This is a genomic window from Sphingomonas rubra (assembly GCF_900115745.1).
Classification (GTDB): domain Bacteria; phylum Pseudomonadota; class Alphaproteobacteria; order Sphingomonadales; family Sphingomonadaceae; genus Sphingomonas; species Sphingomonas rubra.
The window spans coordinates 166,646-219,827 of sequence record NZ_FOXP01000002.1 but is presented as its reverse complement, the minus strand read 5'-3'; the positions used below and the strand labels follow the sequence as shown (position 1 = coordinate 219,827).

At 69.1% G+C, this 53,182-nt stretch carries 65 protein-coding genes and 1 tRNA gene (2 of these 66 cut by a window edge); 23 read left to right on the top strand and 43 right to left on the bottom strand.

Annotated features, from left to right (window positions below):
- The 26 genes from secY to rpsL form a co-directional block, all read right to left on the bottom strand.
- Positions 1 to 165 carry the beginning of a preprotein translocase subunit SecY gene (secY, locus tag BM145_RS03590; RefSeq protein WP_093331367.1) on the bottom strand. It extends 1,200 nt beyond the left edge of the window, so only the first 165 of its 1,365 coding nucleotides appear in the window; its start codon is at positions 163 to 165; its stop codon lies beyond the left edge, outside the window.
- A 243-nt stretch (positions 166 to 408) separates the two neighbouring features.
- Positions 409 to 951 carry a 50S ribosomal protein L15 gene (gene rplO / locus BM145_RS03585; RefSeq protein ID WP_093331365.1) on the bottom strand — a complete coding sequence of 181 codons (543 nt, stop codon included), beginning with the start codon at positions 949 to 951 and terminating at the stop codon, positions 409 to 411.
- Positions 952 to 1,048: 97 nt separating this feature from the next.
- Positions 1,049 to 1,225, bottom strand: a complete 177-nt coding sequence (gene rpmD / locus BM145_RS03580) for a 50S ribosomal protein L30 (protein ID WP_093331362.1) — start codon at positions 1,223 to 1,225, stop codon at positions 1,049 to 1,051.
- 6 nt (positions 1,226 to 1,231) lie between these two features.
- Entirely contained in the window at positions 1,232 to 2,029 is a 798-nt protein-coding gene (gene rpsE, locus BM145_RS03575; protein WP_093331360.1) for a 30S ribosomal protein S5, read from the bottom strand.
- Between the two features lie 3 nt (positions 2,030 to 2,032).
- Positions 2,033 to 2,383 (bottom strand): 50S ribosomal protein L18, encoded by a 351-nt coding sequence (rplR, locus tag BM145_RS03570; protein WP_093331357.1) that lies wholly within the window; start codon positions 2,381 to 2,383, stop codon positions 2,033 to 2,035.
- The gene (gene rplF, locus BM145_RS03565; protein WP_093331354.1) at positions 2,383 to 2,916 is read right to left on the bottom strand and encodes a 50S ribosomal protein L6; all 534 of its coding nucleotides are present in this window, start codon (positions 2,914 to 2,916) and stop codon (positions 2,383 to 2,385) included. The genes rplR and rplF overlap by 1 nt, the downstream gene beginning before the upstream one ends.
- Entirely contained in the window at positions 2,916 to 3,311 is a 396-nt protein-coding gene (rpsH, locus tag BM145_RS03560) for a 30S ribosomal protein S8 (RefSeq protein WP_055845506.1), read from the bottom strand. Before rpsH ends, rplF begins: the two co-directional genes overlap by 1 nt.
- Before the next feature lie 9 nt (positions 3,312 to 3,320).
- The gene (gene rpsN / locus BM145_RS03555; protein WP_093331352.1) at positions 3,321 to 3,626 is read right to left on the bottom strand and encodes a 30S ribosomal protein S14; all 306 of its coding nucleotides are present in this window, start codon (positions 3,624 to 3,626) and stop codon (positions 3,321 to 3,323) included.
- 57 nt (positions 3,627 to 3,683) lie between these two features.
- A complete protein-coding gene (rplE, locus tag BM145_RS03550; protein WP_093331349.1) occupies positions 3,684 to 4,271 on the bottom strand; it encodes a 50S ribosomal protein L5 in 588 nt (195 codons plus the stop codon).
- Complete coding sequence (rplX, locus tag BM145_RS03545) at positions 4,264 to 4,578, bottom strand: 50S ribosomal protein L24 (RefSeq protein ID WP_093331347.1); 315 nt, start codon at positions 4,576 to 4,578, stop codon at positions 4,264 to 4,266. Before rplX ends, rplE begins: the two co-directional genes overlap by 8 nt.
- Positions 4,578 to 4,946, bottom strand: coding sequence for a 50S ribosomal protein L14 (rplN, locus tag BM145_RS03540; protein WP_056530720.1), 369 nt, complete (start codon positions 4,944 to 4,946; stop codon positions 4,578 to 4,580). The genes rplX and rplN overlap by 1 nt, the downstream gene beginning before the upstream one ends.
- A gap of 237 nt (positions 4,947 to 5,183) precedes the next feature.
- Positions 5,184 to 5,456: a 30S ribosomal protein S17 gene (gene rpsQ / locus BM145_RS03535; RefSeq protein WP_093331344.1), complete on the bottom strand. Its 273-nt coding sequence runs from the start codon at positions 5,454 to 5,456 to the stop codon at positions 5,184 to 5,186.
- A gap of 10 nt (positions 5,457 to 5,466) precedes the next feature.
- Positions 5,467 to 5,673: a 50S ribosomal protein L29 gene (gene rpmC / locus BM145_RS03530; RefSeq protein WP_093331342.1), complete on the bottom strand. Its 207-nt coding sequence runs from the start codon at positions 5,671 to 5,673 to the stop codon at positions 5,467 to 5,469.
- Positions 5,673 to 6,107 carry a 50S ribosomal protein L16 gene (gene rplP / locus BM145_RS03525; protein WP_093331339.1) on the bottom strand — a complete coding sequence of 145 codons (435 nt, stop codon included), beginning with the start codon at positions 6,105 to 6,107 and terminating at the stop codon, positions 5,673 to 5,675. Before rplP ends, rpmC begins: the two co-directional genes overlap by 1 nt.
- A gap of 14 nt (positions 6,108 to 6,121) precedes the next feature.
- Positions 6,122 to 6,829, bottom strand: a complete 708-nt coding sequence (gene rpsC, locus BM145_RS03520; RefSeq protein ID WP_093331337.1) for a 30S ribosomal protein S3 — start codon at positions 6,827 to 6,829, stop codon at positions 6,122 to 6,124.
- A complete protein-coding gene (gene rplV, locus BM145_RS03515) occupies positions 6,829 to 7,206 on the bottom strand; it encodes a 50S ribosomal protein L22 (RefSeq protein ID WP_093331334.1) in 378 nt (125 codons plus the stop codon). The genes rpsC and rplV overlap by 1 nt, the downstream gene beginning before the upstream one ends.
- Positions 7,206 to 7,481, bottom strand: a complete 276-nt coding sequence (gene rpsS, locus BM145_RS03510) for a 30S ribosomal protein S19 (protein ID WP_093331331.1) — start codon at positions 7,479 to 7,481, stop codon at positions 7,206 to 7,208. The genes rplV and rpsS overlap by 1 nt, the downstream gene beginning before the upstream one ends.
- A gap of 3 nt (positions 7,482 to 7,484) precedes the next feature.
- Positions 7,485 to 8,324: a 50S ribosomal protein L2 gene (gene rplB / locus BM145_RS03505; protein ID WP_093331329.1), complete on the bottom strand. Its 840-nt coding sequence runs from the start codon at positions 8,322 to 8,324 to the stop codon at positions 7,485 to 7,487.
- A 4-nt stretch (positions 8,325 to 8,328) separates the two neighbouring features.
- A complete protein-coding gene (locus BM145_RS03500; protein WP_093331326.1) occupies positions 8,329 to 8,643 on the bottom strand; it encodes a 50S ribosomal protein L23 in 315 nt (104 codons plus the stop codon).
- Entirely contained in the window at positions 8,636 to 9,262 is a 627-nt protein-coding gene (gene rplD, locus BM145_RS03495; RefSeq protein ID WP_093331324.1) for a 50S ribosomal protein L4, read from the bottom strand. The genes BM145_RS03500 and rplD overlap by 8 nt, the downstream gene beginning before the upstream one ends.
- A gap of 3 nt (positions 9,263 to 9,265) precedes the next feature.
- Positions 9,266 to 10,111, bottom strand: coding sequence for a 50S ribosomal protein L3 (gene rplC, locus BM145_RS03490; protein ID WP_093331771.1), 846 nt, complete (start codon positions 10,109 to 10,111; stop codon positions 9,266 to 9,268).
- A gap of 209 nt (positions 10,112 to 10,320) precedes the next feature.
- Positions 10,321 to 10,629: a 30S ribosomal protein S10 gene (gene rpsJ / locus BM145_RS03485; RefSeq protein WP_007406109.1), complete on the bottom strand. Its 309-nt coding sequence runs from the start codon at positions 10,627 to 10,629 to the stop codon at positions 10,321 to 10,323.
- A gap of 347 nt (positions 10,630 to 10,976) precedes the next feature.
- Positions 10,977 to 12,170: an elongation factor Tu gene (gene tuf, locus BM145_RS03480; RefSeq protein ID WP_093331322.1), complete on the bottom strand. Its 1,194-nt coding sequence runs from the start codon at positions 12,168 to 12,170 to the stop codon at positions 10,977 to 10,979.
- Between the two features lie 218 nt (positions 12,171 to 12,388).
- Complete coding sequence (fusA, locus tag BM145_RS03475; RefSeq protein WP_093331320.1) at positions 12,389 to 14,485, bottom strand: elongation factor G; 2,097 nt, start codon at positions 14,483 to 14,485, stop codon at positions 12,389 to 12,391.
- Between the two features lie 97 nt (positions 14,486 to 14,582).
- Entirely contained in the window at positions 14,583 to 15,053 is a 471-nt protein-coding gene (gene rpsG / locus BM145_RS03470; RefSeq protein WP_093331317.1) for a 30S ribosomal protein S7, read from the bottom strand.
- Positions 15,054 to 15,108: 55 nt separating this feature from the next.
- Positions 15,109 to 15,480, bottom strand: a complete 372-nt coding sequence (rpsL, locus tag BM145_RS03465) for a 30S ribosomal protein S12 (RefSeq protein WP_019516007.1) — start codon at positions 15,478 to 15,480, stop codon at positions 15,109 to 15,111.
- 233 nt (positions 15,481 to 15,713) lie between these two features.
- Between rpsL and BM145_RS03460 the strand changes: the two genes are divergently transcribed.
- Entirely contained in the window at positions 15,714 to 16,316 is a 603-nt protein-coding gene (locus BM145_RS03460) for a hypothetical protein (RefSeq protein ID WP_143090091.1), read from the top strand.
- On the opposite strand, the gene BM145_RS03455 is transcribed toward BM145_RS03460, so the two are convergent.
- A complete protein-coding gene (locus tag BM145_RS03455) occupies positions 16,313 to 17,326 on the bottom strand; it encodes an alpha/beta fold hydrolase (RefSeq protein ID WP_093331768.1) in 1,014 nt (337 codons plus the stop codon). The two genes, BM145_RS03460 and BM145_RS03455, sit on opposite strands and share 4 nt — an antisense overlap.
- A 97-nt stretch (positions 17,327 to 17,423) precedes the next feature.
- On the opposite strand from BM145_RS03455, the gene BM145_RS03450 reads away from it, so the two are divergent.
- The 4 genes from BM145_RS03450 (at position 17,424) to BM145_RS03435 (ending at position 19,529) form a co-directional block, all read left to right on the top strand.
- Positions 17,424 to 17,500, top strand: a tRNA-Trp gene (locus BM145_RS03450).
- Between the two features lie 66 nt (positions 17,501 to 17,566).
- Positions 17,567 to 17,965, top strand: a complete 399-nt coding sequence (locus tag BM145_RS03445; protein ID WP_093331312.1) for an MAPEG family protein — start codon at positions 17,567 to 17,569, stop codon at positions 17,963 to 17,965.
- A gap of 99 nt (positions 17,966 to 18,064) precedes the next feature.
- Positions 18,065 to 18,934, top strand: coding sequence for a cell wall hydrolase (locus BM145_RS03440; RefSeq protein ID WP_245739042.1), 870 nt, complete (start codon positions 18,065 to 18,067; stop codon positions 18,932 to 18,934).
- A gap of 43 nt (positions 18,935 to 18,977) precedes the next feature.
- Complete coding sequence (locus BM145_RS03435; RefSeq protein ID WP_093331306.1) at positions 18,978 to 19,529, top strand: DNA-3-methyladenine glycosylase; 552 nt, start codon at positions 18,978 to 18,980, stop codon at positions 19,527 to 19,529.
- A 169-nt stretch (positions 19,530 to 19,698) separates the two neighbouring features.
- Here BM145_RS03435 and glmS read toward each other — a convergent pair whose 3' ends face one another.
- Together glmS and glmU are read right to left on the bottom strand one after the other, a co-directional pair.
- The gene (gene glmS / locus BM145_RS03430; RefSeq protein ID WP_093331304.1) at positions 19,699 to 21,522 is read right to left on the bottom strand and encodes a glutamine--fructose-6-phosphate transaminase (isomerizing); all 1,824 of its coding nucleotides are present in this window, start codon (positions 21,520 to 21,522) and stop codon (positions 19,699 to 19,701) included.
- 20 nt (positions 21,523 to 21,542) lie between these two features.
- Positions 21,543 to 22,907 (bottom strand): bifunctional UDP-N-acetylglucosamine diphosphorylase/glucosamine-1-phosphate N-acetyltransferase GlmU, encoded by a 1,365-nt coding sequence (gene glmU / locus BM145_RS03425; protein WP_093331302.1) that lies wholly within the window; start codon positions 22,905 to 22,907, stop codon positions 21,543 to 21,545.
- A 60-nt stretch (positions 22,908 to 22,967) separates the two neighbouring features.
- Between glmU and BM145_RS03420 the strand changes: the two genes are divergently transcribed.
- From BM145_RS03420 to BM145_RS03375, 10 genes are all read left to right on the top strand, one after another.
- Entirely contained in the window at positions 22,968 to 23,642 is a 675-nt protein-coding gene (locus BM145_RS03420) for an HAD-IA family hydrolase (RefSeq protein WP_093331300.1), read from the top strand.
- Positions 23,643 to 23,683: 41 nt separating this feature from the next.
- Complete coding sequence (locus tag BM145_RS03415) at positions 23,684 to 24,898, top strand: sensor histidine kinase (protein ID WP_093331298.1); 1,215 nt, start codon at positions 23,684 to 23,686, stop codon at positions 24,896 to 24,898.
- Positions 24,899 to 24,959: 61 nt separating this feature from the next.
- Positions 24,960 to 25,982 carry a substrate-binding domain-containing protein gene (locus BM145_RS03410; RefSeq protein ID WP_093331296.1) on the top strand — a complete coding sequence of 341 codons (1,023 nt, stop codon included), beginning with the start codon at positions 24,960 to 24,962 and terminating at the stop codon, positions 25,980 to 25,982.
- A complete protein-coding gene (pstC, locus tag BM145_RS03405) occupies positions 25,979 to 27,166 on the top strand; it encodes a phosphate ABC transporter permease subunit PstC (RefSeq protein ID WP_093331293.1) in 1,188 nt (395 codons plus the stop codon). Before BM145_RS03410 ends, pstC begins: the two co-directional genes overlap by 4 nt.
- Positions 27,159 to 28,070, top strand: a complete 912-nt coding sequence (gene pstA, locus BM145_RS03400) for a phosphate ABC transporter permease PstA (protein ID WP_425441077.1) — start codon at positions 27,159 to 27,161, stop codon at positions 28,068 to 28,070. The genes pstC and pstA overlap by 8 nt, the downstream gene beginning before the upstream one ends.
- Positions 28,067 to 28,831 (top strand): phosphate ABC transporter ATP-binding protein PstB, encoded by a 765-nt coding sequence (gene pstB, locus BM145_RS03395; protein WP_093331288.1) that lies wholly within the window; start codon positions 28,067 to 28,069, stop codon positions 28,829 to 28,831. The genes pstA and pstB overlap by 4 nt, the downstream gene beginning before the upstream one ends.
- A 1-nt stretch (position 28,832) precedes the next feature.
- The gene (phoU, locus tag BM145_RS03390) at positions 28,833 to 29,513 is read left to right on the top strand and encodes a phosphate signaling complex protein PhoU (RefSeq protein WP_093331286.1); all 681 of its coding nucleotides are present in this window, start codon (positions 28,833 to 28,835) and stop codon (positions 29,511 to 29,513) included.
- Positions 29,514 to 29,515: 2 nt separating this feature from the next.
- Positions 29,516 to 30,211, top strand: coding sequence for a phosphate regulon transcriptional regulator PhoB (phoB, locus tag BM145_RS03385; protein ID WP_093331284.1), 696 nt, complete (start codon positions 29,516 to 29,518; stop codon positions 30,209 to 30,211).
- Between the two features lie 96 nt (positions 30,212 to 30,307).
- Positions 30,308 to 30,748 (top strand): hypothetical protein, encoded by a 441-nt coding sequence (locus tag BM145_RS03380; protein WP_093331283.1) that lies wholly within the window; start codon positions 30,308 to 30,310, stop codon positions 30,746 to 30,748.
- A 71-nt stretch (positions 30,749 to 30,819) separates the two neighbouring features.
- Positions 30,820 to 31,719, top strand: coding sequence for an SDR family NAD(P)-dependent oxidoreductase (locus BM145_RS03375; RefSeq protein ID WP_093331281.1), 900 nt, complete (start codon positions 30,820 to 30,822; stop codon positions 31,717 to 31,719).
- 386 nt (positions 31,720 to 32,105) lie between these two features.
- On the opposite strand, the gene BM145_RS03370 is transcribed toward BM145_RS03375, so the two are convergent.
- From BM145_RS03370 to epsC, 3 genes are all read right to left on the bottom strand, one after another.
- Entirely contained in the window at positions 32,106 to 32,975 is an 870-nt protein-coding gene (locus BM145_RS03370) for a TonB family protein (protein WP_177200072.1), read from the bottom strand.
- A 200-nt stretch (positions 32,976 to 33,175) separates the two neighbouring features.
- On the bottom strand, positions 33,176 to 33,511 hold the full coding sequence (locus tag BM145_RS03365) for a DUF2794 domain-containing protein (RefSeq protein ID WP_093331275.1): 336 nt from the start codon (positions 33,509 to 33,511) through the stop codon (positions 33,176 to 33,178).
- A 13-nt stretch (positions 33,512 to 33,524) separates the two neighbouring features.
- A complete protein-coding gene (gene epsC / locus BM145_RS03360; RefSeq protein ID WP_093331273.1) occupies positions 33,525 to 34,199 on the bottom strand; it encodes a serine O-acetyltransferase EpsC in 675 nt (224 codons plus the stop codon).
- 165 nt (positions 34,200 to 34,364) lie between these two features.
- On the opposite strand from epsC, the gene BM145_RS03355 reads away from it, so the two are divergent.
- The 4 genes from BM145_RS03355 to BM145_RS03340 are packed head-to-tail and all read left to right on the top strand — an operon-like array spanning position 34,365 to position 37,359.
- A complete protein-coding gene (locus BM145_RS03355; protein ID WP_093331270.1) occupies positions 34,365 to 35,123 on the top strand; it encodes a sulfite exporter TauE/SafE family protein in 759 nt (252 codons plus the stop codon).
- A gap of 33 nt (positions 35,124 to 35,156) precedes the next feature.
- Complete coding sequence (locus BM145_RS03350; RefSeq protein ID WP_093331268.1) at positions 35,157 to 36,056, top strand: hydrogen peroxide-inducible genes activator; 900 nt, start codon at positions 35,157 to 35,159, stop codon at positions 36,054 to 36,056.
- Positions 36,053 to 36,601, top strand: a complete 549-nt coding sequence (locus BM145_RS03345) for a fasciclin domain-containing protein (RefSeq protein ID WP_093331265.1) — start codon at positions 36,053 to 36,055, stop codon at positions 36,599 to 36,601. Before BM145_RS03350 ends, BM145_RS03345 begins: the two co-directional genes overlap by 4 nt.
- Positions 36,601 to 37,359, top strand: coding sequence for a fasciclin domain-containing protein (locus BM145_RS03340; protein WP_093331264.1), 759 nt, complete (start codon positions 36,601 to 36,603; stop codon positions 37,357 to 37,359). Before BM145_RS03345 ends, BM145_RS03340 begins: the two co-directional genes overlap by 1 nt.
- Here the strand turns inward: BM145_RS03340 and BM145_RS03335 are convergent.
- Genes BM145_RS03335 through pgsA form a run of 3 tightly spaced genes read right to left on the bottom strand, consistent with a single transcriptional unit; the run spans position 37,356 to position 38,611 of the window.
- Positions 37,356 to 37,808 (bottom strand): molybdenum cofactor biosynthesis protein MoaE, encoded by a 453-nt coding sequence (locus BM145_RS03335; protein ID WP_093331262.1) that lies wholly within the window; start codon positions 37,806 to 37,808, stop codon positions 37,356 to 37,358. The genes BM145_RS03340 and BM145_RS03335 overlap by 4 nt on opposite strands.
- Positions 37,805 to 38,056: a molybdopterin converting factor subunit 1 gene (gene moaD, locus BM145_RS03330; protein WP_093331260.1), complete on the bottom strand. Its 252-nt coding sequence runs from the start codon at positions 38,054 to 38,056 to the stop codon at positions 37,805 to 37,807. Before moaD ends, BM145_RS03335 begins: the two co-directional genes overlap by 4 nt.
- A 3-nt stretch (positions 38,057 to 38,059) precedes the next feature.
- On the bottom strand, positions 38,060 to 38,611 hold the full coding sequence (gene pgsA / locus BM145_RS03325) for a CDP-diacylglycerol--glycerol-3-phosphate 3-phosphatidyltransferase (protein ID WP_093331766.1): 552 nt from the start codon (positions 38,609 to 38,611) through the stop codon (positions 38,060 to 38,062).
- 280 nt (positions 38,612 to 38,891) lie between these two features.
- Between pgsA and BM145_RS03320 the strand changes: the two genes are divergently transcribed.
- A complete protein-coding gene (locus BM145_RS03320; RefSeq protein WP_093331764.1) occupies positions 38,892 to 40,211 on the top strand; it encodes an MFS transporter in 1,320 nt (439 codons plus the stop codon).
- A 1-nt stretch (position 40,212) separates the two neighbouring features.
- Here BM145_RS03320 and BM145_RS15940 read toward each other — a convergent pair whose 3' ends face one another.
- Positions 40,213 to 40,380: a hypothetical protein gene (locus BM145_RS15940; RefSeq protein WP_177200071.1), complete on the bottom strand. Its 168-nt coding sequence runs from the start codon at positions 40,378 to 40,380 to the stop codon at positions 40,213 to 40,215.
- Positions 40,381 to 40,562: 182 nt separating this feature from the next.
- On the opposite strand from BM145_RS15940, the gene BM145_RS03315 reads away from it, so the two are divergent.
- Positions 40,563 to 41,015, top strand: coding sequence for a DUF2721 domain-containing protein (locus BM145_RS03315; RefSeq protein WP_093331259.1), 453 nt, complete (start codon positions 40,563 to 40,565; stop codon positions 41,013 to 41,015).
- A gap of 13 nt (positions 41,016 to 41,028) precedes the next feature.
- Here the strand turns inward: BM145_RS03315 and BM145_RS03310 are convergent, their stop codons facing one another.
- Positions 41,029 to 42,600 carry an amidase gene (locus tag BM145_RS03310; RefSeq protein ID WP_093331256.1) on the bottom strand — a complete coding sequence of 524 codons (1,572 nt, stop codon included), beginning with the start codon at positions 42,598 to 42,600 and terminating at the stop codon, positions 41,029 to 41,031.
- 116 nt (positions 42,601 to 42,716) lie between these two features.
- On the opposite strand from BM145_RS03310, the gene BM145_RS03305 reads away from it, so the two are divergent.
- The gene (locus BM145_RS03305) at positions 42,717 to 43,976 is read left to right on the top strand and encodes an MBL fold metallo-hydrolase (RefSeq protein WP_093331253.1); all 1,260 of its coding nucleotides are present in this window, start codon (positions 42,717 to 42,719) and stop codon (positions 43,974 to 43,976) included.
- Positions 43,977 to 43,989: 13 nt separating this feature from the next.
- Here the strand turns inward: BM145_RS03305 and BM145_RS03300 are convergent, their stop codons facing one another.
- The 6 genes from BM145_RS03300 to BM145_RS03275 form a co-directional block, all read right to left on the bottom strand.
- Positions 43,990 to 44,448, bottom strand: coding sequence for a dihydrofolate reductase (locus BM145_RS03300; protein ID WP_093331761.1), 459 nt, complete (start codon positions 44,446 to 44,448; stop codon positions 43,990 to 43,992).
- Positions 44,449 to 44,482: 34 nt separating this feature from the next.
- Complete coding sequence (locus BM145_RS03295; protein ID WP_093331252.1) at positions 44,483 to 45,277, bottom strand: thymidylate synthase; 795 nt, start codon at positions 45,275 to 45,277, stop codon at positions 44,483 to 44,485.
- Positions 45,274 to 46,023, bottom strand: a complete 750-nt coding sequence (locus BM145_RS03290) for a class I SAM-dependent methyltransferase (protein ID WP_093331249.1) — start codon at positions 46,021 to 46,023, stop codon at positions 45,274 to 45,276. The genes BM145_RS03295 and BM145_RS03290 overlap by 4 nt, the downstream gene beginning before the upstream one ends.
- A 94-nt stretch (positions 46,024 to 46,117) precedes the next feature.
- Positions 46,118 to 47,245 (bottom strand): peptide chain release factor 2, encoded by a 1,128-nt coding sequence (gene prfB / locus BM145_RS03285; RefSeq protein WP_093331247.1) that lies wholly within the window; start codon positions 47,243 to 47,245, stop codon positions 46,118 to 46,120.
- 135 nt (positions 47,246 to 47,380) lie between these two features.
- Positions 47,381 to 49,840, bottom strand: a complete 2,460-nt coding sequence (locus BM145_RS03280; protein WP_245739040.1) for a penicillin-binding protein 1A — start codon at positions 49,838 to 49,840, stop codon at positions 47,381 to 47,383.
- A gap of 207 nt (positions 49,841 to 50,047) precedes the next feature.
- On the bottom strand, positions 50,048 to 51,289 hold the full coding sequence (locus tag BM145_RS03275) for an N-acetylmuramoyl-L-alanine amidase family protein (RefSeq protein WP_093331243.1): 1,242 nt from the start codon (positions 51,287 to 51,289) through the stop codon (positions 50,048 to 50,050).
- Positions 51,290 to 51,769: 480 nt separating this feature from the next.
- On the opposite strand from BM145_RS03275, the gene BM145_RS03270 reads away from it, so the two are divergent.
- Positions 51,770 to 53,182, top strand: partial view of an Rne/Rng family ribonuclease gene (locus tag BM145_RS03270; RefSeq protein ID WP_245739038.1) — the 5' portion only. 1,287 nt of this gene lie beyond the right edge of the window; the window shows 1,413 of its 2,700 coding nt (coding positions 1-1,413); the start codon lies at positions 51,770 to 51,772; its stop codon lies off the right edge, out of view.

The following is a 53,182-nucleotide window of genomic DNA, read 5'->3' as shown; positions in this document are numbered from 1 at the left end:
CAGCCCGAGCGCGGTGGGGTCGATCCCCGGCAGCGGCACGTAGCTGAGCAGGCGGAAGACGATCAGCGCGCCGATCGTGAACCACAGACGCTTCTTGAGGTCGGTCGCCTGCGTGAACTTCGCCAGGCTGATGCTTTGCGCCATACGGTCGGCTGCGGATGCCATGCGGGTCGGTGTCCTGGAAACGAGGTTTCCCATGGAAGTATCACTTCCACTGGGCCCAAACGAGAACGGCGGGATGCGTTATCACCCGCCCCGCCGCTCATATAGGCGCCCATGCGGGCTTGTCTAACCTGCCGATACCTGCCGTCACCCCCGGGCTCGTCCCGGGGTCCAGAGTCACGCCGCACTGCGACCGGTGCCCTGGATGCCGGGTCGAGCCCGGCATGACGAAGATAGTACGACAGTTTACGCCTTGAACGACGCCTTCTTCTCCTGGCGGGCCTTGTAGGCGACGCCCTTCTTGGCGGCGGCCTTCTCGGCAGCGGGGACGACGTGGATCACGTCAACCGAGCCACCGGCCTTCTCGACCGCCTCGATCGCGCCCTTCGATGCGCCCGCGACCGTGAAGGTCAGCTTGGCCGACAGCTCGCCCTTGCCGAGCAGGCGGACGCCGTCCTTGCCACCGCGGGCCAGACCGGCGTTCTTGAGCGCGGCATGGTCGAGCGCGGCACCCGCCTCGATTTTGCCGGCGTCGACCGCCTTCTGGATCGCGCCCAGGTTCACCTCAGCATAATCCTTGGCGAAGATGTTGTTGAAGCCGCGCTTCGGCAGACGCATGTGGAGCGGCATCTGGCCGCCCTCGAAGCCGGCGATGGACACGCCTTCGCGGCTCTTCTGGCCCTTCTGGCCGCGACCGCCGGTCTTACCCTTGCCGGAACCGATACCGCGGCCGACGCGGATCTTGGACTTGCGGGCACCGGGATTGTCGCGGAGTTCGTTGAGCTTCATGGATTGCACTCGCTTTCGCTTTTGTCGCGCTTGAAGAGAAAAAGGAAGGGGGCCGCTTAGCCCCCCTCCCCGTGTCTGTCACCGGTGAAACGAGGGCTCAGCCCTCGATCTTCACCATGTGCTGCACCTTGCGGATCATTCCGCGGACTTCGGGACTGTCCTCCAACTCCCGCGTCTTGTGCATCTTGTTGAGGCCGAGGCCGATCAGCGTCGCGCGCTGGTCCTTCTCGCGCCGGATGGGCGAACCCGTCTGGGTGATCTTGATCGTCGCCATGTCAGATTACTCCGTCACTGCCGCGGCGTCGGCCTGGGCGGTCTCCGCGGAGGCACCGTGACCGCGACCGAGCAGGTCGGCGATCTTCTTGCCACGACGCTGCGCGACCGCCTTGGGGCTGGTCTGCTCGCCGAGCGCTTCAAAGGTCGCGCGGATCATGTTGTACGGGTTGGACGTGCCCACCGACTTTGTCACCACGTCGGCAACGCCGAGCGACTCGAAGATGGCGCGCATCGGGCCGCCGGCGATGATGCCGGTGCCGGCCGGAGCCGAGCGGACCGTGACGCGGCCGGCACCGAAGTGGCCGTTGACGTCGTGGTGCAGCGTGCGACCGTCCTTCAGCGGCACGCGGACCATGGCCTTCTTGGCCGCCGCCGTCGCCTTGGAGATCGCCTCGGGAACCTCGCGGGCCTTGCCGTGGCCGAAGCCCGCACGACCCTTGCCGTCGCCCACGACGACCAGCGCCGCGAAGCCGAAGCGCTTGCCGCCCTTCACCGTCTTCGAGACGCGGTTGATGTGGACCAGCTTCTCGATCAGCTCCTCGCCGCCGTCGTCCTGGCCACCACGACCGCCGCGGCCGTCACGACCACGACCGCCGTCGCGACCGCCGCGCTGCCCGCCGGGACCACCGCGACCGCGATTGCCACCACCGGGGCCGCCGCGACCACGACCGCCGCCCTGACCGCCGCCGAAGCCGCCGCCCTGGCCCTGATATCCGCCACCCGCGTTGCCGCCGGTGTTAGCGCCGGCATCGCCGGCGGGAGCCGCAGTCGCCTGCTGCTGGGTATCGTTGTTCTCAGCCACTGATTAGAACTCCAGACCGGCTTCGCGAGCCGCGTCGGCCAGCGCCTTGACGCGACCGTGATAGAGGAAGCCGCCACGGTCGAACACGACCTGCGTCACACCGGCCGCCTTCGCGGCCTCGGCCACGCGCTTGCCGACCTCGGTCGCCGCAGCGACGTTCGCGGTGGCGCCCTCGTGACCGGCGAGCGTCGAGGCGGCAGCAACCGTACGGCCCTGCGCGTCATCGATCACCTGCGCGTAGATGTGCTTGCCCGAGCGATGCACGGACAGGCGTGGACGCGTGCCCGAGCGCGCGCGCAGCGCAGTGCGATTGCGCCGACGGCGCTTCTCGAAGAGGGAAAGACCCTTGCTCATTACTTCTTCTTCCCTTCCTTGCGGAAGATGAACTCGCCGTCGTACTTGATGCCCTTGCCCTTGTACGGCTCGGGCTTGCGCCAGCGACGGATCTCGGCGGCCAGCTGACCGACCTTCTGCTTGTCCGATCCGCTGATCTCGACGGTGGTGGCGTCGGGCGTCTTCACCTCGATGCCTTCCGGCACGTCGATGTTGACGTCGTGGCTGTAGCCGAGCTGCAGCTTCAGGTTCTTGCCCTGCGCCGCGGCGCGGTAGCCGACGCCGGTGATGAGCAGCTTCTTGGTGAAGCCCTCGGTCACGCCGGTGACCAGGTTCTGGACCAGCGTGCGCTGCATGCCCCAGAAAGCCCGTGCCTGCTTGGTGTCGTTGGCGGGCTGCACCTGGATGCCGCCGTCCTCGATCGCGTAGGCGATCTCGTCGCGCATCGCGAGGCTGAGCGTGCCCTTGGGGCCCTTCACGGTCATCGTCTTGCCGTCGATCGAGGCGGTCACGCCTGCGGGAACGGTGACGGGCTTCTTACCGATGCGGCTCATCAGAACACCTCCGCGAGCACTTCGCCGCCCACGTTCTGCTCGCGCGCCTCGGCGTCGGACAGAACGCCGTTGGGCGTCGAGACGATGGTGATGCCCAGGCCGTTCATGACCCGCGGCAGCTCCTGGCTGCCCGAGTAGACGCGGCGGCCGGGCTTGGACACGCGCGCGACATGCTTGATCGCGGGCTGGCCCTCGAAATATTTGAGCTCGATGCGCACGCCGGCGGCGGGGCCCATCTGCTCCTCAGAATAGCCGCGAATGTAGCCCTCGCGCTGGAGCACGTCGAGCACGCGGACACGCAGCTTGCTGGCGGGCGACAGGACGGAGTCCTTCTTCGCGCGCTGGCCGTTGCGGATGCGGGTGAGCAGGTCACCCAGGGGATCGGTCACTGCCATGTTCTGTCCTTACCAGCTCGACTTGGTGAGACCGGGGATCATGCCCTTGTTGGCAAGATCGCGGAGCATCACGCGGGCGAGGCGGAACTTGCGGTAATACGCGCGCGGGCGGCCGGTGATCTCGCAGCGGTTGCGGATACGGGTCGGGTTCGCGTTGCGCGGCAGTTCCGCCATCTTGAGGCGGGCGATCAGGCGCTCGCTCTCGTCGAGCGACTGGTCGTTGGCCATCGCCTTCAGCTTGGCCAGCTTCGGGGCATATTGCTTCACGAGCTTCTTGCGACGCTCGTTCTTGTTCACTGAACTCAGTTTCGCCATGGACTTAAGCTCTTCCTTGCATGTCCCGCGCCGTTGCCGGCGCGGGGGTAGTCGATATCAGGCAGCCTTCTTCTCTTCGGCCGCCTCTTCGATCGGGAACGGGAAGCCGAACAGACGCAGCAGCTCGCGCGCCTCGTCGTCGGTCTTCGCCGAGGTGGTGACGATCACGTCCATGCCGCGCACCTTGTCGATGCGGTCATAGTTGATCTCGGGGAAAATGATCTGCTCCTTGATGCCGCAGGCGTAGTTGCCGCGCCCGTCGAAGCTCTTCGGGTTCAGGCCGCGGAAGTCGCGGACGCGGGGCAGCGCGATCGTGATGAAGCGATCCAGGAACTCGTACATCCGCTCGCGGCGAAGGGTCACCTTCACGCCGATCGGCATGCCCTCGCGCAGCTTGAACTGCGCGATCGACTTCTTCGCCTTGGTGATGACCGGCTTCTGGCCGGCGATCAGCTCCATCTCGGACGCGGCCTGCTCGACGCGCTTCTTGTCCTGCGTCGCCTCGCCCACGCCCATGTTGAGCACGATCTTCTCGATACGCGGGATCTCGAGCGCGTTCTTGTAACCGAACTTCTCGATCATCGCCTTGACGATCTTCTCGTCGTAGATGCCCTTCATCCGGGGCTTGTAGGTCGCATCAGCCATCGATCTTGCTCCCCGTCTTCACGGCCACGCGGACCTTCTTGCCGTCCTGCACCTCGAAGCGGACGCGGGTCGGCTTGCCGTCGACGACGTGCGCGACCTTGCTGACGTGCAGCGGCGCCTCGACCTTCACCAGGCCGCCCTGCGGCTCGACCTGGCTCGGCTTGCGGTGGCGGGTCGCGACGTTGATGCCGCCCACGATCACCTTGCCGTCCTTCGGCATCGACTGGGTCACGGTGCCGGTCTTGCCCTTGTCCTTGCCGGACAGGACGATGACCTGGTCGCCCTTCTTGATCTTCGCGGCGGCCATTACAGCACCTCGGGGGCGAGAGAGATGATCTTCATGTGCTTCTTGCCACGCAGCTCACGCACGACCGGGCCGAAGATACGGGTGCCGATCGGCTCCTCGTTCTTATTGACCAGCACCGCGGCATTGCCGTCGAAGCGGATGGTCGAGCCGTCCGCGCGGTGGATGTCCTTGGCGGTGCGGACGATGACGGCGCGGTGAACGTCACCCTTCTTCACCTTGCCGCGCGGCTGTGCTTCCTTGATCGACACGACGATGATGTCGCCGACACCGGCCACCCGGCGCTTGGAACCGCCGAGCACCTTGATGCACTGCACCCGCTTCGCGCCGCTGTTGTCAGCGACGTCGAGATTGGACTGCATCTGGATCATTGATCCGCTTCCTTCTCGCTTCTGGGGTGGATACCGACCCAACCCCGCCTAAAACAAAACCCCGGCGGCGGGCGAACCCGCGCCAGGGGGAGCGGCCCCATAGCCGCTCCAGGCAAGGAAGGCAACGCCTCCCCTTCCCCGATCGAAACGTCACCCCGGCCTCGTACCGGGGTCCAGGGTCACGAGCGCTGCCGCTCCTGACCCGGGATGCCGGGACGAGCCCGGCAGGACGAATGGTTACGCGTCGACGTCGACCCGCTCGGGCGTCGCGTGGGTGTTCACCCGGTCGAGCACCTTCCAGGTCTTCAGCTTGCTCATCGGTGCGATCTCCTCGATCCGCACCGTCTCGCCCTGCTTGAACTCGTTGCCCTCGTCATGGGCGTGATACTTCTTCGAGCGGCGGATGATCTTGCCGTAGAGCGCGTGCTTGACCTTGCGCTCCACGTTCACGACCACCGTCTTCTCGCCCTTGTCGGAGACGATCACTCCGGTCAGCACGCGCTTCGGCATGTGTCGTTCCTTACTTGGCGGACGCGGCGGCGGTGCGCTGCGCCTGCATGGTCTTGATGCGCGCGATGTCCTTGCGGACCTCGCGGACGCGGCTCGGCTTCTCGAGCTGGTTGGTCGCCGCCTGGAAGCGCAGGTTGAACTGTTCGCGCTTCAGGTTGCCCAGGCTCTCGGAGAGCTGGTCGTCGCTCTGGCCGGTGAAGTCGGTCTTGTTGGCCATTACTCGCCTCCGAGGTGGCTGGTGTCACCCAGGCGGGCGACGACCTTGGTCTTGATGGGGAGCTTCATCGCGGCGCGCTCGAAGGCTTCAGCGGCCAGCTTGCCGTCGACGCCGTCGAGCTCGAACAGGATGCGGCCCGGCTTGACGCGGGCGGCCCAGAACTCCGGCGAACCCTTGCCCGAGCCCATGCGGACTTCGGCAGGCTTGCCCGAGACCGGCACGTCCGGGAACACGCGGATCCACAAACGGCCCTGACGGCGCATGTGACGCGTGATCGCGCGGCGCGCCGCCTCGATCTGGCGAGCGGTGATCCGCTCCGGCTCCATCGCCTTCAGGCCGTACGACCCGAAGTTGAGCGTGGTGCCGCCCTTGGCGTCGCCGTGGATGCGGCCCTTGAAGGCCTTGCGGAACTTGGTGCGCTTCGGTTGCAGCATGATTCTCTACTCCCTTAGCGACGGTCGTCGCGCACCGGGCGCACGCCGGAGGTCTGAGCCTCCATCATGAGCCGGTCGGTCGCCATCGGGTCGTGACCCAGGATCTCGCCCTTGAACACCCACACCTTGACGCCGCAGACCCCGTAGGAGGTGTGCGCGGTCGCCTCGGCATAGTCGATGTTGGCGCGCAGCGTGTGCAGCGGCACCCGGCCCTCGCGGTAGCTCTCCGAACGCGCGATCTCCGCGCCGCCCAGACGGCCGCCGCAATAGACCTTGATGCCGTCGGCACCCAGGCGCATCGCCGACTGCACCGCACGCTTCATGGCGCGACGGAAGGCGATACGACGCTCGAGCTGGTCCGCGATGCCCTGCGCGACGAGGCGGGCGTCCACCTCCGGCTTGCGGATCTCGACGATGTTGAGCGAGACGTCCGACGCGGTCATCGCGCCGATCGTCTTGCGCAGCTTCTCGATGTCGCCGCCCTTCTTGCCGATGATGACACCGGGACGCGCGGCGTAGATCGAGATACGGCACAGCTTCGCCGGACGCTCGATCACCACCTTCGAGATCGCCGCCTGCGGCAGCGTCTTCATGATGTACTGGCGGATCTTCAGATCCTCCAGCAGCAGCTGGCCATAGGCAGCACCTTCGGCGTACCAGCGGCTGTCCCAGGTGCGGTTGATCTGCAACCGCATCCCGATTGGGTTGCTCTTGTGACCCATTATGCTTCTTCCTGCTCGCGCACGACGATGCGCAGACGGCTGAACGGCTTCAGGATGCGGGTGGACTTGCCACGGCCGCGGGTCGCGAAACGCTTCATGGTGATCGACTTGCCGACCGACGCCTCGTGGACGACGAGCGCGTCGACGTCGAGGTTGTGGTTGTTCTCGGCATTGGCGATCGCGGAGGCGAGCACCTTGCGCGCGTCAACCGCCATGCCCTTCGACGAGAAGGCCAGGATGTTGAGCGCGTCCGACGCCTTCTTGCCGCGGATCAGGCCCGCGACCAGGTTCAGCTTCTGCGCCGAACCGCGGATCTGCGTGCCGACCGACAGCGCCGACTTGTCGTCGACCTTGCGGGGGGATGCTGGCTTCGACATTAGCGCTTGCCCTTCTTATCGGCGGCGTGGCCGGGGAAGTAGCGCGTCGGCGCGAACTCGCCCAGCTTCATGCCCACCATATCCTCGTTGACGGACACGGGCACGAACTTGCGGCCATTGTAGACGTTGAACGTGAGGCCGACGAACGACGGCAGGATGGTCGAGCGACGCGACCAGGTCTTGATCGGCGAGCGGGCGCCGCCGTCCTGCGCGGTTTCCGCCTTCTTCAGAAGGCTCAGTTCGACGAACGGGCCCTTCCAGACTGAACGAGCCATGGTTTAGCCCTTCCTCTTGGTCGAATGACGCGACCGGATGATCATCTTGTCGGTCGACTTGTTGTGACGGGTGCGCGCACCCTTCGTCGGCTTGCCCCACGGGGTGACCGGGTGACGGCCGCCCGAGGTGCGGCCTTCACCACCGCCGTGCGGGTGGTCGACCGGGTTCTTGGCGACGCCGCGGGTCAGCGGACGCTTGCCCAGCCAGCGCGAACGACCGGCCTTGCCGAGGTTCGTGTTCTGGTTGTCCGGGTTCGACACCGCACCGACCGTGGCCATGCACTCGCCGTGGATGTAGCGCTGCTCGCCCGAGTTCAGGCGAACAATCACCATACCGCGATCACGGCCGACGACCTGCACGTAGGTGCCGGCCGAGCGGGCGATCTGGCCACCCTTCATCGGCTTCATCTCCACGTTGTGGACGATGGTGCCGACGGGCACCTGGCCCAGTTCCATGGCGTTGCCCGGCTTCACGTCGGTCTTCTTCGCCGCGACGACCTTGTCACCGACCGCCAGACGCTGGGGCGCGATGATATAGGTCTGCTCGCCATCGGCGTAGGAGACGAGCGCGATGAACGCAGTCCGGTTGGGATCATACTCCAGCCGCTCCACGGTGCCCTCGGCGTCCCACTTGCGACGCTTGAAGTCGATGAAGCGGTAGCGCTGCTTGTGGCCACCCGCGATACCGCGGCTGGTCACGTGACCCTTGTTGTTGCGGCCGCCGGTCTTGGTCTTGCCCTCGGTCAGCGCCTTGACGGGCTTGCCCTTCCAGAGCTGCGACTTGTCGACCAGCACCAGCCCGCGCTGGGCGGGGGTCGTCGGATTATATTGCTTGAGTGCCATGATCTCAGACCCCCGTCGTCACGTCGATCGACTGACCGTCGGCGAGCGTGACGATCGCCTTCTTCACGTCGGACTTCGTGTAGGGCGTGCCCTTCCACTTCTTGGTCTTGCCCTTCTGGACGATCGTGTTGACCCCCAGAACCTTGACCGAGAAGAGCGCCTCGACGGCGGCCTTGATCTCGGGCTTGGTCGCGTCGTTGGCGACGCGGAACACGACGGCGTTCTGCTCGGACAGCAGGGTCGCCTTCTCGGTGATGTGCGGCGCGACGATCACGTCGTAATGACGGTTGTCGATCGCCCCCTTCTGCGGCTTAGCCATTGAAGCGCGCCTCCAGCTTCTCGACCGCGGCGCGCGTGAGCACCAGCGTGTCTGCCTTGATGATGTCGTACACGTTGGCACCGACCGCGGGGAGCAGGTCGATCTCGTGCAAATTGCCGGCGGCGAACGCGAACGAGGTGTCGACCAGATCGCCGTCGATGACGAGCGCGCGCTTGCCGAAGCCGAGCCTGGCGAGATCGCCCTTCAGCGTCTTCGTCTTGCCACCCTCGACCGCCAGCGTGTCCATGACGACCAGCGAGCCCTGCTTGGCATGGCTCGACAGCGCCATCTTCAGGCCCAGCGCGCGAACCTTCTTGTTCAGCGACGGGTTGAAGTCGCGGACGCGGGCACCGTGGGCCTTACCACCGCCGATGAAGACGGGAGCGCGGCGATCGCCGTGACGAGCGGTACCGCCGCCCTTCTGGCGACCGAACTTCTTGCCGGTGCGCGCCACGTCGGCCCGCTCGCGGGTGCCGCGCGCGGTGGCACGGCGCTTTTCCAGCTGCCAGGTGATGACGCGGTGCAGGATGTCGGCGCGCGGCTCGAGGCCGAAGACCTCGTCGTTCAGCTCGATCTCTGCGCCGTTCTCACCGGAGAAGGACTTGGATTGAATCTTCATGGATCAGCCCTCCTTGCCGTCGGCCGCCGGGACGCTACCCGGATCGACTTCGCCCGCACCCGCGGCGTTCGAGGCGGCGACGCCGGCCTCGACTTCCTCGGCGCTCGGCAGCGGCGGCATCTCGTGGACGGCATCGCCCTCGACCGCGGCGACCACCGGCTCCTCATCATGCGCCTTGGCGCGCAGGCCCGCGGGGAACGGCGCGTCGGCGTGGATCGCCTCCTTCACCGCGTCCTTAACGAACAGCCAGCCGCCCTTCGAGCCGGGCACCGAGCCCTTGACGAAGATCAGGCCGCGCGCCGCGTCGGTCGACACGATCTCGAGGTTCTGCTGGGTGCGGTACTTGTCACCCATCTGGCCGGCCATCTTCTTGTTCTTGAAGACCTTGCCCGGGTCCTGGCGCTGACCGGTCGAACCGAGCGAACGGTGCGAGACCGAGACGCCATGCGTCGCGCGCAGACCGCCGAAGCCCCAGCGCTTCATGCCGCCGGCGAAGCCCTTGCCCTGCGTCCGACCCTGGATGTCGACGTACTGGCCGGCGACGAAGTGATCGGCCGACAGCTCGGCGCCGACGTCGAGGAGGTTCTCCTCGGTCACGCGGAACTCGGCCAGGATCGCCTTGGGCTCGACCTCGGCCTTGCCGAAGTGGCCGCGCTGCGGCTTGGCAACGTTCTTGGCCTTGGCGCTGCCCGCGCCAAGCTGGACGGCGGTGTAGCCGTCGGTATTCATCTCGCGGCGGGAGACGACCTGAAGCCCGTCGAGTTGCAGCACGGTGACCGGCACGTGCCGACCATCGTCCTGGAACAGGCGGGTCATCCCCATCTTCTTCGCGATCACGCCGGTGCGCATGATCCACACTCCTTACAGAGGCACGCGGGCGGAATTGCCGCACGTGCTTGCCAACCCGGTATTTGCAGAAGCGCCCCGTCCCGGGCTGGTGCTCTCGGCAATCTGCTAAGAACTGACGGGAGACGCTGGCCCGACAACCGTAGCCGTCGGCGGTATCTCAAAAAACACAAGCGCTGCGGGACCGGAGTCGACCGCAGCGCTCGCGGCCCTTAGGCCAGCTTGATCTCGACGTCAACGCCAGCGGCGAGGTCGAGCTTCATCAGCGCGTCGACCGTCTGCGGGGTCGGCTGCACGATGTCGAGCATGCGCTTGTAGGTGCGCACCTCGAACTGCTCGCGCGACTTCTTATCGATGTGCGGGCCGCGGTTGACGGTGAACTTCTCGATGCGGGTCGGCAGCGGGATCGGCCCGCGGATCAGCGCGCCGGTGCGGCGCGCCGTGTCGGCGATATCGCCGGTCGCCTGGTCGAGCACGCGATGGTCGAACGCCTTGAGGCGGATGCGGATGTTGCTGTCCATATGTCCCTACCGTGCGATGCGCCACGACCTCGGCCACCACCCCGGCCCAGAGGACCGAAGACTCGTGCCGCAGGCGCTACACCGGCGGGGCGAGGTTCCGGACGCGGGCTCCACAGGAACGATGCGTATCCGGAACGGCGGAGAAAGAGCCGTGACTCGAAAACTCGAAGGCGCGGCGCTTACCGCTGCCCTCTACTAAAAGCAACGCCCGACACCTCATTTCGAGGTGCCGGGCGGAACTTTTCACCATTTCCTCGTCGTGCCGGGCTTGTCCCGGCATCCAGAGCCGCGCGCGTGACGCTGCTTGGCCCTGGACCCCGGGACAGACCCGGGGTGACGGAGAAAGCTTACTTGGTGATGCCGCTGACGACGCCGGCGCCGACGGTACGACCGCCCTCGCGGATCGTGAAGCGCTGGCCGACGTCCATGGCGATCGGTGCGATCAGCTTGATGCCGAGCGCGACGTTGTCGCCGGGCATGACCATCTCGGTGCCCTCAGGCAGCTCGACGGTGCCGGTCACGTCGGTCGTGCGGAAGTAGAACTGCGGGCGGTAGTTGGCGAAGAACGGCGTGTGACGGCCACCCTCTTCCTTCGACAGCACGTAGACCTCCGACGCGAAGTCGGTGTGCGGCTTGATCGAACCGGGCTTGCAGAGCACCTGGCCACGCTCGACCTCGTCGCGGGCGACGCCGCGGATCAGCGCACCGACGTTGTCGCCAGCCTGGCCCTGGTCGAGCAGCTTGCGGAACATCTCGACGCCGGTGACGGTGGTCTTGCGGACCTCCGGGTGGATGCCGACGATCTCGACTTCCTCACCGACCTTGACGATGCCGGTCTCGACGCGACCGGTCACGACGGTGCCGCGACCCGAGATCGAGAACACGTCCTCGATCGGCATCATGAACGGCTTGTCGAGCGGACGCTCGGGCTGCGGGATGTAGTCGTCGACGGCCTGCATCAGCTCGGTGACCGCGTCCTGACCCAGCTTCTGGTTTGAACCCGACAGCGCGGCCGTGGCCGAACCCTTGATGATGGGGATGTCGTCGCCCGGGAACTCGTAGGACGAGAGCAGCTCGCGGATCTCGAGCTCGACGAGCTCCAGGATCTCCTCGTCGTCGACCAGATCGACCTTGTTCATGAACACGACCATCGCGGGCACGCCGACCTGGCGCGCCAGCAGGATGTGCTCGCGGGTCTGCGGCATCGGGCCATCGGTGGCCGACACGACCAGGATCGCGCCGTCCATCTGCGCGGCGCCCGTGATCATGTTCTTCACATAATCGGCGTGGCCGGGGCAGTCGACGTGCGCGTAGTGGCGGTTGTTGGTCTCGTACTCGACGTGCGCGGTCGAGATCGTGATGCCGCGCTCACGCTCTTCCGGCGCCTTGTCGATGTTGGCGAAGTCGACGGCGGTACCGCCGGTCGTCTCGGCCAGCACCTTGGTGATCGCCGCCGTCAGCGACGTCTTGCCATGGTCGACGTGACCGATGGTGCCGATGTTGAGGTGCGGCTTGTTCCGCTCGAATTTCGCCTTGGCCATGATTTCCTTGCCTTCTGGGTTTGGTTCCGGATTCGCTTCGGAGCCGCGCCGGACGCGGCCCTTTAGCGGGTCGTGTGTCGTATTGCCAGCCCCGTCGCCTGTGGGGGCTGACAGCGGAGTGAATCCGCTGTCTCGTCGGACGGGCTCGACTGCGTCGACCCGCCGGCCGGCCTCCTCGCGTCTCGGGGCTAGATTGCTCTAGCCCCGTGCGCTTCGGTTCAGGCCAATTTGGCCTTCACCTCGTCGGCGACGTTCTGCGGCACTTCGTCATAGTGCGAGAACTGCATGCTGTACTGCGCGCGGCCCTGCGTGAACGACCGCAGCGCGTTGACGTAGCCGAACATGTTGGCCAGCGGCACCATCGCCTCGACCGTCTGCGCGTTGCCGCGGCTGTCGGTGCCCTGGATCTGGCCACGACGGCTGTTCATGTCGCCGATGACGTCGCCCAGATAATCCTCCGGGGTGACGACCTCGACCTTCATGATCGGCTCGAGCAGCGTGATGCCCGACTTCTGCGCCGCTTCGCGCATCGCGCCGCGCGCACAGATTTCAAACGCCAGCGCCGACGAGTCGACGTCGTGGTAGGCGCCGTCGTACAGCACGATCTCGAAGTCGATGATCGGGAAGCCGACCAGCGAACCCGAGGCGGCCGTCTCGCGGAAGCCCTTCTCGATCGCCGGCAGATACTCCTTGGGGATGTTACCGCCCTTGATCTCGTCCTTGAAGATGATGCCGGCACCGCGCTCGCCCGGCGTCAGCTTCACCTTGACGCGACCAAACTGGCCGGTACCGCCCGACTGCTTCTTGTGCGTGTAGTCGATGTCGACCGGCTTCTTCAGGTACTCGCGATACGCCACCTGCGGCGCACCGACATTCGCCTCGACCTTGAACTCGCGCTTCATGCGGTCGACCAAGATCTCGAGGTGGAGCTCGCCCATCCCCTTGATGATGGTCTGGCCCGACTCGGCGTCCGACGACACGCGGAACGACGGGTCCTCGCGGGCGAGACGATTGAGCGCGACGCCCATCTTCTCCTGGTCGGCCTTGGTCTTGGGCTCCACCGACAGCTCGATCACGGGCTCGGGGAACTCCATCCGCTCCAGGATGATCGGCGCCGACTGCGCGCAGAGCGTGTCGCCGGTCGTCGTGTCCTTCAGGCCCGCCAGCGCGACGATGTCGCCGGCGAACGCCTCCTGGATGTCCTCGCGGCTGTTCGCATGCATCAGCAGCATGCGGCCGACCTTCTCCTTCTTGTCCTTCACCGAGTTCTGGACCTGCGTCGCCGCCTCCAGCTTGCCCGAGTAGATGCGCGCGAAGGTCAGCGTGCCGACGAAGGGATCGTTCATGATCTTGAACGCCAGCGCCGAGAACGGCGCCTCGTCCGAGGACGGACGCTCGTCCGGCGTCTCGCCGTCGAGCTTGACGCCCTTGATCGCCGGCACGTCGAGCGGCGACGGCAGATAATCGACCACCGCGTCGAGCAGCGGCTGCACGCCCTTGTTCTTGAACGCCGAGCCGCAGACGATCGGCACGAACGCCATCGACAGCGTGCCCTTGCGGATCAGCTTCTTGAGGTCGGCGACCGACGGCTCGTTGCCCTCGAGATACGCCTCCATCAGGTCGTCGTCCTGCTCGACGGCCATCTCGATCAGGTCGCTGCGATACTTCGCGGCCTTCTCCTTCAGGTCGTCCGGAATATCCTGATATTCGAACTTCGCGCCCAGGCTCTCTTCCAGCCAGATGATCGCACGGTTCTCGACCAGGTCGACCAGGCCCTTGAAGCCGCCCTCGATACCGATCGGCAGATACAGCACCGCCGGACGCGCGCCGAGACGCTCGATGATCGAGTCGACGCAGAAGTAGAAGTCGGCGCCGGTACGGTCGAGCTTGTTGACAAAGCACATCCGCGGCACGCCGTACTTGTCGGCCTGGCGCCACACCGTCTCCGACTGCGGCTCCACGCCCGCGACGCCGTCGAAGCACGCGACCGCGCCGTCGAGCACGCGCAACGACCGCTCCACCTCGATGGTGAAGTCGACGTGGCCGGGGGTGTCGATGATGTTGATGCGGTGCTCGGGGCCCTTGCCCTCTTCCGCGCGCCACACGCAGGTCGTCGCGGCGGACGTGATCGTGATGCCGCGCTCCTGCTCCTGCTCCATCCAGTCCATCGTCGCGGTGCCCTCATGGACCTCGCCGATCTTGTAGGACTTGCCGGTGTAATAGAGGATGCGCTCGGTCGTCGTCGTCTTGCCGGCGTCGATGTGCGCCATGATGCCGATGTTGCGATAGAGTTCGAGCGGATGGCTGCGGGCCATGGGAGGTGCTTCCTTGCAGATGTGGGGAGCAAGAGCATCCGCTCCGGCTCCCCACGATATGGTGTTCAGAACGCGGGCGAAAAGTCCCGCATCGCGTTTACCAGCGGTAGTGCGAGAAGGCGCGGTTCGCTTCCGCCATGCGGTGCGTGTCCTCGCGCTTCTTCACCGCGTTGCCGCGGTTGTTCGATGCGTCCAGCAGCTCGCCCGACAGGCGCGCGGCCATCGTGTTCTCGCTGCGGTTGCGCGCCGCCGAGATCAGCCAGCGGATCGCCAGCGCCTGGGCACGCTCCGGACGGACCTCCACCGGCACCTGGTAGGTCGCACCGCCGACGCGGCGGCTGCGGACCTCGATGCCCGGCTTGATGTTGTTCAGCGCGTCGTGGAACACGCCGAGCGGCTCGCGCTTGGCGCGCTGCTCCACGGTCTCCATCGCGCCGTAGACGATCAGCTCGGCCACAGACTTCTTGCCGTCGTACATGACGGAGTTCATGAACTTCGACAGCACCTCATCCCCGAACTTGGGATCAGGCAGGATTTCCCGCTTCTCGGGACGACGACGACGAGCCATTACAAATTCCTTCTAAACTTCAGCCATGCGAGGATCGGTTAAAGAACCGACCGGCTTACTTCGGACGCTTCGCGCCGTACTTGGAGCGGCTCTGGCGACGATCCTTGACGCCCTGCGTATCGAGCACGCCGCGCAGGACGTGATAGCGAACGCCGGGAAGATCGCGGACACGGCCGCCGCGGATCAGGACCACCGAGTGCTCCTGGAGGTTGTGACCCTCGCCCGGGATATAGCTGATGACTTCGCGCTGGTTGGTCAGGCGGACCTTGGCCACTTTGCGCAACGCCGAGTTCGGCTTCTTCGGGGTCGTCGTGTAGACGCGGGTGCAGACGCCGCGCTTCTGCGGGTTCTGCTCCATCGCAGGGACCTTCGACTTGGCCTTCTGCGGGTCGCGGCCCTTGCGGACCAGCTGGTTGATCGTGGGCATTGAAGCCTTCACCTTCCTGAGGGTTACTTTGCTGGAGCCACCTAGAATACAAAAAGGCCCTGACGGACGCGCATGCGCATCCTGAGAGGCCCCATCGATCCCAGCAATGTTCAAGCTGCCGCCCGAAGGCGTGGAGCCCCCGGAATGCAGGCGCGCCTATACGAAGGAAGCCGCCGCCGGTCAATCGGGCAGACTTAACGCCGTCGCAACCGGTGTCGCGCGATACGCGGTCCATGCCGCCGCTACGTTTCGCCATGATCGCCTTGGTCGCCGCCGGCGCGCTGTCGGGCGGCGCGTTGACCCCGACGGAAGTGCTGAGCGTGACCGGCAGCGCCGCCGCGCTCGTCGCCGCGCGCGAGCGGCGGCATCGCGACATGGCGTTGGCGGCGGGGATCGCGGCCGGCGCGTCGACGGTTGGTCTCGCGCTGCTTCCCGTGCTGCTCGGCACCGCCATCGCGCACCGAGTCGCCCGGGCGATCCTGCCGCCGTTCTCGCTCGCCGCAGCGGCCGTCGCCTGGTCGGTCGACGCACACCCTCTCCCCCGCGCGTCGCTGGGAACATGGCTGCCCGCAGATGCGAACATCCTGCTGCTGGCGACGGCGATCGGCCTGGCCGCGTGGATCGCCGCGAGTTGCGCTGCACGGCGCGCGTCGCCACGCGAGCAGGACGCCGCGGCGCTGTTCGCCACGTTGGTGCTGCCGATCCTGGCGCCGATCGGGATCGAGGCGATCGGATTGGCGGTCGCGCTCGCCCTCGGCGGCACCCGGCTGACGCTGTGGCCGATCGCGCGCGCCGCGAACGACGCGCCCCTGCCGCTCCGCCGGATTTCGACCTAGCCGCGCGGCGGCGCCAGCGTCGCGAGCAGCGTCCGCTCGAACCGTGCAGGGTCCTCGACCTGCGGCGAATGGCCCAGCCCCTCCAACCGGACGAGCGTGGCCTTCGGCATGGCCCGCGCGGCGGCGGGCGCGACGATCGGGATCGCCTGAAGGAAGCGGCGCAGGTCGGGCGGCGTCTGCGCCCGGCCGAACGCGGTCTTGTCGAGCGTGCCGACGATCAGCGTCGTGGGCGGCGTGATGCGGTAGAGTTCGTGCGCGACGGACTGCGTCTTGATCATCTCGCTGGTCTTGGCCTGGGCCAGCGCCACCTGCTCGCGGCCGGCGCCCGCGTACATCCCCGCCTGCATCCATACCCAGCGGTCGTACGCGGGCTTCCACTGCCCGTGGTAATAGTTTTCCAGCTGATACGCCTTGATGCTGGCGTAGCTGGTCTTGCGCTCGCCCGCCCACAGCGTGTCGACGTCGACGTACGGAAGCCCCATTTCCGACCGGTCCTTGAGGCCGAGCGGATTGACCAGCACCAGCCGCTCGACCTGGCCGGGGTACATGATGGCGAAGCGCATCGCGAGCATCCCGCCCATCGAATGGCCGACCACGTGCGCCCTGGCGATGCCGCGCGACTCCATCAGCCGTCGGGTGAAGCTCGCCAGCATCTCGAAGCTGTACTGCGCGGCGCGCGGCTTGGACGATTTGCAGAATCCGATCTGATCGGGAACGAGGACGCGATACCCCGCCGCGGACAGCGCCCGCGCACTCGACTCCCACGTCGCCCCGCAGAAGTTCTTGCCGTGGAGCAGCACCACGCTGCGCCCGTTGGGCCGCGCGGGGGCGAGGTCCATGAACGCCATCTCCGCCGGCTGGCCGACGACGTCCACCGTCATCGTCTGCACGGGCCAGGGATAGGTGAAGCGTTCCAGCCGGGGACCGAGATCGGGCTGCGCCGTTGGCGCCTGCGCGCCCGCCCCGCTGGCCGCGATCGCCGCCAGCGCCATCCATAACCGGTACATCATCGTCACTCCCTCGCCCCCAAGTCCTAATCGATCGACCGGGCGAGGCAACCATCCGCTTGCCGAGCGGCCCCGATGCGGGTAAAGGCCGCCACCGCACAGGGGTGTAGCTCAGTTGGTTAGAGCGTCGGTCTCCAAAACCGAAGGCCCTCGGTTCGAGTCCGAGCTCCCCTGCCATCCTCCCTCGCCGGACCCGATCGTCGCAGCGCTCGTTGAGCGGACGACACGGCGAGGACATGACGCATGGCACCCCTCCCCCTTGAACTAACGCTGCTCGGCTGGTCGGTCGTGCTGCTGCTCGCGCATCTGGCCCTGCAAGGGCAGACGATGACGCGCGAGCGTGGCTTTGCCTGGGGCGCAGGCGCGCGCGACGGGAACGCCGAGCCGCTCGGGCGCATGGCTGGTCGCGCCGAGCGGGCGCTGCGCAACTTCGGGGAAACCTACCCCGCCTTCATCGCCTTGGCGCTGGCACTGGCGGCGAGCGACCGCACGGGCGGCCTCGGGGCGCTGGGTGCCGCGGTATGGTTTGCGGCCCGGATCTGCTACATCCCGCTTTATCTGTTCGGCGTACCGTATCTGCGCAGCCTCTGCTGGCTGGTGTCGATCCTGGGCTTGCTGCTGATGCTGGTGAAGCTCCTCTAGGTTAACCGGACGACAAGTATCGTCGCCTAACCGGAGGTCATGGAACCGACGGTATGCGCGAACAGGGCGCGATCGAGCAGCGTGACGGCAGGCATCGGCTTGGCCGCGCTCATCGGGTCGACATCGTGCGTTCCCGAGCCCTCCCGGCCGGCCGCCGCGCCCGTCCACGTCGCCGATGCGCGGGCTCTGCTCGACGGCCTGGCGCTCACCTCCTCGGTCGTCGCCAAACCGGATCGGTCCATCGGCGGACCGGCGGTGGCGACACCGCGAGCCGCACCGCCCTTCGTCGCCGCCGCCCAGAACCAGGCCGATGCTGACCGGGCGCTGGAGTGCCTGACGACCGCGGTCTACTACGAGGCAGGATCGGAGTCCGAGGACGGCCAGCGCGCGGTGGCGCAGGTGGTGCTCAACCGCGTCCGCGATCGCGCCTTCCCCGCCAGCGTCTGCGGCGTCGTCTATCAGGGATCGCAGCGGCGGACCGGCTGCCAATTTTCCTTCACCTGCGACGGATCGCTGAACCGCCCGCGTCAGCCCGCCGCCTGGAACCGGGCGCGCGCGGTCGCCGAGGCGGCGCTCGCCGGATCGGTCTACGCGCCGGTCGGCGGGGCGACCTTCTATCACGCCAATTACGTGATGCCGTGGTGGGCCGCGAGCATGACGCGGATCACCACGATCGGCGCGCACCTGTTCTACCGCTGGCGCGGCGCGATGGAGCGGACGCTGGCCTTTCGCCAATCCTACGCGCAGGTCGAGCCCAACCCTCCTGTCCCTCGCGCCACCGTCGCGGCCGAATCGGCGATACGAAACACGTTGGTCGATCACGACGCGGTGACGGTACATCGCGGCTCCGCGAGCGCGACGCCGATGCTCGTCTCGGCCGGCGTCCGCATCCATCGCGGCGCGCTGCCCGATCTCGATCTGCCGCGCGCCGACGGCGCCCGGATCAGCGAGGAGGACGGCGCGATCTGATCGGCCGTGACGTCGCGCGTGCCATGCGCCATGGCCGTCGGCGATGGATCACGCCTTCTTCGACCGTCCTGTTCTCGACGTCGCCCGTGCCTTGATCGGCGCGACGCTCACCGTCGACGGTGTGAGCGGGACGATTGTCGAGACGGAAGCCTATCACGCCGGCGACCCGGCCGCGCACAGCTTCGCCGGCCGCACCGCGCGCAACGCGGCGATGTTCGGGCCGCCGGGCCGCGCCTATGTTTACCGCAGCTACGGCCTGCACTGGTGCATGAACGTCGTCGGCGGGGCCGAGGAGGCGGCGGCGGTGCTGATCCGCGCGCTCGAGCCGACGATGGGTCTGGAGATCATGGCGGCGCGGCGCGGCACGGCCGATCCGCGGCTGCTCTGCTCGGGGCCGGGGCGATTGTGCCAGGCGCTCGGCATCACTGGCGCGATGGACGGATCGCCGCTCGACGCACCGCCGTTCGCGCTGGTCCTGACCGACGCCACCCCGCCGTTGCTCGTCGGGCCGCGCATCGGCATCACGCGCGCGGCCGACGAGCCGTGGCGCTTCGGACTGGCCGGCTCGCGCTTCCTGAGCCGACCGTTCCGCTAGGCCGGATCGATATCCAGGTTCTTGCACCGGAGAAAAGCCGTCATGCCGGGCTCGTCCCGGCATCCAGGGCCAAGCAGGACACCCCCCTGTGGCTCTGGATGCCGGGACAAGCCCGGCATGACGAAGAAGGGAAGGTCGCAACAGCCCGGATGTGATCGGGCCTAGCGGATCACTCCACCGTCACCGATTTGGCGAGGTTGCGCGGCTGATCGACGTCGGTCCCCTTCTGCACCGCCACGTGGTAGGCGAGCAGCTGGATCGGCACCGCGTAGACGATCGGCGCGATCAGCGGGTGGACGCGCGGCAGCGCGATCGTCGCCGCGCAGCCCGCCCCCGCCTCGGCGATGCCGTCCTCGTCGGAGATCAGGATGACGCGGCCGCCGCGCGCGCGCACCTCCTGCATGTTCGACACCGTCTTCTCGAACAACGGCCCCGACGGTGCGATGACGATCACCGGCACCGCGTCGTCGATCAACGCGATCGGCCCGTGCTTCATCTCGCCCGCCGCGTAACCTTCGGCGTGGATGTAGCTGATTTCCTTCAGCTTCAGCGCACCTTCCAGCGCCAGCGGGTAATCGGTGCCGCGGCCGAGATAGAGCACGTCGCGGGCGGGAGCGACCTGCGTCGCGACCTGCTCGATCGCCTCGTCCAGCGCCAGGGCGGCGTTGAGCGAGGCGGGCGCCTCTGCCAGATGCTCGACGATCGCGCGCTCGTCCTCCCGGCTCAGCCGCCCCTTGGCCCGCGCCAGATTGGCGGCGAAGGCGGCGAGCACCGCCAGCTGGCAGGTGAATGCCTTGGTGGAGGCGACGCCGATCTCCGGCCCCGCATGCGTCGACAACAGCAGGTCCGCCTCGCGCGCCATGGAGCTGGTCGGCACGTTGCACACCACCGCGATCGTCTGCCCCTCCGCGCGCGCGTGGCGCAGCGCGGCGAGCGTGTCGGCGGTCTCGCCCGACTGCGAGATGAACAGCGCCAGCCCGCCCGGCTCCATCACCGGCGCGCGGTAGCGGAACTCGGACGCGACATCGAGGTCGACGGGCACGCGCGCGAACTGCTCGAACCAGTAGCGCGCGACCATGCCCGCGTAGAAGCTGGTGCCGCACGCGACGATCGTCACCCGCTTCACCGCCGACAGGTCGCCCTCGGGGATCGGCAGCGTCACCCGCTCGTCCATCCGCTGGAGATACGAGCGCAGCGTCTGCGCGACGACGATCGGCTGCTCGTAGATCTCCTTCAGCATGAAATGCCGGTGATTGCCCTTGTCGACCACCTGGCTCGACACGCCGGAATGGACGATCGGGCGCTCGACGCGCTGGTTGTCGCGGTCGAAGATCTCGACGCCGTCGCGGCGCACCACCGCCCAGTCGCCCTCGTCGAGATAGGCGATCCGCTGCGTCAGCGCGGCGAGCGCGTGCGCGTCGGAGCCGAGGTAATTCTCGCCCTCGCCGTATCCAACCGTCAGCGGCGCACCGAGACGCGCGCCGATCAGCAGGTCCGGCTGGTCCTTGAACATCACCGCCAGCGCGAACGCCCCATGCAGGCGCGGCAGCACCGTCGCCATCGCGTCCGTCGGCGAGGCACCGCGCTGGCGCTCGCGGTCGACGAGGTGCGCGACCACCTCCGAATCGGTCTCCGACAGGAAGGTGCGGCCGTCCGCGATCAGTTCGTCACGCAGCGGCTTGAAATTCTCGATGATGCCGTTGTGCACCACCGCCACGTCGCCGGCGATATGCGGGTGGGCGTTGTCCTCGGTCGGGCCGCCGTGCGTCGCCCAGCGGGTATGGGCGATGCCGATGACGCCCGGCAACGGATCGGCGGCGAGCCGCTCGGCCAGGTGCGCGAGCTTGCCCGGCGCACGGCGACGATCGAAATCGCCATCGTGCGCGGTGCAGATGCCCGACGAATCATAGCCGCGATATTCGAGCCGCTTGAGCCCGTCGAAGAGACGCGGAGCGACCTTGGCCTGACCGAGGATACCGACGATGCCGCACATGTGGGGTGATACTCCGTATTCTACCGGGCAGCCTTACGCGCCGCCATGATCTCGCGAAAGCGCCTCGCCCAGCCGGGCTTGGCGACCTGCGGCGGACGAACCAGGACAAGCGCGTCGGCCGCAACGTCGGCCGTCACCACCGATCCTGCCGCGACGATCGCGCCCGCCCCGATCGACACGGGCGCGACCAAGGCCGAGTTGGAGCCGATAAAGGCGCCCGCCCCGATGCTCGTTCGGTATTTGAGGAAGCCGTCATAGTTGCAGGTGATCGTGCCCGCGCCGATGTTCGCACCCGCGCCGACCTCGGCATCGCCGAGATAGGTCAGGTGATTGGCCTTCGCCCCCTCGCCCAGCGTCGCCTTCTTCACCTCGACGAAGTTGCCGACCTTGGACTTAGGCCCGAGCACCGCGCCGGGGCGGAGGCGGGCATAGGGACCGACCTCGGCACCCTTGCCCACGGTGGCGCCCTCCAGATGACTGAACGTGCGGATCGTCGCGCCGTCCGCCACCGTCACGCCGGGGCCGAACACCACGTTCGGCTCCACGATCACGTCGCGGCCAAGCACCGTGTCGTGCGCGAACCACACCGTCTCGGGCGCGACCAGGCTGGCACCGTTCGCCATCGCGGCGGCACGGCGGCGGCCCTGCCACGCGGCCTCCACGGCGGCGAGTTCGGCGCGGCTGTTGACGCCCGCGACCTCCGCCTCGTCGGTCTCGATCACCGCCGAGCCGCGCCCGTCGGCGGCGGCGAGCATCACCAGGTCGGGCAGGTAATATTCGCCCGCCGCATTGTCGTTGCCGACGCGCGCGAGCAGCGGCCACAGGTCGGCCGAGCGCACCGCCATCAGGCCGGAGTTGCACAGCGTCTCGGCGCGCTCGGCCTCGCTCGCGTCCTTCCACTCGACCATGCGCGCGATCCGCCCGTCCGCGTCGGCGATGACCCGACCATAGGCCGCCGGATCGGCGGGGCGGAAGCCGAGCACCACCGCCGCCGGCGCGTCGGGCGCGTGCAGCCGCTCGACCATCGCGCGCATCGTCGCAGGGCCGACCAGCGGCACGTCGCCGTAGAGGATCAGCACGTCGCCGTCGAAACCCGCCAGCGCGTCCCGCGCCTGGCCGACCGCGTGCGCCGTGCCGAGCTGCTCCGCCTGCAGCGCGGTCTTGGCGCCGAGCGGCGCCACCGCCGCCTCCACCTGTTCGGACAGGGCGCCGGTCACCACCACCACCCGCTCCGGCGCCAGATCGCCGACTGCGGCCAGGAGGTGGAGCAACATCGGCCGCCCCGCGACCGGGTGCAATACCTTGTGCAGATCGGACTTCATCCGCGTGCCCTTGCCGGCGGCAAGGACGATCGCGGCCAGGGGAGTGCCGGAATTGTCGCTCATCACCGCCGCGGTGCCACGAAAGTCTTGCCATTTCCAGTGTGCCGCTGGCAGGCGCGGACCATGACCTCTCCTTTCGACATCGTCGGTTTCGACATGGACGGCACGCTGCTCGACACCAGCGGCGACCTCGCCGCCGCGGTCAACCACGCGCTGGCGAGCGCCGGACGGCCGCCGCTGACGGTGGCGGCGATCAAGCCGATGATTGGTGGCGGCGCGCGGCACATGCTGGCGCAGGGCATGGCGGCGACCGGCGGTTGCGACGACGACGAGCTGGACGTGCTGCACCGCAGGCTGCTCGATCATTACGAGGCCAACATGGTGGTCCACACCGCCCCCTACCCGCACGCGCTCGACGCGCTGGACGCGCTGGCGGCGCGCGGCGTGCGCCTGGCGGTCGTCACCAACAAGATCGAGCGCTACGCCGCGGAAGTGCTCGCCACGCTCGGCCTGTCCGATCGCTTCGCCTGCCTGATCGGCGGCGACACGCTGGGCGCCGGCAACGCCAAGCCGTCGCCCGCCCCGATCCACGCCATGATCGAGCGGTGTGGCGGCGGGCGGGCCGCGTTCGTCGGCGATTCGATCTACGACGTGCGCGCGGCCAAGGCGGCGGGCGTGCCGGTGATCGCCTGCGCCTTCGGCTTTCTCGATCGCCCGGTGGCGGAGCTCGGCGCGGACGCGACGGTCGACGATTATCGCGAGCTGCTGCCGACGCTGGAACGCCTCGCCGCCGCGTGACGCGGGTCGCCCGACCCCGGCGGCTGCGATAGGAGAACGGGATGCGTTCCGAATCGATCTCGCGCCTGCTCCTCGCCCTGGGGGCGGCGGTCGTCGCGGCGGTCGCGACCGGTGTCGCCCGCGGGGACGGGATCGCGGCGCTGCTCGCCCTGATCGGCGGCGTGGTCGCCGCGCTGATCGCGTGGATGCGACCCGAGGCTTCCCCCGCGGACGCGGTGCCGGACCCGCAGGAACCATCGCTCGCCAGCGTGCTGGATGCGGTCGCCGATCCGGTGCTGGTGCTGACCGCCGGTCGCGTCGCGATCGCCAACGCCGCGGCGCGGTCGGTGCTCGGCACCCATCTGGTCGGCGAGGACGCGCGGGTCGCCATCCGCCACCCGGCCGCGGCCGAGGCGCTCGCCGCCGCCGAACCGCGCGACATCGAGCTGGTCGGCCTCGGCGCGCGCGACCGGCGCTGGCGGCTGGTCGCGGCGACGGGGGGCGACATGCGCGTGGTCACGCTCCACGACCGGACCGAGAACGCGGCGGCCGAGCGGATGCGCGTCGATTTCGTCGCCAACGCCAGCCACGAGCTGCGCACCCCGCTCGCCTCGATCATCGGCTATGCCGAGACGCTGGCGGACGAGGCGGGCGACGACCCCGACCTGCGCCGCCGCTTCCTGCGCATCGTCGGCGACGAGGCGCGGCGCATGCAGCGCTTGGTCGAGGACCTGCTGTCGCTGTCGCGGATCGAGGCGGACAAGTTCCGCGTGCCCGACCAGCCCATCGATCTGGGCAGGCTGATCGACGAGGTCTGCGCCGAACTGGTGGCGACGGGCAATCCGCGCTCCGGCGATCTCGACTGCGTGGTGCCCGGAGAACTGCCCGCGATCGTCGGCGACCGCGCGCAATTGTCGCAGCTGCTCCACAATCTGGTCGGCAATGCGATGAAATACGGCCGGGCCGGCACGCCCGTGACGGTCGCCGCCGAGCGACGCGGCAGCGCCGTCCGGCTGACCGTCACCGACCGCGGGGAGGGGATCGCGCCCGAACACCTGCCGCGCCTGACCGAGCGCTTCTACCGCGTCGACGCGGGGCGCAGCCGCACGCTCGGCGGTACCGGGCTGGGCCTGGCCATCTGCAAGCACATCGTCGAGCGGCACCGCGCGCGCATGGAGGTGCAGAGCGTGCCCAGCACCGGCACCACCGTGGCGGTCACCCTGCCCGCCGCATCGCCCCCCGCCGCCCCTGCCCAAGCCGCTGTCATCAAAGGGTAACGACGCCGTCACATAGGCCGCGGCGGCGGGGCGGCGGGCGTCGCGCCGGGAACTCCCTCGCATGCGCCTTCTCGTCCTCCTCCTGTCGCTGGCGTCGTGCCAGGGTCCGGTCGCCGGCGGCGCGGGCGCGCGCGAGCGGATCACCGCGGTCGGGTCCTCCACCGTCTACCCCTTCACCGCGCTGATCGCGGAACGGTTCGTCGATGCCGATCCGGCCGCGCCCGCACCCGTGATCGAATCGACGGGCACCGGCGCGGGGTTCCGGCTGTTCTGCGCCGGCACGGGGACCGCGCATCCCGACATCGTCGGCGCGTCGCGGCGGATGCGCGCCGGCGAGTACCGATTGTGCGCGCGCAACGGCGTCGGCCCGATCGTCGAGCTGCGGATCGGCCGCGACGGGCTCGCCTTCGCGCAGGCCCGCGGCGCCGTGCCGCTGCGCCTGAGCAACGCCACCCTGTACCGCGCGCTGGCCGAGGCGCCGGGCGGCGTCGCCAACACGGCACGGACCTGGCACGACGTCGACGCCGCGCTGCCGCCGGTGCCGATCCGCGTCTACGGCCCGCCCGCGACGAGCGGCACCCGCGACGCGCTGGCGGAGATGGTGCTGGCGCCCGGCTGCGCGGCGGTCGATCCCGGCGCGGCGGCGCTGCCGCCCGTCGTCCGGCACCGCCGCTGCACCCGCGTGCGCGAGGACGGTGCCTATGTCGACGCGGGCGAGAACGACAATCTCACCGTTCGCAAGCTGCGCGCCGACCAGGGAGCCGTCGGGGTATTCGGCTACGGGTATCTGGAGGCCAACCGCGACACGCTGACGGGCATTCCACTGGATGGCGTGAGACCGGACTATGCCGCCATCGCCAGCGGCCGTTATCCGGGCGCCCGGCCGCTCTTCCTCTACGTCAGGCGCGATGCGCTCGGCACGGTGCCGGGGCTCGCCGACTTCCTTGCCCGCTATCTCGCCGCCGCCGCGCCCAACGGGCCGCTCGTCGGGCGCGGCCTGATCGCCTCGCCCCCCGCAGAGCGGGCGGCCGCACGGCGCACGCTGCTCACGCGTGCGCCGCTCGACCCGCGGACGCTGGCGTGACGGCGCTGCTCCTCGCGGTGTTCGGCCTCGCGCTGATCGGCTGGCTGGCCGGGCACGCGCGCGCCCTCGCCTTCACCGCGTCGCGCGGCGTGCTGCCGCGCCAGCAGGGCTGGTACGTGGCCGTCTGGACGGGTCTGCCGGCCCTCGCGCTGCTCCTGTGCTGGGCGATGATGCGACCGGCAGACGAGATAACATTGCCCGCGATGCTGGCGTTGCTGCTCGCCCTTGTCGGGGGGGGTCTCGCCTTCGCGCGGCTGCGGCCGGGATTCGCGGCGGGCAAGCGAGTGGAACGGATCGTCGTCGCGGCACTGTTCGCCGCGTCGATGGTCGCGATCGTCACCACCGCCGGCATCCTCCTGTCGCTTTTGTGGGAGGGCGGCCGCTTCTTCGCGATCGTGCCGGCCGGCGAGTTCCTGTTCGGCACCCACTGGAGCCCGCAGACGATCGAGGGCGGCGATCCGACCGCGGGCATGGGCGCGCTGCCGCTGTTCTGGGGCAGTTTCTTCATCGGCGCGGTGATCGCCATGGGGGTGGCGGTGCCGCTGGGGCTGCTCAGCGCGATCTACCTGTCGCACTATGCCGCGCCGCGCACGCGCCGCTGGGCCAAGCCGGCGCTGGAGGTGCTCGCCGGGATTCCGACGGTGGTCTACGGCTATCTCGCCGCGGTGACGGTGGCGCCCGCGATCCGCGACCTGGGCGTGGCGCTCGGCATCGGTGCCGCTTCGTCGGAGAGCGCGCTCGCCGCCGGGCTGGTGATGGGCGTGATGATTATCCCCTTCGTCTCCTCCACCGCCGACGATGCATTGTCGGCGGTGCCGCGCACCCTCGCAGAGGCGAGCCTGGCGCTGGGGGCGACCCCGTCCGAGACGGTCCGCCACGTCCTGCTGCCAACCGCGCTGCCGGGCATCGCCGGCGGCGTGCTGCTCGCGGTCAGCCGCGCGGTGGGCGAGACGATGATTGTGGTGATGGCCGCGAGCAGCGTCGCGACGATCAGCGCCAACCCGTTCGCGCCCGCCACTACCGTCACCCGCCAGATCGTCGACCTGCTCACCGGCGAGGCGACGTTCGACAGTGCCAAGACGCTCGCCGCCTTCGCGCTGGGCCTGGTGTTGTTCCTGTTGACGCTGTTCCTCAACTTCGTCGCACTCGCCGCGATGCGCCGCCGCGGGGCCGCTCGTGCCTGACAGGGGGCCGATCGATGGCGGCCCGACCGAATGGGGCAGCGCCGCCATGCGTCGCCACGCGCGTCGCCGGCGCGCCGCCGAGCACCGGTTCCGCCTGCTCGGCCGCGCCGCAGTGGCCGTGTCGATCGGCTGCCTGCTGTTCCTGCTCGGCAGCATGCTGGTCGCCGGGATCGGCGGCATCGACGGCCATTTCCTTCGCGGCACCGACGCGACCGAGGCGACGCGGGCGGGGATCGGCGCGGCCCTGCGGGGATCGCTGATGGTGCTGGGCCTGACGCTGGCGCTGGCGCTGCCCGTCGGGGTGCTCGCCGCGCTGTATCTGGAGGAACTGGCCCCGCGCAGCGCCTGGGCGACCCTGATCGAGGGATCGATCAACAACCTCGCCGCCGTGCCATCGATCATCTTCGGCCTGCTCGGGCTGCTCCTGTTCCTCGGCACGATGGGCCTGCCGCGATCGGCGCCGCTGGTCGGCGGGCTGACGCTGGCGCTGATGACCATGCCGGTGATCGTCATCGCCGGCCGCTCGGCGATCCGCGCGGTGCCCGGCTCGATCCGCGAGGCGGCGCTGGCGGTGGGGGCGAGCCGGGTGCAGGTGACGTTCCACCACGTGCTGCCGCGTGCCTGGCCCGGCATCCTGACCGGCGCCATCATCGGCGGATCGCGCGCGCTGGGCGAGACGGCGCCGCTGCTGCTGATCGGCATGCGCGCCTTCATCCCCGCCGCGCCGACCGGGATGACCGAGCCTGCCACCGTGCTGCCCGTGCAGATCTTCCTCTGGTCCGACCAGATCGACCGCGGCTTCGCGGAGAAGACGTCGGCGGCGATCGTCGTGCTGCTGGTGCTGCTGTTCGCGATGAACGGCGTCGCCGCCTGGCTGCGCCACCGCGGGGAGGTACGCCGATGACCGCGGGCACCAAGATGACCGTGCGCGACGTCAGCGTCTGGTACGGCGCCAAGCCCGCGCTGTCGAACGTCTCGCTCGACATCGAGCGCGAGGAGGTGATCGCGCTGATCGGCCCGTCGGGCTGCGGCAAGTCGACGCTGCTGCGCACGCTCAACCGGCTCAACGACTCCGTGGCGGGCGCGCGTGTCCAGGGTCTCGTCACCCTCGACGGGGAGGACGTGTACGCCCCCGCGACCGATCCGGTGGCGCTGCGCGCGCGCGTCGGCATGGTGTTCCAGGCGCCGAACCCGTTCCCCAAGACGATCCGCGAGAACGTCGCCTACGGCCTGCGCATCCACGGCCTCGCGCGCGGCCGGGCGGACCTCGACGCGCAGGTGGAGCGGGCACTCACCCGGGCCGGGCTGTGGGCGGAGGTGCGCGACCGGCTGGGCGACCCCGCGCTGTCGCTGTCGGGCGGTCAGCAGCAGCGGCTGTGCATCGCCCGCGCGCTGGCGGTGGAGCCCGAGGTGATCCTGATGGACGAGCCGTGCAGCGCGCTCGATCCGATCGGCACCGCGCGGATCGAGGAGTTGATCGGCGATCTGCGCGGGCGCTACGCCATCTGCATCGTCACCCACAACATGCAGCAGGCCGCGCGTGTGTCGCAGCGCACCGCCTTCTTCGACGCGGGGCGGCTGATCGAGTACGGCGCGACGTCCGAGCTCTTCACCAACCCGCGCGAGACCCGCACGCGCGACTATATCACCGGCAGGTACGGCTAACGTGAACCAGCATACCGTGAAGGCATTCGACAACGACATCGGCCAGCTGCGTGGGCTCGTCGCGCAGATGGGCGGGCTCGCCGAGGAGGCGATCGTCAAGGCGATGCAGGCGCTCGGCCGCGCCGACCTGTCGCTGGCCGAGGAGGTGCGCGCCGGCGACGCCGCGATCGACCGGCTGGAGGCGGAGGTGGAGCGGCTGGCGGTGCGCGTCATCGCCCTGCGCGCGCCCCTCGCCAACGACCTGCGCGAGGTGGTGGCGGCGATGAAGATCGCCTCCGTGGTCGAGCGGATCGCCGATTATGCCAAGAACATCGCCCGCCGCATCCCCCAGATCGAGGGCGAGCACCGGATCGAGCCGGTATCGATCCTCCCCGCGATGGGCCGCATGGCGGGCGAGATGGTACGCCACGCCCTCGACGCCTTCGGCGCCCGCGACGCCGACGCGGCGCTGGCGGTGCTCGACAGCGACCGGGCGCTGGATGATTTCTACGACAGCATTTTTCGCACGCTGGTGACCTACATGGTCGAGAATCCGGCGACGATCAGCCAGGTCGCGCACCTGTTGTTCGTCGCCAAGAACCTGGAGCGGATCGGCGACCACGCCACCAACGTCGCCGAAATGGTGTATTTCGCCGCCACCGGCATCCAGATCGCCGATCGCGGCGGCAAGGAAAGGAACTGAACATGGCCCGTGCCCGCCTGTTGCTGGTCGAGGACGATGCCGCCCTCGCCGAGCTGCTCCAATTCAACTTCCGCCGAGAGGATTTCGAGGTGGTGCACACGCCCGACGGCGAGGAGGCGCTGCTGCTCGCCAAGGAGCGGACGCCCGACATCGTCCTGCTCGACTGGATGGTCGAGGGCATCTCCGGCCTGGAGGTGTGCCGCCGCCTGCGCCGCGCGCCCGAGACGCAGAACGTCCCCATCATCATGCTCACCGCCCGCGGCGAGGAGGAGGACCGGGTGCGCGGGCTGGAGACGGGGGCGGACGACTACGTCACCAAGCCCTTTTCGCCGCGCGAGCTGGTGGCGCGGGTCGGCGCCGTGCTGCGCCGCGTCCGCCCCGGGCTGGCCGGCGAGCAGCTCGCTTATGCCGATATCGAGATGGACACGGTGGGCCACAAGGTCCGCCGCAACGGCGAGGTGGTGCCGCTCGGCCCCACCGAGTTCCGGCTGCTGCGCCATTTCCTGGAGCATCCCGGCCACGTCTTCAGCCGCGAACGCCTGCTCGACAGCGTCTGGGGACACGACAGCGACATCGAGAGCCGCACGGTCGACGTGCATATCCGCCGCTTGCGCAAGGCGATCAACGTCGGCGACCGGCCGGACATCATCCGCACGGTACGATCGGCGGGCTACGCGCTCGACAGCGAGGGGTGCTGACCGCCTAATAGGAACCGCCTGCGAAACAACCCGCGACGTGGGGCGTTGGGGTGCAGCGTGAACGCAATCGCGCTCATTTTCCGCAGGAGATTCTCCATGAAGCTGATCCTTCTCGCCGCGACCGCGCTGATCGCGTCGCCCGTGATCGCGCAGGACACGACGACCGGCACCACCACCGGCGCGCCGACCACCCAGACGACGCCGCCGACCACGTCGGACCCGGCGCAGACCGGCCAGATGCCGGCGACCGATCCGTCCCAGACGACCGCCCCCGCCGGTACGGCGGACATGCAGTCGCCCAGCGGCTCGCAGATGGCGGCGCCCGGTACGCCGCCGATGGCCGCGGCGGCCGATACGGCGGGTGGTTACCAGCCGGTCGGACCGGCGTTGCAGGGAACGCCGGCACCGGGTGCGCCCGTCGTGTTCCAGGCAGCTCCGCCGCCGTCGCAGGCCTATCCGGCGCCGGCGCCCAAGGCCAGCTATCCGATCTGCAAGAAGGGCCAGTTCGACGGCTGTCGCCAGCGCGGCGGCAAGTAATCGACTGACCGGTTGCGCCACGGCGTAGCCGAGATAGGAAGGGCGCTCCACCATCTGGAGCGCCCTTTTCCATGTCCATCCGCTTCGACGACCAAGTTGCCATCGTCACCGGCGCGGGCGGCGGACTGGGGCGCGAGTACGCGCTGGCCCTGGCCGCGCGCGGTGCCAGGGTAGTGGTCAACGACCTGGGCGGATCGCGCGACGGCGGCGGCCACTCGGACGCGGCGCGCGCCGCGGTCGCGGAGATCGAGGCGGCCGGCGGCGAGGCGATGGCGGACGGCGGCGACGTGTCCGACTACGCGCAGATGCAGGCGATGGTCGCCGCCGCGGTGGAGCGCTGGGGAGCCGTCCACATCCTCATCAACAACGCCGGCGTGCTCCGCGACAAGAGTTTCGCCAAGATGGAGCCGGCCGATTTCGAGTTCGTGGTTCGCGTCCACCTGCTCGGCTCCGCCTTCGCGACCAAGGCGTGCTGGGAGCAGTTCCGCCAGCAGAATTACGGCCGCGTGCTGATGACCTCCTCCTCGTCGGGCCTGTTCGGCAATTTCGGCCAGGCCAATTACGGCGCGGCCAAGCTGGGCATCGCCGGCCTGGCCAGGACGCTGTCGCTGGAGGGCGCCAAGAACGACATCCGCGTCAACACGATCGCGCCGACCGCGGGCACGCGGATGACCGAGGGGCTGTTCCCCGACGCGATGTTCGACGCCTTCTCCCCCGACAAGGTCGCGCCCGCCGCGTTGTTCCTCGTCTCGAAGGACGCGCCGACCGGCCAGATCGTCGGCGCGGGCGCCGGCGTGTTCCAGTCGTCGGCCATCACGCTGACGCCCGGCGTCGCACTCCATGGCGATGATCTGTCGCCCGAGGGCGTCGCCGCCGCCTGGGACCGGATCGCGGATCGCACGGGCGAGATCGTCCCTGGATCGGGCGCCGAGCAGGCGATGCTGATCGGGCGGACGCTGCAAGGCGGCTGAGCACCGAAGTTGACACTTGCTTGACTCGATTGACTCTCAAAACGAAACGTGCAGGCGTGATCGTTTCCAGATATGCGATATTGAGAAAGAGCGAGGTTGATTTCCTGACCCGCTTGTAGCCGATTCGGGACTTGTAGGACAGCGATCGCTCGCACCTCGACTACGGGAAGTTTGTTCGAGCGGAAACGCCCTGGGAGTCGTGCGGTTTTCCTGCTTCTCCGTGCCCGGTGAGTAGTTTAGGGCAAGAGCAATCGAAAACATGTTGCGGGCGCATTCAACGTTATGTCCATGCTTCCATGGATACGTCCGTGCGCCCTCCCCCATTAGCGGTTCCTGATCGAGAACATTTCTACAGGGCATGGCTCATCATGCCCTGCTCCCGATGGTCAATTTCGTTTAATTACGAACGGCATGGCTGGTTGCCAATGGATCCGGTTGATCCAAACGGATTTGATCGGCTGTCCACCGGCACCGATGGCCGGGCGGAACTGTGCGCGCGCTTTGGTCAGTTCGCATGTTAAGTCTTCAAAAGCTTTGTCGCCGCCCGACTTTGCCACCGCGCGGTCTTGGATCGATCCATCTGCCGCCACTATAAGTCGCAGCACGACGATGCCACCGGCTCCGCTGCGATCGAGAGCGGCGGGATAATCACTGGGCCGGAACCATTTGGCTGGGTCGACGAGAGGCTCCGGCGCACTTTTCCGCTGCTGCTGCTCGGCAGGATCAAGGCCCCAACTTGCGATGAGATTGTCCATGCACTTGTCGAGGGCGGTAAGTGCACCCTTCATCGATCCCATGTCGAGCTGGACAGCATAGCGCCTTGCGAAACGTACGCCGAGCTTGGTCGATAGACCTGCTGCGACATCGCTGCGAAGAGCGCCCGGAAGGTCCTTGTCCGGCCTGAAGCGGATGCTTCCGGGAAATTTACCGGCAGCGGCGAAACCGCGCGCCTGCATACCCGGAACTTGGGCAACGGTTGAGGTGCTTACCGACACCGGAACGTCGCCGTCGGTCACCGGCACATGCTGGGCGGCCAAGGCCATTTCGAGAACATCGCTCACGTCGAGCCGGCTAAGCTGAAGGGTCGTCTTGCTCTTTCCCTCGCCGAACGTGCGGAGAAGCCGACACTCGGTCGGAGCGTAATCCATCTGCCACTTCGAGGTGGGGGCGAGTTGGGTAGGAGGATCTGCGGCGATCGCTGCTGCGGCCGCCGCACTGCCCGTGATGCCGGCTACGAGCGTTCTCCGGATAGCCATAACCCCTCCCCGCTTACTCCGCTGCCGTGTGTTATCGCTGCTCATGTCTCAGCACAATCACGTCGCGCAAAGGCTTCAACAGCGCCAAGTGGCGGCCGCGATCCGGATCAGGCCATGCGTACCATCGCCACATTCTCGCCATGCAGGGTTTGGGGAAGCCGCTGGCGTTCTTGATACGCGATCGGTTTCCCGGCCCTCCCCTACTCCTCCACCAGCTTGAGCAGCCGCCGCTCGACCGGCGCGAGTACCGGCCCCAGTTCGTGGCCGCGTTTCAGCACCGCGCCGCCTTCTCCGACCAGCGCCCACATGCCCTGGCGCTGGCGCAGCGCCGGGCGTTTCTCGATGCGGATCTCCGGCCGCTCGGCACTGCGACGGAAGGCGGAGAAGGTGGCGGTGTCGCGGCCGAACTCCATCGCGTAGTCGCGCCAGTGACCCGCGGCGACCATGCGGCCGTAGAGATCGAGGATGCGGTTGAGCTCGGCGCGCTCGAAGCCGATCTGGGCCTCGCGCTTCGTCGGGAAAGGGACGACGCCCATTATGCGCGGGTCCTCACGCCCGGTCGCGCTCCCGCTGCTCGGCGATCAGCGCGTCGAGACGGCGGCGGAGTTGCTCCACCTCGCAGCGGAGCAGCTCGGTCTTCTGCGTGGCGGGGTCGAAATGCTCCGAACAGGCGGTGCCGTAGGGAAGGAACGGCGGCTCGGGCGCGGCGCCGCCGGCGACGGTGGTGGCGCGCGCGGGGATGCCGACCATCACCGCGCCCTCGGCCACGTCCCTGGTCACCACCGCGTTGGCGCCGACGCGCGAGCGCCGGCCGAGCGTGATCGGCCCCAGCACCTGCGCGCCCGAGCCGATGATGGCGCCGTCCATCACGGTCGGGTGGCGCTTGCCCGCGACGCCGTTGTCGGGGCTGGTGCCGCCCAGCGTCACGCATTGGTAGATGGTGACGTCGTCGCCGATCTCCGCCGTCTCGCCGATCACGACGAAGCCGTGGTCGATGAAGAAGTTGCGGCCGATCCTGGCACCCGGATGGATGTCGATCGCGGTCCAGGCGCGCGTCCAATGGTTGACGAGGCGGGCGAGAAAGAACAGCCGCGCACGGTAGAGCCGATGCGCGACGCGGTGGCCGGCGAGCGCCCAGACGCCCGGATAGGTCAGCACCTCCGCCCGGCTGTGCGGCGCCGGATCGCGGGCGCGGATCGAATCGAGATAGGCGAACAGGCTCATGCGGTTTCCTTCGCGTATGCCCTACGCGAACGCGCGATCTAGGACGGCGAACGCCCGATTGCCAGTCGCGGGTCCGCCCCGCCCCGCGCACGATGGAGTGGGTAAAGCCGATCTTTGTTGTAGGGATTGCGCCGGCCCGGCACCCTGCCGTGCGAAAGGACCTGCATGTTCAGCATCGAGTTCGCCGACATCCTTCCCTTCATGCTGATCGGCTTCGGCGCGCAGGTGGTCGACGGGGCGCTGGGCATGGCGTTCGGCGTCATCTCCAACACCGCGCTGCTGTGGGTCGGGGTGCCGCCCGCCGCAGCATCGGCGGGGGTGCACACGGTGGAGACGTTCACCACCGCGGTATCGGGAATCAGCCACGTCGCGCATCGCAACGTCAACTGGCGGCTGTTCCTGCGGCTGATGATCCCCGGCGTGATCGGCGGCGTGCTGGGCGCGTACGTGCTGTCCAACATCGACGCGGGCGTCGCCAAGCCGTTCATCCTGGCGTATCTGAGCGCGATCGGCGTGTACCTGCTGTTCCGCGGCCTGCGCGCGATGCCGCGGGCGAAGGAACCCAGGGTGGTCGAGCCGCTGGGGCTGGCGGGCGGCTTCCTCGACGCGGCGGGCGGCGGCGGCTGGGGGCCGGTGGTGACGTCCAACCTGCTGATTCAGGGCGCAACACCCAGGACGACCATCGGCACCGTCAACACCGCCGAATTCTTCCTGACGGCGACGATCTCCGCCACCTTCCTGACCCAGCTGGGCTGGGCGGCGTTCACCCACGCGACGGTGGGGCTGCTGATCGGCGGGGTGCTGGCGGCGCCGTTCGGGGCGATGCTGGCCAAGCGGGTGCCGGCCAGGACGCTGATGATCCTGGTCGGCACGATCCTGACGATCACCAGCCTGTTCGGGTTGTGGCGCGCGCTTCACGGGTAGGCGCCGGGGCGCATAGCGGCTAGGCGCGGGCCGATGGCTGCGACCTATCTGCCGACCTTGAAGCAGCTCCAATATCTGGTGGCGCTCGCCGACCATGGTCATTTCGGGCGCGCGGCGGAGGCGGTGTTCGTGACCCAATCGACGCTGTCGGCGGGCCTGCGCGACCTGGAGACGCTGATCGGCGTGACGCTGGTGGAGCGGACGCGGCGGGTGGTGCGCTTCACGCCGGTGGGCGAGCGGATCACCGCCAAGGCGAGGCGCGTGCTGCGCGAGGCGGAGGAACTGGGCGACCTCGCCCGCGCCGCCGGCCGGCCGCTGACCGGCGAGATGCGGATGAGCGTGATCCCGACGATCGCGCCGTTCATCCTGCCGCGGCTGCTGCCGGCGCTGCGCCGCGACTATCCGGACCTCAAGCTGTTCCTGCGCGAGGAGCCGAGCGGCCCGGCGTGCGAGGGGCTGCACGGCGGCCGTACCGACTGCGTGCTGCTCGCCCTGCCCTTCGCGTGCGGCGAGGTGGCGGCGCAGGTCCTGTTCGACGACCGGCTGTTCGTCGCCTTCCAATCCGACGGGGAGGAGCCGCCCGCATCGATCCCGGCGGCCGACATCGACGAGACGCGGCTGCTGCTGCTGGAGGACGGCCATTGCCTGAAGGATCACGCGCTCGCCGCCTGCAACCGGCCGGAGGTGCGCGCGGAAGCGACCATGCTGGGCACGTCGCTGCACACGGTGGTGCAGATGGTCGATAATGGCCTTGGCATTACCATCCTCCCGGAAATGGCGCTGGAGGCGGGCATCCTCGACCATACCAGCCTGATCGCGAGGCCGCTGGCGGCGGCGGAGGCGGTGCGGCACGTCGCCCTGGTGTGGCGGCGGGCCTCCCCTCGCGAGGGCGACTTCCGGCTGCTCGCCGACGTGCTGGCGGCGGCGCGATGATGCGCGCGCTTCCGTTCGCGCTCGTGCTGCTGGCGGCGGGCTGCGTGGCGCCACCGGTGGCGGTGGTGCCGCCGCCGGTGGTGATCGCGCCCGAGCAGCGCAACCTGCGCCAGGAGATCGCGGCGACGCCCACCCTGTCGCGCTTCGCGGCGGCACTGGCGGCGAGCGGCGACGCACGCACCGCGGGGAGCGCTGCGATCACGGTATTCGCGACGAGCGACGACGCCTATGCGCGGCTGGCACCGGGCGTGGCGGAGGCGCTGGTCGCGCCGGAGAACCGCGATACGCTGGGCCGGTTCGTCGCCTATCACCTGGTCGAAGGGCGGGTCGACGGGGCCGAACTGCGCCGGCGCGTCGCGGCCGGCGGCGGCCGGGCGCTGCTGCCGACGCTGGCGGGCGAGCCGCTGGCGGTGACGCTGACCGGCGACGTGGTGACGCTGACCGATGGGGACGGCGACCGCGCTTACCTGAGAACGGCCGAATCGGTGCGGCCGAATGGCGTGCTGCACGTGGTGGACGGGTTCCTGGCACCCGCCATGCCGTGATGAGTCGCACGGGCGAGGGAACGATCGTGCCGCTCGCGCAATATTTCCCGGTCATCAACCGGGAGTTTCCATCCATGCGTTTCGCCATCCTGCTGCTCGCCACCACCGGTCTGGCCGCCGCGCCGACGCTGGCACAGACGGCTGCGCCGGCGCCGGCCCCCGCGCAGGCGCGCCCCGCCGCGCCGGCCACGCCGCCCACGCAGGCCCAGACCGCACCTACTGCGGCTCAGACCGCCCCGACTCCGGGTACCGCAGCACCGGCCGCACCGGGGCAGGCCGCACCCGCGCAGCCGGGCGCCGCGCCGACGATGACGATCGCCGCCGCGCTGCCGACGCTGCCCAACCGGGCAACGCTGCTCCGTCTGGTCACCGCCGCGGAGCTGGCCACTCTGCTGTCCGGCCCCGGGCCGTTCACGCTGTTCGCGCCGGGCGACGCCGCGTTCAATCGCCTGCCGCCGGGCACGCTCGACACGCTGACCGCGCCCGCCAACAAGGCCGGCCTGCAGACGATCATCAAAAACCACATCGTCGCGGGCGCGCTGACCGAGAAGCAGATCCGCGATCAGATCGCGGCCGGCGGCGGTCGTGCGACGCTCAACACGCTGTCGGGCCAGCCGCTGACCGCGAGTTTGGAGAACAACGTGGTGCTGCTGACCGACGCGGTCGGCAACAAGGCGTTCATCGACAAGGCCGATCAGATGGAGACCAACGGCGTGATCCACCTGACCAACGGGATCAGCCTGCCGAAGCTCGGTTAATTTCCCCAGCGCGCGGCGGCGGCATCGTCGGCGTCGCGCGCTTCCACCCAGCTGGCCGAGCTCCCGCGCGTTTCGCGCTTCCAGAAGGGCGCGTCGGTCTTCAGCCGGTCGATCAGGAAGGCGCAGGCGTCGAGCGCGGCGTCACGGTGCGGCGCGGCGGCGGCGACGAACACGATCCGCTCGCCCGGCCGCATCGGCCCGACGCGATGGACGATCGTCGCTGCGGCGAGCGACCAGCGCGCGGTCGCCTCCGCGGCGAGCTTCTCCAGCGCGCGTTCGGTGCCGCCGGGATAATGTTCTAGCTCCAGCACCGCGACGGTGCCGTCGGCATGCTCGTCGGCGCGGACCAGGCCGGTGAAGGTGGCGACCGCCCCCGCGCCGGCCGCCTCGGCAGCGGCCAGCTCCTCCGCCACGTCGATCGGGGCGGGCGAGACGAGGACGCGGATCATCCGCCGGTCACCGGCGGGAAGATCGCCACCTCCGCCGCGCCGACGACCGAGGCATCGAGCGGCCCGAATTCCTGGTCCACCGCGGCGCGCAAACGCGCGGGCTCGGCGAAGGCCGCGGCGTGGGCGGGCGAGCGGGTGGCGAGCCAGTCGATCAGCGCGGCGACGGTGGTAACGGTCGCGGGCAGGTCGACCTCCTCCTCACCGGTGCCGACACCCTCGCGCACCCAGGCGAAATACAGGATCCGCATCGTTCAATCCATGTGCTTCAGGCCGACGCGCAGGTAATCCCAGCCGGTCACCAGCGTCAGCACCGCCGCGCCCCACAAGGCGGCGAGCGACGTCGTCTCGATCCACAGCGCGGCGGGCGCGGCCCCGGCGAGGATCAGCCCGCCGAGCGACACCAGTTGCAACGTCGTCTTCCACTTGGCGAGCTTGGACACGGGCACCGATACGTGAAGCGGTGCCAGGAACTCGCGCAGGCCCGACACCGCGATCTCGCGCAGCAGGATGACCAGCGCCGCGATCAAGTGGACGCCCTGGATGTCGCGCGTGCCGACCAGCATCAGGATCACCGAGGCGACCATGATCTTGTCGGCGATCGGATCGAGGAACACGCCGAGTCGCGACACCGCGCCGTTCGATCGGGCGAGATAGCCGTCGAAATAATCCGTGATGCCCATCAGGCAGTAGAGCGCGAAGGCGAGCGCGTAGCCCGTCGTCCAGGCCGGCCACCACAGCAGCCCGACGAGCAGCGGCACCGCGACGATGCGCGACAGCGTCAGGAGGTTGGGCAGGCTCGGCATGCCGACCTGCCCTAGCGGCAGCGCGGCGCGGGTGGAACCGCTTTCCTGTGCGCCGACTTCGCGACTTTCCGCCTCGATCTGCCTGCCCGAGCCGTCATGCCGGGCCAGTCCCGGCATCCAGGGCCACGATCGGTGACGCTGCTTGGCTCTGGATGCCGGGACGAGCCCGGCATGACGAAGGGACGCGTCGCATCGGTTCGGGCGGGCCATCCCGCGACCCTTGGCGCCTCCGCCCCGCTCGGCTACAACCACGATGTTCCGCCACGGCCAAGGCAGCATCATGATAAACGCCCTGGGGCTGCTGAAGCGGCGTCGCTTCCTGCCCCTGTTCGTCACCCAGTTCCTGGGCGCCTTCAACGACAATCTGTTCAAGACGTCGATGGTGCTGTTCGCGACCTACGCTATCTTCAACGATGCGGGCGCGGAGGCGAACTTCAACGCGCTGGCGACCGGCCTCGCCATCCTGCCCTTCTTCCTGTTGTCGGCGCTGTCGGGGCAGCTGGCGGACAGCCACGATAAGGCGGCGATCATCCGGCTGGTCAAGACGGCCGAGATCGGGATCATGCTGGTCGGGTCGGCCGGGCTGCTCGCCGCCAAGATCGGCCACGTCCATCTGGGCCTCGGCCTGATGCTGTTCGCGGTGCTGCTGCTCGGCACCCACTCGACCTTCTTCGGCCCGATCAAATACGCCATCCTGCCGCAGCATCTGCCGCCCGGCGACGTGCTGGGTGGCACCGGGCTGGTCGAAGCGGGAACGTATCTCGCCATCCTGCTCGGCACCGTCGCCGCCGGCTTCCTCGCCAAGCTGCCCTATTGGTGGACGATCGGCGCGGTGCTGGGGTTCGCGGTGATCGGCTGGTTCGCGGGGCGGCAGGTGCCGCCGGCCCCGCGCGAGGGGCCGCCGCTCACGCTCAACTATAATCCCTTTACCTCGTCATGGCGGTTGATCTCGGCCACCATGCACATTCCGCGGCTGTTCCTGTCGATCTGCGCGATCAGCTTCTTCTGGACGATCGCCACCGTCCTCATCATCATCTTCCCACCCTTGGTGAAGAACGTGCTGACCGCCGACGAGCAGGTCGCGAGCGTCGCCATCGCGGTGTTCTCGGTCGGGGTGGCGATCGGGTCGGTGGTCATCAACACGATGCTGAAAGGGCGCATCTCGGCGCGCTACTCGCCCGCCTCGGTGGTGGCGATGGGCGGGTTCGTCGCGCTGTTCTCGTTCCTGTCGCGTGGCTGGACGGCGGCGCCGGCGGGGCAGCTCTACGGTTTCGCGAGCTTCGTGGCGCAGCCGGGCGCGATTCCGGTGCTGCTGACGCTGCTCGCCATCGCGGTGACGGGGGGCATGTTCGTGGTGCCGCTCTACGCCTTCCTGACCACCACGGTGGAGAAGGATCAGACCGCGCGCACGGTGGCGGCGAACAACGTGGTCAACGCCGGCGCGATGACGATCGGGTCGGTCGCGGTGCTCGGCATCACCGGCCTGGGCGTCGGGCCGGAGGACATGCTGTTCCTGGTCGCGGCGATGTGCCTTGTATCCGCCTGGATCGCACGGCGCCTGCACGCGGCCTGCGACAGCGAGACCTGCGCCAGCGGATAGATCAGCCGATAAAGCTGTAGAAGCAGGTGAAGAAGGCCGCGAAGCTGAGCAGGAACAGCTTCACGTCCTGATCCTCGTTGCGCGGATCGCGGCGGACGGGCGGCGGCGGCAGCGTCTGTCGCAGCGGGTGCCGGGCGGCTTCATTGGTGAGGACGAGGCGTCTGGTCATGGTGCAGACGTTAACGCCGCGTTTACGATTTCGCCCAGCCATAAAGAAGGTTAAGCGGCGGCCGTCCGGTAACGGGACATCGGCGCGGGCGTGAACGACGGCGCTGAAGCGGTCGCCAAGGTCGTGACTGGAGCCTTCATCGACACGGTGCCAATCCGGTCGCGACCCGCTACAACCCGGCCATGCTTCCCACGCTCCCCGGCGTCGCCACCATCGCCCAGACCATCGCACTGTCGCTTTCGCCCGTGTTCATGCTCGCCGGCATCGGCGCGCTGCTCAACGTGCTCGCCGGGCGGCTCAGCCGCGTGGTGGACCGTACCCGTGCGCTGGAACAACTGCATCCGCGCTCGACGGGGCCGGAGCATGATCGCCACGTGTGGGAGCTGCGGCTGCTCGATCGCCGCATCTCGATCATCAACGCCGCGCTGTTCCTGGCGGTGTCGAGCGCGGTGATGACGTGCCTGGTGGTGGTGCTGCTGTTCATCGCGACGCTGACCAAGCTGCACCTGGGCACGCTGGTCGCGCTGTCCTTCATCCTGGCGATGCTGCTGCTGATCCTGTCGCTATGCGCCTTCATGGTCGAGGTGCGGCTGTCGCTGCGCGCCGTTCACGTGCGCAAGGAGCTGCTGCGATAGGCGCGAGCGATCGTCAGCGAACGCCGTCCAGCCCCGGCCCGACATCGGCGGTCGCGCGGTAGGTCGGCGCGACGCGGGCCCGCGCGCGCTGCTCATAGGCGTAGCCGGCGCCGAGCACAGTGGCCTCGCCGAACCTGGTGGCGATGAACGACAAGCCTACGGGCAGGCCGCGGACCAGCCCCATCGGCACGGTGAGGTGCGGATAGCCGGCGATCGCCGGCAACGCCGAGGCGGACGGACCGGCATATTGATCGCCGTGCACCGGATCGCTCAGCCAGGCGGGCCCGGTGGTGGGCTGGACCAGCACGGTAGCGCGCGCCCGGCGCAGCATACCGTCGATCGCCTCGCTAGCCAGCTTGAGCGAGGTCGCGCGCGCCGCGCGATAGGCGGGATCGGCCAGCCCCTTCGTCGCCTGCGCCTCCTCGAACGTGTCCTGGCCGAAGAACGGCATCTCCGCCGCGCGGTGGGCGGCGTTGAAGGCGATGACCTGCGCCAGCGTGCGCGCGCCGACACCGGCGGGCGCGGTGGCGAGATAGGCGTCGAGATCGGCCTTCAGCTCCGTCTTCAGCACGGTGAACTCGGCCTCGCCCAGCCCGGCGAGCGGCGGGCGCTCGACCTCGACCAGCTCGGCCCCCGCGGCGCGCAGCACGTCGAGCGCGGCCTGGTAGCGGACGGCGAGATCGGGCGTCATCTCCGGCCGCAGCACCGCCACGCGCGCGCCCGACAAGGCGCTGGTCGACAGGCCGACGGCATAGTCGCGGCGGACGGCGGCCCTGGTCGCCTCGTCCTCCGGATCGGGCGCGACCATCGCCGACAGCAGCAGGGCGGCGTCGCGGACGCTGCGCGCCATCGGGCCGGGCGTGTCCTGCGAGTGACTGATCGGCACCACGCGGGTGCGGCTGACCAGGCCGATCGACGGCTTCAGGCCGACCAGACCGTTGACCGACGAGGGGCATACGACCGAGCCGTCGGTCTCCGTCCCCACCGCCGCCGCCGCGAAGCTCGCCGCGGTCGCCGCGCCGGAACCGGAAGAGGAGCCGCAGGCGCTGCGATCGAGCGCGTAGGGGTTACGGACGAGGCCGCCGACCGCGCTCCACCCGCTCATCGATCGCGACGAGCGGATGTTGGCCCATTCGCTGAGGTTCGTCTTGCCCAGGATCACCGCGCCCGCGCGGCGCAGTTCGGCAACGACCGGCGCGTCGCGGCCCGACACGTTGGCGGCGAGCGCCAAGCTGCCGGCGGTGGTGGGCACCGGATCGGCCGTCTCGACATTGTCCTTGATGAGCACGGGGATGCCGTGGAGCGGCCCGCGTACCCGGCCGGCGCGGCGCTCCGCGTCGAGCGCCCTCGCCTGCGCGACCGCGTCGGGGTTGATCGCGATCACCGATCGTAGCGCGGGTCCGTGGCGGTCGAGCTTGGCGATGCGGGCGAGATAGGCGCGCACCAGGTCGACGCTGGTCTCCCGGCCCGCCGCCATCGCTGTCCGCAGATCGTCGATCGAGCGCTCCTCCACGCGCACGGTGCGCGCCGCGGCGGGCGCAGGCAGGAGGATCGAGGCGGCGAGCAGGACGGCGAGGGAACGCATCGCGGAAGGCTATGGCGCGGCCGTGCCCGGCACAAGGGCCCGTGAAAACGCCACGGTCGGTCTGAACCCTGCCGATCAACCTGCGTTACATCGCACGACCTGCCGAAAGAGCCGCCTTGCACCGTATCTTCATCCTGACCGGCAAGGCCGCGCTGTTCGTCGTGATCGCGGCGCTGCTGCTGAGCGTGATCGTGCCGCGCTACCTCGACCGCATCTACTATCGCGGGCCGGCGAGCGGCCATTACGACGGCGAACGGTTCTTCAACCCGGACGGCGGCGACGAGGGTTCGAGGCCGCCGGGCGGCGGTGGGCGGCTGGGCTTTCTGTGGCGCAACCTGACCGACGACCGTCCGATCTGGCCCGACCGCGTGCCCGTTCGCCAAGCGAGTGCGGCGGAGCTGATGCCCCTGCCCGCCTCGACGGCCTCCGCGTCCAGCGCCACCGCGGCCATGCCGGCGGACCTGCGCGCGATGCCGATGAGGGCAACGTGGATCGGCCACGCCAGCGTGCTGGTGCAGTTGCCCGCGCTCAACATCCTGACCGACCCGGTCTGGCGCACGAATACCGGCCCGGCCTTTCTGGGACCGACCCGCGTCGCCGCGCCGGGCATCGCGTTCGACACGCTGCCGAAGATCGATCTGGTCCTGGTCAGCCACGCGCACTGGGATCATCTCGACCTCGGCACGTTGAAGCGGTTGTGGGATCGCGACCGGCCGCTGATCGTCACCAGCCCGGGCAACGACGCGATCCTGCGCTCGGCCGGGATCGGCGCGGTCGCCGCAGACTGGGGCCGCGCCGTCACGGTACAGGAGCGGCCACGGGTCGATGCCGCGCCTGACGGCAGGCGCGCCATTCGCGTGCACGTGACGCGCAACCATCACTGGAGCAGCCGCTGGTTCACCGACCGCAACCGGGCATTGTGGTCCAGCTTCGTGGTCGAGCTGCCCGGCGGCAACCTGTTTTTCGCCGGTGACACGGGACTGGGCGACGGGCGCTGGCCGGCGGAGGCGGCGCGACTGGGGCCGATCCGGCTGGCGCTGATCCCGATCGGCGCGTTCCGCTTCGTCCCCGGCCAGATGGCGAGCGACAGCCATATCGGGCCGGTGCAGGCGGCGCAGGCCTATGCCGGCCTGGGTGCGAGCAGCGCGATCCCGATCCACTGGGGCACGTTCCGCCTGTCGTACGAGGGATATCGCACACCGCCCGACCTGCTGCGCGCGACGCTCGCCTGCACCGGGCAGACCGGCTTCGATCCGGTCGCGATCGGGCGACCCGTGGACGTCCCGGCGCTGTCGGCACGAACGGCTCCACCATTCCCCGACAGTGCAACGGTGGCGGGGTGCCTCGATACGCCGCGGGTGCGGGCCATGCGCTGACGGGTGGGCTGCTTCAGCGCACCAGCGTGACGAAGCTGTACGCGGGCCGATCCCCTTCGGCGGGATGGTCCTCCCGAAACGCCTCATTCCACGCGTCGAACGGCGGCACCACGGCATCGCCGAGGGGCGAGCAGTGGACCTCCGTCAACTCCACGCGGTCGGGCTCGAACAGCGCGAAGATTTCCGCGCCGCCGATCACCGCCACGTCGTCACCCGCCAGCGCCAGCGCCTCGGCGGGCGTGTGCGCCACCTCGGCACCCTCCGCCTCCCAGTCGGTCGAGCGGGTCAGGACGATGTGGCGGCGGCCGGGCAGCGGGGCGGGGAAACTGTCGAACGTCTTGCGGCCCATCACCATCGGCCGGCCCAGCGTCTGCGCCTTGAAGCGGCGCAGGTCGGCCGGCAGGTGCCAGGGCAGCCGCCCGTCGACGCCGATCACGCCGTTGTCCGCCCGGGCCAGGTGGAACGAAATCACGGGCACCCGCCAAAGTACCACTTTGGTGGGATTCTCACACCGCCACCGGCGCCTTGATGTGCGCCTGCGCCGCGTAATCGTGCAGCACGAAATCCTCCAGCGCGTAGCCGTCGATCGCGTCGGGACGCCGCACGATCTCCAGCCGCGGCAGAGGGCCGGGATCGCGGGCGAGCTGCGTGCGCGCCTGCTCCAGATGATTGACGTAAAGGTGGCAGTCGCCCCCCGTCCACACGAACTCGCCGACCTCCAACCCGCATTGCTGCGCCAGCATGTGCGTCAGGAGCGCGTAGGAAGCGATGTTGAACGGCACCCCCAGGAAGATGTCGGCCGACCGCTGGTAGAGTTGCAGCGACAGCCTGCCGTTCGCGACATAGGTCTGGAACAAACAGTGGCAGGGCGACAGCGCCATGGCGTGCAGTTCGCCGGGGTTCCAGGCGGTGACGATCTGGCGGCGCGAGCCGGGATCGCGGCGGATCGTATCGACCAGCCCGGCGATCTGGTCGATGTGGCGGCCGTCCGCGGCGACCCAGTCGCGCCACTGCTTGCCGTAGACGGGGCCGAGATCGCCGCCCTCGTCCGCCCACTCGTCCCAGATGCTGACCTTCCGGTCTTGCAACCAGCGCACGTTGGTGTCGCCGCGGAGGAACCACAGCAATTCCAAGATGATCGAGCGCAGGTGCAGCTTCTTGGTGGTCAGCACCGGGAAGCCGGCGCCCAGATCGAACCGCATCTGCGCGCCGAACACCGACAGCGTGCCGGTGCCCGTGCGGTCCTCCTGGCGCGTGCCGGAGGTTAGCACCCGGTCCATCAGGTCTAGATACTGCCTCACCGGGGCGCTCCCGCTTGGCCCGGCCCGGACTGTTGCAGCCGGCACGCGCGGATCGCCTCCGGCTCCGGCCGTCCACCGACCGGCCGGAAGGTCGCGAGATAACCGCCCGCGCTCGCCAGCGGCTCGAACGATATCTGGCGATAGCCGACGGCGGCGAACTCGCAGGCGAGCAGCGCCGGCGGCGTGCCATGGTCGCGCGTCGGCCGGTCGGCATCGACCACCACCACCAGCCCGTCGGGCTTTACGGACGGCCGCAGCCGCCACAGGAATTCGTAGGGGTGCGCGATCTCGTGGTACATGTGCACCATCATCACCCGGTCGAAACTGTCGGGCGGCAGCCGCGGGTCGGCGGGCGTGCCGAGCCGGACGCTGACATTCTCCAGCCGCTCGCGCGAGACGCGCTCGGCCAGCTGGTCGCGGACGCTGGGCATGATGTCCTCGGCCAGCACCCGGCCCTCCGCACCGACCCGCGCGGCCAGGCGGATCGTGTAGTAACCCTCGCCCGCGCCGATGTCCGCCACCGTCATGCCGGGGCGGATCGCCGCCTTGTCCATCACCGTCTCCGCCTCGCGCAGCCGGTCGCGCGCTTCCTCGGTCGACCAGCGCGACGACACGATGTGCGCGACCGGGCGATCGGCGGCGGGGAACGGCCCCGGCTGATCGGCGCGGGGCTTGATGAGCGGTTTCGACCCGTCGCAGGCAGAGAGTAGGAGCAAGCCGCTCAGGGATATCCTCTTCAGCGTCATGCCGGGCTCGTCCCGACATCCAGAGCCAGGGGCGCCACGCTGCTGGGCCCTGGACGCCGGGACGAGCCCGGCGTGACGAAGAAGGGGCGCAGGATCAATCCACGTCCTCCACCGCCACCGCCTCGCCGGTCACCCGCTGCGACAGCGCCGCCGCCATGAACGGGTCGAGATCGCCGTCCAGCACGTCGCCCGGCGCGGTGGAGGTCACGCCGGTGCGCAGGTCCTTCACCATCTGATACGGCTGGAGGACGTAGGAGCGGATCTGGTGACCCCAGCCGATATCGGTCTTGGTCGCGTTCTCCGCGTTCGCCGCCTGCTCGCGGATCGCCAGCTCGCGCTCGTACAGGCGCGCGCGCAGCTGGTTGTACGCCTCCGCCTTGTTCTTGTGCTGCGAACGCTGGTTCTGGCACTGGACGACGATGCCGGTGGGGATGTGCGTGATGCGCACCGCCGAATCGGTGGTGTTGATGTGCTGGCCGCCGGCGCCAGATGCGCGGTACGTGTCGATGCGCAGGTCGCTCTCGTTATACTCGACCTCGATATTGTCGTCGACGACCGGATAGACCCAGACGGACGCGAACGAAGTGTGGCGCCGTGCCGCCGAATCGTACGGGCTGATCCGCACCAGCCGGTGCACGCCCGACTCAGTCTTGGCGTAGCCGTAGGCGTTCTCGCCCTTCAGCAGCAGCGTCGCCGACTTGATCCCCGCCTGCTCGCCCGAATGCTGGTCGACCAACTCCACCTTCAGCCCGTGGCGCTCCGCCCAGCGCGAGTACATGCGGCTGAGCATGCCGGCCCAATCCTGGCTCTCGGTGCCGCCGGCGCCGGCATTGACCTCGATATAGGTGTCGTTGCCGTCCGCTTCGCCCGCGAGCAGCGCCTTGACCTTGTCGCGGTCGGCGCGCGCGGCGAGTTCGGCCAAGCTGGCGGTGCCCTCGTCGGCGAGTTCCTGATCGCCCTCCGCCTCGGCCAGCTCGATCAGCTCGACCGTGCCGGCGAGCTCGTTCTCGATCGCGCGGGTGGCGGTGACCGCCTCGTCGAGGCGGCGACGTTCACGCATCACCTCCTGCGCGGCCTTGGGATCGTTCCACAACGCCTGGTCCTCGACGCGCGCGTTGAGCTCGTCGAGCCGGCGCAGCGCCACGTCCCAGTTGAGGAAGCGGCGCAGCAGCGCGAGCGCGGCGTTGATGGTATCGACATGGGCTTGCGCTTCGGCGCGCATGGGAACTCTCCAAACTCGTCATGCCAGCGACCGCTGGCATCTTCTGCGGCTAGGCGCGCGCTCTACAAGCTGGAGATGCCGGCCTTGGCTGGCATGACGGGCTTGGCGGTCGGCCTGTCCGGATATGGGGCCGCGCTAGTAGATTCCGCCCTCCCTTTGCAAGAAATCGCTGTCGCGGGGCACGGTCGTGGTGGGGATCGCGGCGGCGGTCGGCGCGGCGGCGGGGCCACGGCGGCGCGCGCGGCGTGGCTCGCTCTCCGGCTTGAACGCTTCCCAGATCACCGCCGCCTTGGGATCGACGTCGGTCGGGAAGGTGCCGAACACCGGCCGCCCGCTGGCGCGAAGGATGCGGACCATGCGGATGCCCGCGGGCGCGCGGAACGGCAGCTTCTCCAACCCCTCATACGCCTTGGCTGCGAACTGCTTGAAGATCGGGGCGGCGACGGTGCCGCCCTCCGCCGCGCCCAACCGACGCGGATTGTCGTAGCCGATATACACGCCGCCGACGAACTGCGGCGTGCCGCCGACGAACCACACGTCGGTGGGGCCGGTCGTCGTCCCCGTCTTGCCGAACATCGGCCGGTCGAGGTCGCGCAGCACGGTGGCGGTGCCGCGCTGGACCACGCCCTCGGTGATATGCACCATCTGGAACGCGGTCATCGCGTCGATCGCCTGGCGCATGCGGCTGGCCGGGCGCGGCATCGGTCCGCCGTTCCAGTCGGGCGCGTTGCAGCCGTCGCAGGCACGCCAGTTCTCCGGCCAGATCACCTTGCCGTGGCGGTCCTGAACGAAGTCGATCAGCGTCGGCGCTCCGCCCCGCCCGTTATTGGCGAGGATCGAATAGGCGTTGACCATCTTGGCCACCGTGGTCTCGCCCGCGCCCAACGCAATCGCCAGGTATGGCGGATAAGTGCCGACACCCATGCGCTTCAGCGTGTCGACGACGCGCGGCATTCCGGTCTGCGCCGCCGCACGCACCGTCATCAGGTTGCGGCTCTGCTCGATCCCCCAGCGCATCGTGCGCGGACCTGCGGCGCGCATGTTCGCGAAGTTGCGGAAGCATTTCTGGCCCAGCCGCGCACCCTGATAGACGCAGAACGGCCCGTCGACGATGATGGAGGCGGGGGTCATCCCGTTCTCCAGCGAGGCGGAGTAGACCAGCGGCTTGATCGTCGACCCCGGCTGGCGCTGCGCCTGCGTGGCCCGGTTGAACGCCTGCACGCGCGCGTCAAAGCCGCCCTGCATCGCCAGGATGCGCCCGGTCGCGGGTTCCTCGACGACGAAGCCGCCGGAGATGCGCGGGATCGAGCGGAGCGACACTCGGCCGCCGCCCGCCGGTGCCACCGCGACGATGTCGCCGGGCTTCATCCGCCCGAACGCCGCCACCGTCGTGCCCCGCACCGGCATCTGCGCGGCGCCGCGCGGCAGCGTCGCGGTGGAGCCGTCGGCGAACCCGATCGCCCAGGCATCGCCGACGCGCCCGATGACGATGCCCGCGCGCCAATCGTTGTAGTCGAGCGCGATGTTGGTGTTGAGCAGCGGCTGCAGCCAGCCGCGGCCCTCGTCGGCGATGTCGACGTGACGGATCGGCCCCTGCCACACGCGCTGCCCCTCGAACCGGACCAGCCCGTCGCGGAGCGCCTGCTTGGCGAGCTCCTGCAATCGCCGGTCGAGTGAGGTGCGCACCCACAGTCCGCCCTCGTAGACGCTGAACGGCCCCGCCGCCCGCGTCTCGCCGAACCGGTCGATCAGCTCGCGGCGCACCTCCTCGACAAAATAGCCGCCGACCGTGTCGTATTTGGGCGTCCGGCGCAGCACAGTGCCCAGCGGTTCGGCATTGGCACGGGCATATTGCGCCTGATCGATGAAGCCGTTCCGCACCATCTCGCGCAGCACGTAGTTGCGCCGCGCCAGTGCGCGGTCGGCGTGGCGGACGGGGTCGTAGTTGGACGGCCCCTTGGGCAGGATGGCGAGATAGGCGAGCTGCGCCAGGCTCAGCTCCGGCAGTTCCTTGTCGAAATAGGCATGGCTCGCCGCCTCGACGCCGAACGCGTTGCGACCGAGCGCGATCTGGTTGAGGTAGAGTTCCAGGATCTGCTCCTTGGAGAGCGTATCCTCGATCTTGTAGGCGAGGATCGCCTCCTTCAGCTTCCTGGTCGGCGAGTAGGCGTTGCCGATCAGCAGGTTCTTGGCGACCTGCTGGGTGATGGTCGAGCCGCCCTTGGCACGGCGGCCGCTGCCGAGCTTCTGCACGTAATCGATCACCGCGCCGGCGAGACCCGGATAATCGACGCCGTGATGCTCGAAGAACGTCCGGTCCTCGGCCGCCAGGAACGCCTTGACCAGCAGCGGCGGATATTCGGCGTAGGACAGCTCCACGCGACGCTCGCGCGCGTAGGATTGGATCGGTACGCCGTCGATCCCGCGGACATTGGTCGGCAAGGGAGGCTCGTAGGTGCGCAGCTGGTCGACCGACGGCAGGCCGCGGATCACCAGCAGCCAGAGGAGAAACATCGCGACGGCGGCGAGGCCGGCGAGCACCGCCAGCAGCTTCACCCACCAGCGCGCCCACGCGCGCGAGGCGACGCCGCGCATTCCACCCTCCGGCCGGCGGGGGAGAAAACGGGAGCTGCGGAGGGAAGCGAACGCCATAACTTGGCCGCGGCTTATATCAGGTAGCGGCCATGTCGCCAGCGGAAGCGGTCGGAGCCCCATCGCCATGCCGGGTTCGTCCCGGCATCCAGAGCCATGGACCGTGTCGCCGCTTGGCTCTGGACCCCGGATAAAGTCCGGTGCCGGCGGCTACCGCGCCGCCATGCGCCGGGCGAAATGCGCTTCCACCGCACGCCTCACCGCCTCCGCGATCCGCTCGCGGCCCTCCTCCGAGTCGAGGAACGCGGCGTCGGTAGGATTGGAGATGTAGCCGGTCTCGAACAGGATCGACGGCAGGTCGGGCGCCTTCAGCACCATCAGGCTCGCCATCCGGTGGAAGTTCGCCTTCATCGGCACCAGCGGCCTGGCCTCGCGCCCCAGCAGCCGCGCGAAGGTGGCGGAGCTGTTCATCGTCTCTCGCTGCGTCAGGTCGATCAGGATCGACGACACGTCCGCTCCCGCCTCGCCTAAATTCACGCCCGAGATCACGTCGGCCTTGTTCTCCCGCGTCGCGAGCCGCGCGGCCTCCTTGTCGGAGGCGACGTCGGAGAGGGTGTAGACCGACGCGCCCGTCGCTTCCTCGCTGCCGGTGGAGTCGCAGTGGATCGAGATGAACAGGTCGCCGTGCAGGCGGCGCGCAATGCCGTAGCGCTCGCGCAGCACCAGGTAGCGATCGTCCTCGCGGGTCAGCGCCACGCGCACCCGGCCGCTCGCCAGCAGCTCGTCGCGGATCGCACGGGCGACACGCAGCGTCACGTCCTTCTCACGCAGGCCGGTCACCGGGTTGATCGCGCCGGGATCGACGCCGCCATGACCTGCGTCGATCACCACCAGCGGGCGGCTGTCGTCGCCGCGGACGCGCGGCAGCGGGGGCACCTTGGCGGCGACGGGCACGGGCACCGCCACCTTGTACCGGGGGCGCCGGTCGAAGGCGAGATTGAAGGGAAAGAAGTCGAGCGGCCCGGCAAGGCTCGCCGCGGCATAGCCCTGGTCGTCGGTGGGGTGGAGCGCCAGCGTCAGCTCGCGGCCGCTCGCGTCAAAACCGCCGTCGCCGATCACCGCCGGATCGCGCAGGTCGAAGACGATGCGCGTGCCGTCGCCTCGCCGCGACTGGCGTACCGAGCCGACCACCCCGCCCGCGCGCGCGACGATGCCGGGGACCGCGCCCGCGACCTCCACCGCGATCGTCCGCCCTTCGCCGAGGATCGACGCGCGCGCGCCCTTCACCGGATCGTCGAAACGGATCACGATCCGCCCCGCCTCCACCGCGACGCTCTCCACGCTCGCGGCCCAGGCGGGGGTCGCGGGCAGCAGGCCGGCGAGGAGCGTCAGCAGGAACAGCACCCCGCCCGCATGCCGCGCCTGGCCACCGCGGGTCCAGCAAAAAGCCATCAACGTCACCCTTTCGTGGTCCGCCTCCCTTGCCGGTCGGCGTCACCAGTGGCGAACGTGTACGGCCCCGCGTGCGAACGCCGGCTTGCCCGGCAAGGTTAATCCGGCGTTCGGCAACGGCTGGCCGCCTGCCCGGCAAGGGACGGCCGGTTGCCGTGTCCGCATTCGAATGCTAGCAATGATGCCGCATCCGTATGTCGACCGTTCTCGGCCACGTGCGGAACGCCAGCCCGTCACCGTTCGACGGGCCAATCCAGGTTGACGCTCGCATGACGCATTCCCCGCCCCCGCTCCCCCGCTCGGCCTCGGCCGGCGGCGTGGCGGTGCCGTGGGAGCCGCGGGGCCATCTGCCCCGGCACGTCGTGCAAGCAGACGCGATTTTCCATCCATCGGGCGCCGCCCACCGGCAGGCCGCCCTTCATTATCGCGCGCGAGGGCTCCGTCCGCGGACCGACCCGACGCGCGCGCGGAGACCATTTGATGACCACGCGTATGCTGATCGACGCACGCCACCGGGAAGAAACCCGCGTGGCGGTCGTACAAGGTAACCGGATCGAGGAGTTCGACTTCGAATCCGCCGAGCGCAAGCAGCTCAAGGGCAACATCTATCTCGCCAAGGTGACCCGCGTCGAACCGTCGCTGCAGGCGGCGTTCGTCGAATATGGCGGCAATCGCCACGGCTTCCTCGCCTTTTCCGAAATCCATCCCGACTATTACCAGATCCCCAAGGAGGATCGCGACGCGCTGCTGCGCGAGGAGGCCGAGCACGCCGCGCAGGAGGCTGCGCTGCGTGCCGAGCAGGACGACGAGGACGATCTGGAGGAGGACGACCTCGACGACGACGACGCCGACGAGGAAGGCGAGCTGGAGGAGGCGGGCGAGGATCGGCCGCGCCGCCGCAAGGGCCGCGGCGGCAACGACGACCAGGTCGAGGACCTGCGCGCGCGTCGCCAGAACCTGCGCCGCCGCTACAAGATCCAGGACGTGATCCACCGGCGGCAGGTGCTGCTGGTCCAGGTCGTCAAGGAGGAGCGCGGCAACAAGGGGGCGGCGCTGACCACCTACCTGTCGCTCGCCGGCCGCTACTGCGTACTGATGCCCAACACGTCGCACGGCGGCGGCATCAGCCGCAAGATCAGCAACGCGGCCGATCGCAAGCGGCTGAAGACGATCATGGCGGGCCTCGACCTGCCGACCTCGATGGGGTGCATCGTCCGCACCGCCGGGCTCCAGCGTACCAAGACCGAGATCAAGCGCGACTTCGACTATCTCGCCCGTCTGTGGGACGAGATCCGCGAGAAGACGCTGTCGTCCGCTGCGCCCGCGCTGATCTACGGCGACAGCGACCTGATGAAGCGCGCGATCCGCGACATCTACAATGCCGAGGTCGACGAGGTGATCGTCGAGGGCGAGGAGGGCTATCGCCACGCCAAGGACTTCATGCGGCTGCTGATGCCGAGCCACGCCAAGAAGGTGAAGCAGTACGCCGACGCCGTGCCGTTGTTCCAGCGCGCGCACGTCGAGGACCAGCTGGCGGCAATGTACAATCCCGTCGTCCAGCTGAAGTCGGGCGGCTACCTAGTCATCAACCCTACCGAGGCGCTGGTGTCGATCGACATCAACTCCGGCCGCTCGACGCGCGAGCACAATATCGAGCAGACCGCGACCGCCACCAACTTGGAGGCGGCGCAGGAGATCGCGCGCCAGCTGCGCCTGCGCGACATGGCGGGCCTCGTCGTCATCGACTTCATCGACATGGACCACTCGTCCAATGTCCGGAAGGTCGAGAAGGCGATGAAGGAGGCGCTGAAGAACGATCGCGCGCGCATCCAGGTCGGCCGCATCTCGTCGTTCGGCCTGATGGAAATGAGCCGCCAGCGGCTGCGCACCGGC

Bases quoted from the DNA above. Each gene is read 5' to 3' on its own strand.
- rplO (WP_093331365.1), bottom strand. From the start codon at position 951: ATGAAGCTCAACGAACTCCGCGACAATCCCGGTGCCCGCAAGTCCAAG.
- rpmD (WP_093331362.1), bottom strand. From the start codon at position 1,225: ATGGCGACGATCAAGATCACCCAGACGGGTTCGCCCATCCGGCGCGAG.
- rplR (WP_093331357.1), bottom strand. From the start codon at position 2,383: ATGAGCAAGGGTCTTTCCCTCTTCGAGAAGCGCCGTCGGCGCAATCGC.
- rplF (WP_093331354.1), bottom strand. From the start codon at position 2,916: ATGAGCCGCATCGGTAAGAAGCCCGTCACCGTTCCCGCAGGCGTGACC.
- rpsH (WP_055845506.1), bottom strand. From the start codon at position 3,311: ATGGCAGTGACCGATCCCCTGGGTGACCTGCTCACCCGCATCCGCAAC.
- rpsN (WP_093331352.1), bottom strand. From the start codon at position 3,626: ATGGCGAAACTGAGTTCAGTGAACAAGAACGAGCGTCGCAAGAAGCTC.
- rplE (WP_093331349.1), bottom strand. From the start codon at position 4,271: ATGGCTGATGCGACCTACAAGCCCCGGATGAAGGGCATCTACGACGAG.
- rplX (WP_093331347.1), bottom strand. From the start codon at position 4,578: ATGGCCGCCGCGAAGATCAAGAAGGGCGACCAGGTCATCGTCCTGTCC.
- rplN (WP_056530720.1), bottom strand. From the start codon at position 4,946: ATGATCCAGATGCAGTCCAATCTCGACGTCGCTGACAACAGCGGCGCG.
- rpsQ (WP_093331344.1), bottom strand. From the start codon at position 5,456: ATGCCGAAGCGCGTGCTGACCGGAGTGATCGTCTCCGACAAGGGCGAG.
- rpmC (WP_093331342.1), bottom strand. From the start codon at position 5,673: ATGGCCAACAAGACCGACTTCACCGGCCAGAGCGACGACCAGCTCTCC.
- rplP (WP_093331339.1), bottom strand. From the start codon at position 6,107: ATGCTGCAACCGAAGCGCACCAAGTTCCGCAAGGCCTTCAAGGGCCGC.
- rpsC (WP_093331337.1), bottom strand. From the start codon at position 6,829: ATGGGTCACAAGAGCAACCCAATCGGGATGCGGTTGCAGATCAACCGC.
- rplV (WP_093331334.1), bottom strand. From the start codon at position 7,206: ATGTCGAAGCCAGCATCCCCCCGCAAGGTCGACGACAAGTCGGCGCTG.
- rpsS (WP_093331331.1), bottom strand. From the start codon at position 7,481: ATGGCTCGTTCAGTCTGGAAGGGCCCGTTCGTCGAACTGAGCCTTCTG.
- rplB (WP_093331329.1), bottom strand. From the start codon at position 8,324: ATGGCACTCAAGCAATATAATCCGACGACCCCCGCCCAGCGCGGGCTG.
- BM145_RS03500 (WP_093331326.1), bottom strand. From the start codon at position 8,643: ATGGCTAAGCCGCAGAAGGGGGCGATCGACAACCGTCATTACGACGTG.
- rplD (WP_093331324.1), bottom strand. From the start codon at position 9,262: ATGAAGATTCAATCCAAGTCCTTCTCCGGTGAGAACGGCGCAGAGATC.
- rplC (WP_093331771.1), bottom strand. From the start codon at position 10,111: ATGCGCACCGGCGTGATCGCGAAGAAGATGGGGATGACCCGCCTGTTC.
- rpsJ (WP_007406109.1), bottom strand. From the start codon at position 10,629: ATGGACAGCAACATCCGCATCCGCCTCAAGGCGTTCGACCATCGCGTG.
- tuf (WP_093331322.1), bottom strand. From the start codon at position 12,170: ATGGCCAAGGCGAAATTCGAGCGGAACAAGCCGCACCTCAACATCGGC.
- fusA (WP_093331320.1), bottom strand. From the start codon at position 14,485: ATGGCCCGCAGCCATCCGCTCGAACTCTATCGCAACATCGGCATCATG.
- rpsG (WP_093331317.1), bottom strand. From the start codon at position 15,053: ATGGCTCGTCGTCGTCGTCCCGAGAAGCGGGAAATCCTGCCTGATCCC.
- rpsL (WP_019516007.1), bottom strand. From the start codon at position 15,480: ATGCCCACGATCAACCAGCTGGTCCGCAAGGGCCGCGACCCGCAGAAG.
- BM145_RS03460 (WP_143090091.1), top strand. From the start codon at position 15,714: ATGCCGCCGCTACGTTTCGCCATGATCGCCTTGGTCGCCGCCGGCGCG.
- BM145_RS03455 (WP_093331768.1), bottom strand. From the start codon at position 17,326: ATGATGTACCGGTTATGGATGGCGCTGGCGGCGATCGCGGCCAGCGGG.
- BM145_RS03445 (WP_093331312.1), top strand. From the start codon at position 17,567: ATGGCACCCCTCCCCCTTGAACTAACGCTGCTCGGCTGGTCGGTCGTG.
- BM145_RS03435 (WP_093331306.1), top strand. From the start codon at position 18,978: ATGGATCACGCCTTCTTCGACCGTCCTGTTCTCGACGTCGCCCGTGCC.
- glmS (WP_093331304.1), bottom strand. From the start codon at position 21,522: ATGTGCGGCATCGTCGGTATCCTCGGTCAGGCCAAGGTCGCTCCGCGT.
- glmU (WP_093331302.1), bottom strand. From the start codon at position 22,907: ATGAGCGACAATTCCGGCACTCCCCTGGCCGCGATCGTCCTTGCCGCC.
- BM145_RS03420 (WP_093331300.1), top strand. From the start codon at position 22,968: ATGACCTCTCCTTTCGACATCGTCGGTTTCGACATGGACGGCACGCTG.
- BM145_RS03415 (WP_093331298.1), top strand. From the start codon at position 23,684: ATGCGTTCCGAATCGATCTCGCGCCTGCTCCTCGCCCTGGGGGCGGCG.
- BM145_RS03410 (WP_093331296.1), top strand. From the start codon at position 24,960: ATGCGCCTTCTCGTCCTCCTCCTGTCGCTGGCGTCGTGCCAGGGTCCG.
- pstB (WP_093331288.1), top strand. From the start codon at position 28,067: ATGACCGCGGGCACCAAGATGACCGTGCGCGACGTCAGCGTCTGGTAC.
- phoB (WP_093331284.1), top strand. From the start codon at position 29,516: ATGGCCCGTGCCCGCCTGTTGCTGGTCGAGGACGATGCCGCCCTCGCC.
- BM145_RS03380 (WP_093331283.1), top strand. From the start codon at position 30,308: ATGAAGCTGATCCTTCTCGCCGCGACCGCGCTGATCGCGTCGCCCGTG.
- BM145_RS03375 (WP_093331281.1), top strand. From the start codon at position 30,820: ATGTCCATCCGCTTCGACGACCAAGTTGCCATCGTCACCGGCGCGGGC.
- BM145_RS03370 (WP_177200072.1), bottom strand. From the start codon at position 32,975: ATGGCTATCCGGAGAACGCTCGTAGCCGGCATCACGGGCAGTGCGGCG.
- BM145_RS03365 (WP_093331275.1), bottom strand. From the start codon at position 33,511: ATGGGCGTCGTCCCTTTCCCGACGAAGCGCGAGGCCCAGATCGGCTTC.
- epsC (WP_093331273.1), bottom strand. From the start codon at position 34,199: ATGAGCCTGTTCGCCTATCTCGATTCGATCCGCGCCCGCGATCCGGCG.
- BM145_RS03355 (WP_093331270.1), top strand. From the start codon at position 34,365: ATGTTCAGCATCGAGTTCGCCGACATCCTTCCCTTCATGCTGATCGGC.
- BM145_RS03350 (WP_093331268.1), top strand. From the start codon at position 35,157: ATGGCTGCGACCTATCTGCCGACCTTGAAGCAGCTCCAATATCTGGTG.
- BM145_RS03345 (WP_093331265.1), top strand. From the start codon at position 36,053: ATGATGCGCGCGCTTCCGTTCGCGCTCGTGCTGCTGGCGGCGGGCTGC.
- BM145_RS03340 (WP_093331264.1), top strand. From the start codon at position 36,601: ATGAGTCGCACGGGCGAGGGAACGATCGTGCCGCTCGCGCAATATTTC.
- BM145_RS03335 (WP_093331262.1), bottom strand. From the start codon at position 37,808: ATGATCCGCGTCCTCGTCTCGCCCGCCCCGATCGACGTGGCGGAGGAG.
- moaD (WP_093331260.1), bottom strand. From the start codon at position 38,056: ATGCGGATCCTGTATTTCGCCTGGGTGCGCGAGGGTGTCGGCACCGGT.
- pgsA (WP_093331766.1), bottom strand. From the start codon at position 38,611: ATGCCGAGCCTGCCCAACCTCCTGACGCTGTCGCGCATCGTCGCGGTG.
- BM145_RS03320 (WP_093331764.1), top strand. From the start codon at position 38,892: ATGATAAACGCCCTGGGGCTGCTGAAGCGGCGTCGCTTCCTGCCCCTG.
- BM145_RS15940 (WP_177200071.1), bottom strand. From the start codon at position 40,380: ATGACCAGACGCCTCGTCCTCACCAATGAAGCCGCCCGGCACCCGCTG.
- BM145_RS03315 (WP_093331259.1), top strand. From the start codon at position 40,563: ATGCTTCCCACGCTCCCCGGCGTCGCCACCATCGCCCAGACCATCGCA.
- BM145_RS03310 (WP_093331256.1), bottom strand. From the start codon at position 42,600: ATGCGTTCCCTCGCCGTCCTGCTCGCCGCCTCGATCCTCCTGCCTGCG.
- BM145_RS03290 (WP_093331249.1), bottom strand. From the start codon at position 46,023: ATGACGCTGAAGAGGATATCCCTGAGCGGCTTGCTCCTACTCTCTGCC.
- prfB (WP_093331247.1), bottom strand. From the start codon at position 47,245: ATGCGCGCCGAAGCGCAAGCCCATGTCGATACCATCAACGCCGCGCTC.
- BM145_RS03280 (WP_245739040.1), bottom strand. From the start codon at position 49,840: ATGCGCGGCGTCGCCTCGCGCGCGTGGGCGCGCTGGTGGGTGAAGCTG.
- BM145_RS03275 (WP_093331243.1), bottom strand. From the start codon at position 51,289: ATGGCTTTTTGCTGGACCCGCGGTGGCCAGGCGCGGCATGCGGGCGGG.